This window comes from Serratia sp. LS-1 (assembly GCF_003719595.1).
GTDB lineage: Bacteria > Pseudomonadota > Gammaproteobacteria > Enterobacterales > Enterobacteriaceae > Serratia > Serratia ureilytica.
This window is the reverse complement of sequence record NZ_CP033504.1, coordinates 965,865-1,023,535: the sequence shown is the minus strand read 5'-3', so window position 1 is coordinate 1,023,535 and position 57,671 is coordinate 965,865. Positions and strand designations below refer to the sequence as shown.

Genomic DNA, 57,671 nt, shown 5'->3' with positions numbered 1-57,671 from the left:
AGCATCTGGTGGCGCCGATCGCCGAACAGCTCGGCGCCGACGATGCGCTGGCGATCGGCGTGGAAATCAGCGATGGCCGCTTCACCGGCAACACCTACGGCACCATGACCTATCAACAGGGCAAGGTGATCCGCCTGCAGCACTGGCTGGCGCAGCACCCGCACCTGAAGTTCGAGCACAGCCACGGCTACAGCGACTCTCTCAATGACAAGGCGATGCTGCAATTCGTCGACAGCGCCACGGTGATCAACCCCGACAGCGAACTGAGCGCGCTGGCGGCGGAACGCGGCTGGGAAGTGTGCCGCTGGGAACGCTGAGCGGCAGACAAAAAGTGCCCTGCGGTGTGACAAAAAGCGCGTTGTGGCGTAGGTATAGAGGGTCCTTATTATCCGCTAACGGAGTTATCCCATGCTGACCATTTGGGGTCGTGAGAATTCGAACAACGTCAGGAAGGTGCTGTGGTGCGCCGCCGAATTGGGGCTCAACTACACCCACATCAACGCCGGCGGGGCGTTCGGCAAAGTCAACGAAGAGAGTTACCGCGCGTTGAACCCGAACGGCCTGGTGCCGCTGCTGCAGGACGATGACTTCGTGCTGTGGGAGTCCAACACCATCGTGCGCTACCTGGCGGCGAAATTCGGCGACGCGACGTTCTATCCGCAAGATCTGCAGGCGCGCGCCGCCGCCGAGAAATGGATGGACTGGACCACCTCGACGATTGTCCCGGCCTTCACCATCGTCTTTTGGGGCCTGATACGCACCGCGCCGGAGCTGCGCGACATGGCGAAAATCGAAACGGCGATCGCCACGCTGGAAAAACACTTCGACGTCATCGAACAGACGCTGGCGCACCAGCCTTACCTCTCCGGCGGCGCGTTCGGTTTCGGCGATATCCCGCTCGGCAGCTTCGCCTACGCCTGGTTCGAAATGCCGATCGCCCGCCGCCCGCGGCCGAACATGGAGCGCTGGTATCAGCAACTGCGCGCACGCCCGGCCTACCAGCGCGGCGTGATGAGCGCACTCACCTGACGCGTGCGGGGCGTTACGACGCCCCGACCTTCAGCAGCTTGCCGTCCCGTTCGTCCGTCAGCAGATACAGGTAGCCATCCGGCCCGCTGCGCACCTCGCGGATGCGTTCGCCGCGATCGCCCAGCAGCCGCTCTTCCGCCACCACCTTGTCCCCCTTCAGCGTCAGGCGAATCAGTGCCTTTTGCGCCAGCGCGCCGATGAACAGCGAGTGCCGCCAGGCGGGGAAGCGCTGCTCATCATAGAACGCCATGCCGCTGAGGCCGGGCGAAACCCGCCAATAGTGGAGCGGTTGTTCGGTGCCGGGCACCCGCTCCCCCTTCGCCTCGGGGATCGGCTGGCCGGAATAGTTGATGCCGTAGGTGGCCAGCGGCCAGCCGTAGTTTTTACCCGGCAGCGGGATGTTGAGCTCATCGCCGCCGCGCGGGCCGTGCTCATGCTCCCAGATTGCGCCACTCCACGGGTTCAACGCCAGCCCTTGCGGATTGCGATGGCCGTAAGACCAAACCTCCGGGCGTTTACCTGCCTGGCCGACCCAGGGGTTGTCCGGCGGCACGGCGCCCTCGGCGGTCAGCCGCACCAGTTTGCCCTGCAGTTTGTCGGTCTCTTGCGCCGTCGGCCGCTGATTGTTTTCGCCCAGCGTGATAAACAGGTAGCCTTGCCGATCAAACGCCAATTTGCCGCCGAAGTGATTGCCGACCGACAGCTTGGGCTGCTGACGGAAGATCACCTTAAAGTTTTCCAGCCGCGCGCCATCGTCGCTCAGGCGGCCATAGCCGACCGCCGTGCCGGCTTTGCCGCCCTCGCCCGGTTCGGCGAAGCTGAGATACACCCGGCGGCTGGCGGCGAAATCGGGCGCCGGCAGCACCTCCAGCAGGCCGCCCTGCCCTTCGGCGTAGACCTGCGGCACACCGGCGATCGGCGGCGACAGTCCTTTATCCTGCTGCCACAGCCGCAGCCGGCCGGGCCGTTCGGTGATAAGCAGGCCTTGTTCCGCCGGCAAGAAGGCCAGCGACCAAGGGTGTTCCAGGCCGTCCTGCAATTGGCTGACCGTCGGCGCGGCGTGCGCCAGGCCGCTGCACAGCAGCAAACCGGCCAGCAGAGTCAATCGGGGCATGGCGTCCTCCTGAAGATGAAATGACCCGTTTAGTGTAGCCCACTCAGCGGCCGCGGTCGTTTGCATTACATTTCAACGGGTTGCCTTTTAGCCGCCATGTGCTTAAGTTAATCCATTACCCAGGAGGAAAAATGGACATTACCGTTACCGACGCGATCGACGAACAAACCCTCGATGCGATCAGGCAAGGCCTGCGCGCTTACAACCTGCCGCATATCGACGCCAGCCACCGCAAGCCGCTCAGCGTCTATGCGCGCGACGAAGCCGGCGCGGTGATCGGCGGCCTGACCGCCGAAACCTGGGGCAACTGGCTGAGCGTCGAGTGGCTATGGGTGGCGGATACCCAGCGCGGCAGCGGCCTCGGCGGCCGACTGATGCGCGCCGCCGAGCACGAGGCGCAGGCGCGCGGCTGCCGCTACGCCCGCCTCGACACCTTCAGCTTTCAGGCGCGGCCGTTCTACGAAAAGCTCGGCTATCAGCTGCAAATGACGCTGAAAGAGTATCCGGTGGAACATGAGTGTTATTTACTTACCAAAACGCTGACTGATTAATGGATGGACGGATGGACAGCAAAAGCATGGTGGTGAACTGTGTAGCGTACAAAGCCGGCCAACGGCTGGGCGAAGTGACCATCGACGATATCAGTGAGGTGGTCAAACAGCCCGACACCTTCATCTGGCTGGGATTAAGGCAGCCGGAGCCGGCGTTTATGCGCAAGGTGCAGGAGGAGTTCGGGCTGCACGATTTGGCGATCGAAGACGCGCTGTGCGCGCACCAGCGGCCGAAGCTGGAGACCTACGGCGACTCGCTGTTCATCGTGGTGAAAACCGCGCAGTGGGGCGAGCACGACGAAATCGAATACGGCGAAACCCACTTCTTCGTCGGCAAAAACTTTCTGGTGACGGTGCGCCACGGCGCTTCGCCCAGTTACGCGCCGATCCGCGCCAAGGCGGAAGAGAACCACAAGCAGATGTGCCGCGGGCCGGGCTTCGCCCTCTATTCGGTGTTGGACTTCGTGGTGGATAACTACCGCAGCGTGGTGGCGCGCTTCGAGAGCACCATCGAGAACATTGAAGCCAACATGTTTCAGTCAGAGTTCGATCAGGCGGCGATCGAGAACGTCTATACCCTGCGCCGCCATCTGCTGGCGCTGCGCAACGCCGCGCTGCCGATGGATGAAATTTGCAACCAGCTGATCCGCCTGCACGAAGAGGTGATCCCGAAAGAGCTGCGCGCCTACGTGCGCGACGTGCAAGATCACGCCCATCAGGTGGTCAGCAATATCGACGACATGCGCGAAATGCTAACCAACGCCATGCACGTCAACCTGGCGCTGGTGACGGTCAAACAAAACGAAGTGGTGAAACGGCTGGCGGGTTGGGGGGCAATCTTGGCCATCCCGACGGTGGTCTTCAGCCTGTACGGGATGAACTTCGCCGACATGCCGGAACTGAAGTTCCCGTGGGCCTATCACGCCACGCTGGGAGTGACCGCCGTCGGCTGCATTTTTCTGTATCAGAAACTGAAGAAATCGGGCTGGCTGTAAGCGCCAGAACGGCGCTTTTCCCGCCGACGAAAACGATCGCGGGGCGGCTGGGATCACCGGCCGCCCCGCCGCTTCAATACAGCATCGGACGCCGATCGCGATGCACGTGATTGTAGCGGCCGATGTGCTTGTCATCGGCAGCGCCGATATCCATCGATGCCAGCACCATGCCTTCGCCTGTCAGGCTCTGCGTCAACGGATAGCCGTCGGCGTCGACGATCACCGAACCGCCGATCCACGCAACGCCGCGCTCCGTTTCGCAACGATCGCACACCGCGATGAACAGCCGATTGACGGCGGCGTTGGCCTGGGCCTTCACCATCTCCGCCGGCCGTTCGCCCTGCGGGCGCGGCGCCAGCGGCCAGTTGACCGGCGCGCACAGCAGCTGAGCACCGGCCAACGCAGGCAAGCGCACCCACTCCGGAAACTCGAGGTCGTAACAGATCATCACCGCCAACCGGCCAAAACGCGTCTCGACGACCGGCGGCGGCCGATCGCCGGCGGTAAAGATCGAACTCTCTTCATGCCACAGGTGCGCTTTGCGATAAATCGCCCTCACCCCCTGCGCATCGATCAACGCCGCGCTGTTGGCCACCTCGCCATCAGGCAGGCGCTCGCAAAAACCGGCGACGATCGCCACATCCAGCTCACTCGCCAGGGCACACCACAGGCTAAGGCTGGGCCCATCTTCGGCCTCGGCCAACGCCCGCGCCTCCGCCTTGTCGCGCAGCACATAGCCGCTGTTCACCAACTCCGGCAACACGATGACGTTGGCGCCACGCTGCGCTGCCCGGCGGATCGCCTGGGCGGACAGCGCCCGATTATGTTCCGCTTCCCCTACCCGCAACGCCAACTGGCAACATGCGACGCTGATTTTTTCCTTCACTCCCGTTCTCCTTCCAATAATCCCTCGCAGCGCAACGCCACCCGCCGTTCGGCTTCGAGATCGAGCTTTCGGCACATGACGACATAAACGCTCCCGGCCACCAGCAAGCCGATCAGAAAAGCGATATCCGCGCCGCCCAGTAAAACAGCAAAGGGGCCGGTGTAAAAGCCCAACGTCATGAACGGCACCATCGCCAGCAGGCCGATCGCGTAGGCCGTCAGACCGGAGCCGCCCCAACGGCCGTAGATCCCCGCCGGGTTGAAGATTTCACCTATCGCGTAATGTCCGCCGCGCACCACGTAAAAGTCCATCAGATTCACCGCCGTCCAGGGCACCAGGAAATACAGCATCAGCAGCACGAAGGTATTGAAGCTGGCGAGATAGCTCGCCGGGATAGCCAACGCCACCGCGAACACCGTCAGAGCGACGACGCCGATGCCGGCCATGCGTAATTTCAACGTTGGCGTCACTTTACGGAACGCGTCAATCGCGCTGAGGCTGGTCAGCATCGCGCCATAACAGTTGACCGCCATGATGCCGACCAGCGAGGGCACGGCGATAAGCACGGCCAGCGTGCCGAACCCCTGATAGATGCCATTCCCCACCGCCTGTACGCTGCCGATCGCATCGGGAGCCGGTAATGCTGAGGCCAGAAACGCGCCCAGCGACATCAGCCAAAGCGCCGATCCGGCCGCCCCCAGATAAGTCCAAAAGATCACGTTGGCCGACGGCGTTTCATGCGGCAAATAGCGCGAGTAGTCGGAGACATACACCGCGTAGCTGATCTGGTAGCCGGCGGCCGCCGACAGCTGAATCAAAAAAGCCGCCCACGAAAAATGCCCGGCGCCGACGACGGCGTCCATCCGCAGCGACAGCACGGCACCGACCGTCAGCACGCCGAACACCGCCATCATCACATAGGTCAGCCAGCGCTGCACCGCATGCAGCATATCGTGGCCGACGATCGCCAACAGCACGGCCACCGCGATCAGCAACGCATACCAAGGCGGACGGTGACCCGGCAATACCGTGTTGATCGCATCGGTCGCGAGAATAACGTTGAACACGTTGAAACCGATGTAAACAAACACCACGGCGGCAAAGGGAACGATGGCGCCACGCAGGCCGAATTGGGCCCGCGACTGGATCATCTGTGGCAGCCCCATGCGCGGCCCCTGATTGGCATGACACGCCATGAAGAACGTGCCGAACCCCACGCCGACGACAATGGCCAGCATTGAATAAAGCGCGCCCACCCCCAACGCCGGGCCGGTGAAACCGACCACCATCGTCGTCAAAACGAAATTACCGGTGAACCAAAACGGCGCCTGATGCCAAACCTTGCCATGCCGCTCGTGACGGGGCACATAGTCTATCGAGCGCACTTCAATTTTTGGGCGTGGCGCCACATTGCGATTGTTCATGTCCCACCTCGTCGTTTCAACGCTCGGTTTGGGTCTGCAGCTGCGGCGCCGGGCGGCTCAGCAGGCTGCCCAGCACGAAGGCGACGCCGCCGCCCACCAGACCGCCGTAGATCGGGCTGTTGGCGTCGATGCCGTGCCAGATCATCAGCCCCACCACGCACAGGCTGCCGGTCAGCATGCTGGCGATGGCGCCGGCGCTGGTGGCGCGCGGCCAGAAGATAGCCCCCACCAACGGGATCAGCATGCCGCCCACCAACAGGTTGTAAGCCAGCGTTAGCGCCGCCAGCACGTCGCGCACCACAAACGCCAGCCCTAGCATGACCGCGCCCATGAAAAGCGTGGTGAAGCGCCCGGCGGCCAGCCCGCCAGAAGGTTTACGGCGGATGGCCGGCAACACGTCCTCCAGTGCGATGGTCGAAGAGGCCAGCAGGCAGGCGCTGGCGGTGGACATCAGCGCCGCCAGGGCCGCCGCGGCCACCAGCCCGCTGACGCCGACCGGCAACACCGCCTGCGCGATGGCGGCGAAGGCGCCGTCGGTATTACTGAGCGACGGCAGCACGATCTTGCCGGCCATGCCGATCAGCGCGCCGGTCACGCCATACAGCACGCAATAGACGCCCGCCCCCAGCCCGGCGAAGCGCGCCACATTGGCGCTACGGGCGGTGAACACCCGCTGCCAGATGTCCTGACCGATCAAAATGCCGAAGAAGTAGATCAGGAAAAATACCAGAATAGTATCCAGCCCGATCGACGACAGCTGGTAGTAACCGGCGGGCAGCAGGCTGGTGAACGCCTCCCAGCCGCCGGCCTTGACGATGCTCATCGGCATCAGCACCAGCATCATGCCGACGGTCATGATGATGAACTGAATGATGTCGGTCAGCGTCAGCGACCACATGCCCCCCAGCGTCGAATACAGTACCACCAGCCCGCCGCCGAGCAGGATAGACGCGCTGAACGACAGGCCAAACATCACCTGCATCACGCTGCCGATGGCGATGATCGAGGTCACCGCCACCATCAGGTCATACGCCAGCATGATCGCGCCGCTGGTGACCCGCGCCGCCGGGTGATACCGCCGCGACAGCACCTGGCTGACGGTATACAGCTTCAGTTTGAGCAGCGGTTTGGCCAGCACCAGACTCAGCACCACAATGCCCAGCCCGAGCGCGCCGCACAGCCAGACGCCGGAGATGCCGTAGGTGTAGCCGAGCTTGACGCTGCCGATGGTCGACGCGCCGCCGAGCACCACCGCCGACAGCGTGCCCAGATACAGCCCCGGCCCCAGGTTGCGCCCGGCCACCAGATACGCCTCTTTGGAGTTGGCGCGGCGAATGCCCATCCACCCCACCGCGCCTATCACCAGAAAGTAAATCACCACAACCAGCAGATCGAGATTCATGGGTACCTCCACTCCGTTGTTATTGTTATCGGGGGCCCGACGCAACCGCTCCGCCGGCAGGGTCAGTACGACGGCCTCAGCGGGCCGGCAGCACGCACAGCATTTCAAACAGCAGATTGGCCGCCAGCAGCGCCGTATTGCCGGAACGATCGTAAGGCGGCGACACCTCCACCACGTCGCCGCCAATCAGGTTCAGCCCACGGCAGCCGCGCACGATCTCCAGCCCTTGCCAAACCGACAGTCCGCCGACCTCCGGCGTGCCGGTGCCCGGCGCGAAGGCCGGATCCAGCCCGTCGATATCGAAACTGAGATAAACCGGCGCATCGCCCATCTGCTCGCGGATCTCCGCCATCAGCGGCGTCAGCGACCGATGCCAGCAAGCTTCGGCCGGCACCACGCGAAAGCCCTGGCGCCGTGACCAATCGAAGTCATCCGCCGCATAGCCGCTGCCGCGCAGACCAATCTGCACCACTTTTTCCGGCGCCAGCAGCCCCTCCTCAAACGCGCGGCGGAAGGTGGTGCCGTGCGCCAGCTGTTCGCCAAACATCTCCTCGTTGGTGTCGGAATGCGCATCGACGTGGATCAGCCCGACCGGGCCATGTCGGCGGGCGATGGCGCGCAGCACCGGCAGCGTCAGGGTGTGGTCGCCACCAAGCGTCAACGGCGTGCAGCCGTGCGCCAGGATCTCGCGGTAAGCCGCCTCGATGCGCCGTACGCTGTCCGCCAGGCTGTAGGGGTTAATGGCGACGTCCCCCAGATCGGCCACCTGCAGCCGTTCGAATGGGGCGGAGCCGGTGCCCATGTTGTAGGGGCGGATCATCACCGACTCCTGGCGGATCTGGCGCGGGCCATAGCGGGTGCCGCTGCGATTGGAGGTGCCGATATCCAGAGGAATGCCGACAAAGGCGGCGTCCAGACCACGCGCCTGATCGGCGGCGGGCAGGCGCATCATGGTGGGGAGACCGGCAAAGCGCGGCATGTCGTTGCCGCTTTGGGGTTGGTTCAGCATGGCGTTTCCTTGTCTTGGGCTTGCGATAAATTGAAACATTTAAGCAACATTCGCAGACTACCCCGTTGACCGCACCGGCTACCATTCCCGCTTTTGCATGTAAACATCGAAAAACACGATGTAACTAACCCATTGAAGCGTTGATTTTTATTTCAATCTCATGCCATAAGAAAGGCCATATCTTCAGCGCCGCGCCTATTTCTTCGATGTTAAAAATGGGTTAAGCGGCCGACGTTCTGCGGAGGGGGCGATGCTCACTAACCTAAGCGATATCGATCTGAAGCTGTTGCGGGTGTTCGTCGCGGTGGCGGAAGCCCAGGGCGTCAGCGCCGCACAGGAAACGCTGCTGATGAACCAATCCACCATCAGCACCCATCTGGCCTCGCTGGAAACGCGACTGGGTTTTCGCCTGTGCCAGCGCGGGCGCTCCGGCTTCCGGCTGACGCCAAAAGGGGAACGCATGCTGATCGCCTGCCGCTCCTTGTTCAACGCCGCCCGCGACTTCACCCGGGTCAGTCAGTCGCTGAACGGCCTGCTGACCGGCGATCTGCAAATTGGCCTGGTGGATAACCTGGTTTCACTGCCGGGCAACCCGTTCAGTCAGGCCATCAAGCACTTTCAGCGGCGCCACCAGGACGTGCAATTGCAGTGCCGCATCTGTTCACCGAACGAGATTGAACAAGGGCTGCTGCACCGGCAGCTCGATCTGGGCATCGGCTACTTTGGCCAGCAGTTGGAGGCGTTGCGTTATCAACCGTGGCTGGAGGAGACGCAGGCGATCTATTGCAGTGAGGATCACCCGCTGTTCGCGGTGGAAGAACCCGAGCGCGAGCAGATTGAAAACGCGCGCTGGGTCAAGCGCGGCTACCTGCTGGCGCAGCAGCTGTGCCCGATCGCCCCGCCGCATCTGGCCGCGGTGGCCCACCACATGGAGAGCGTCGCCCATCTGGTGCTGAGCGGCACCTGTCTCGGTTATCTGCCCACCCACTATGCGGCGCGCTGGGTGGAGCAAGGGTTGCTGCGGCAGTTGGGCGGCGCAGCGCTCTCTTACCGCGCCACGCTCAGCCTGGTCAGCCGCCCCGTCCAACCCGACGAGGCGTTGAACGCGCTGTTGGAGGATTTGGCGCGCGCCGGCGAAAAAAAGCCCCGCATGTGCGGGGCCTGACGGACGTTAACTGACCGGCATGCGCGCCGGATCGGGATACTGGTATTCAAAACCCAGCTCGTTGCAGATGCGGTTGCCGTCCACCAGCCGCTCATCCTGTTCCGCTTCGTCGGCAAACTGCGGCGGCTCCAGGTGCAACTGCTCGGCCAGGGCCGGATAAAAATCGCGCTTGGCCGGATGACGCGGCGCGCACAGGTTGTACACGTGGCCGCCCTTCGGCAGCTTGAGCAGCAGTTGGATGGCGGCGATGACGTCGTCCTGGTGCACCAGATTCACCCCCTGCGAGCCCCCCTTCACATCGAGCTTTCCCGCCAGGAAGCGGCCGGGGTGACGATCGGCGCCCACCAGCCCCGCCAGGCGCAGAATGTCCACCGAGGTATTCGGCAGCTCGTGCAGCCAGCGCTCCAGCTCGGCCAATACCCGGCCGGACGGCGAGACCGGCCGCAGCGGCGACTCTTCGCGCAGCGTGCCGGCGGTTTCGCCATACACCGAAGTGGAACTGGTGAAGATCACCCGCGGCACGCCGAAAGCCATTGCGCTGTCCACCAGCATGCGCACCGCATTGAAATAGTTCTCGCTGCCTTCGACGGTGCGGCGCGCGGGCAGCGTGACCACCAGCGCATCCACGCGCAGCAGCGACGCCAGATCGTCCGGGTCGCAGATCAATTCCGGCGTCAGCTCCAACTGATAACATTCGATGCCGCTCATCCGCGCGGCTTCGACGCCGTCCGGCGTGGTTTTGCTGCCGACCACGTCGTACCCGCGGCCCATCAGCGACAACGCCAGCGGCATGCCCAACCAACCCAGACCAATAATGGCTACCTTTTTCATCCTCTTCCTCTCCTGAAGATCGCAGCGCCCTGCCCCTAAGGCTACGCCACTGCGCGCGGCGATACAATCTGACCGGCTTAAGGTTAGGTAAAGCCGTGTGTGGCTAATAACTCAACCTGTTTCAATAAATTAAATTTATGACGATAAAAAAGAGTTGCACGGCGGACAGCGGATAGTTTAGCTTAATTGCCATACGGTTTTTTACCGACTTTTGCTGAGAGAAAACACCATGACACGCGTTCAGTTCAACCACCATCATCACCATCACCCTGACTAGTCTTTCAGGCGATGTGTGCTGGAAGACGGTTTGTTAATCTTCCAGTGGCGCGCAGAACGCAAGAGAGAGCCCTCGGAAGATTTCTTCCGAGGGTTTTTTTTTGGCTCCGGACAGACAGAAAGAATAGTTTTTACAATAAATTCATAAAATTACAGATTAAACAGAGGTTACCATGCTGGACAAGACACGTTTACGGATCGCAATGCAGAAGTCGGGCCGCCTGAGCGATGAATCCCAGGAACTGCTGGCGCGCTGCGGCATCAAGATTAACCTGCAGCAGCAGCGTCTGATCGCCTTCGCCGAAAACATGCCGATCGATATCCTGCGCGTGCGCGACGACGACATTCCGGGTCTGGTGATGGACGGCGTGGTCGATCTCGGCATCATCGGCGAGAACGTGCTCGAAGAAGAGCTGCTCAGCCGCCGCGCCCAGGGTGAAGACCCGCGCTACTTCACCCTGCGCCGCCTCGATTTCGGCGGCTGCCGCCTGTCGCTGGCCACCCCGCTCGACGCCGAATACGCCGGCCCACAAAGCCTGCAGGACGCCCGCATCGCCACCTCTTACCCGCACCTGCTGAAGCAATATCTCGACAAACAGGGCGTGCGCTTCAAATCTTGCCTGCTGAACGGCTCGGTGGAAGTGGCGCCGCGCGCCGGCCTGGCCGACGCCATCTGCGATCTGGTCTCTACCGGCGCCACGCTGGAGGCCAACGGCCTGCGCGAAGTGGAGGTGATCTATCGCTCCAAAGCTTGCCTGATCCAGCGCGACGGCGAAATGCCTGAAGCCAAACAGCAGCTGATTGACCGCCTGATGACCCGCATTCAGGGCGTGATCCAGGCGCGCGAATCCAAATACATCATGCTGCACGCGCCGAGCGAGAAACTGGACGAGATCGTCGCGCTGCTGCCGGGCGCCGAACGCCCGACCATTCTGCCGCTGGCCGGCGCGCAGAACCGCGTGGCGATGCACATGGTCAGCAGCGAAACCCTGTTCTGGGAAACCATGGAAAAACTGAAAGCGCTCGGCGCCAGCTCGATTCTGGTGCTGCCGATTGAAAAGATGATGGAGTAACGCCATGTCGACCTTCAACACGCCGATCGATTGGGCGACATGCAGCGCCGAACGCCAGGCCGAGCTGCTGATGCGTCCGGCGATCGCCGCTTCCGACAGCATCACCCGCACGGTGAACGAGATCCTCGACAACGTGAAGGCCAACGGCGATCGGGCGTTGCGCGACTACAGCGCCCGTTTCGACAAGGCGGAAGTCTCAGCGCTGCGCGTCAGCGCCGAGCAGATCGCCGCCGCCGCCGCGCGGTTGGGCGACGACATCAAACAGGCGATGGCGGTGGCCGTCGCCAACGTGGAAACCTTCCACAACGCGCAGCGACTGCCGCCGGTGGACGTCGAAACGCAACCGGGCGTGCGCTGCCAGCAGGTGACCCGCCCAATCGACTCGGTGGGCCTGTATATTCCCGGCGGATCGGCGCCGCTGTTCTCCACCGTGCTGATGCTGGCGACGCCGGCGCGCATCGCCGGCTGCCGCCGGGTAGTGCTGTGCTCGCCGCCGCCGATCGCCGATGAGATCCTGTATGCGGCGCAGCTGTGCGGCGTGCAGGAAGTGTTTCAGGTCGGGGGCGCGCAGGCGATCGCCGCCCTGGCGTTCGGCACCGAAAGCGTGCCGCGCGTGGCGAAGATCTTCGGGCCGGGCAACGCCTTCGTGACCGAAGCCAAGCGGCAGGTCAGCCAGCGCCTCGACGGCGCGGCCATCGACATGCCGGCCGGTCCTTCAGAAGTGCTGGTGATCGCCGACGCCGGCGCCACCCCGGCGTTTGTCGCTTCCGATCTGCTGTCGCAGGCCGAGCACGGCCCGGATTCGCAGGTGATCCTGCTGACGCCGGACGCGGCGATGGCGCAGGCGGTAGCCGACGCGGTGGAAAGCCAGCTGGCCGAGCTGCCGCGCGCCGACACCGCCCGCCAGGCGCTGGCGAGCAGCCGCCTGATCGTGGCGCGCGATCTGCCGGAGTGCGTGGCCATCAGCAACCGTTACGGCCCGGAGCACCTGATCATTCAGACCCGCAATGCGCGCGATCTGGTGGACGGCATCACCAGCGCCGGTTCGGTGTTCCTCGGCGACTGGTCGCCGGAGTCCGCCGGCGATTACGCCTCCGGCACCAACCACGTGCTGCCGACCTACGGCTACACCGCCACCTGCTCAAGCCTTGGGCTGGCCGATTTCCAAAAACGCATGACGGTGCAGGAGCTGACGCCGCAGGGCTTCAGCAACCTGGCCGCCACCATCGAGACGCTGGCTGCCGCCGAGCAGCTGATCGCCCACAAGAACGCCGTGACCCTGCGCGTCGCCGCCCTGAAGGAGCAAGCATGAGCATCGAAAAACTGGCGCGCGCCAACGTTCGCGAGCTGACCCCTTATCAATCGGCGCGCCGCCTCGGCGGCAAGGGCGACGTATGGCTGAACGCCAACGAATACCCGATCGCCCCGGAATTCCAGCTGACCGCGCAAACCTTCAACCGCTATCCGGAGTGCCAGCCGGCGCAGGTGATCGAACGCTACGCCGCCTATGCCGGGGTGAAGAAAGAGCAGGTGCTGGTCAGCCGCGGCGCCGATGAAGGCATCGAGCTGCTGATCCGCGCCTTCTGCGAGCCGGGCAAAGACGCCATTCTGTTCTGCCCGCCGACCTACGGCATGTACGCCGTCAGCGCCGAAACCTTTGGCGTGGAGCGCCGCACCGTAGCCGCCAAAGAGGACTGGCAGCTGGATCTGCCGGCCATCGCGGACAGCCTGGACAACGTGAAACTGATCTACGTCTGCAGCCCGAACAACCCGACCGGTAACCTGATTGACCCGGACTCTCTGCGCAGCCTGTTGGAGCTGGCCAAAGGCAAAGCGATCGTCGCGGTGGACGAAGCCTATATCGAGTTTTGCCCGCAGGCCTCGGTGGCCGGGTGGCTGAGCGACTATCCGCACCTGGCTATTCTGCGCACGCTGTCGAAGGCCTTTGCGCTGGCCGGCCTGCGCTGCGGCTTTACGCTCGCCAACGAAGATCTGATTGCCCTGCTGCTGAAGGTGATCGCGCCTTACCCGCTCTCGACACCGGTGGCGGATATCGCCGCGCAGGCGCTGAGCGAAGAAGGCATCCGCACCATGCGCCAGCGCGTCACCGACATCGCCGCCACCCGCAGCTGGCTGCAGCAACAGCTGGAAAAATGCGCCTGCGTCGAGCAGGTTTTCGCCAGCGACAGCAATTACCTGCTGGCCCGCTTCACCGCCTCAAGTAATGTGTTTAAAAGCTTGTGGGATCAGGGCATTATCTTACGAGACCAAAACAAACAGCCCGGGTTGTCCGGCTGCCTGCGCATCACCATAGGCACCCGCGACGAATGTCAACGCGTGGTGGACGCCTTGTCCACCCTGCCCGGTGCCAACCAGACTCGCCAGGAGCCAATGTGAGCCAAAAAATCCTCTTTATCGATCGTGACGGCACGCTGATCGCCGAGCCACCGGAAGATTTCCAGGTTGACCGCCTGGACAAGCTGGCGCTCGAGCCAGACGTGATCCCTTCCCTGCTGGCGCTGCAACAGGCGGGGTATCAGCTGGTGATGATCACCAATCAGGATGGGCTCGGCACCGCCAGTTTCCCGCAGGAAACCTTCGATCCGCCGCACAACCTGATGATGCAGATCCTCAGCTCGCAGGGCATTCAGTTCGCCGACGTGTTGATCTGCCCGCACCTGCCGGCGGACAACTGCGACTGCCGCAAGCCGAAGACCGCGCTGGTGAAGGGTTATCTCGAACCCGGCGTGCTCGATACCGCCCACAGCTACGTGATCGGCGATCGGCCGACCGACGTGCAGCTGGCGGAAAACATGGGCATTCAGGGGCTGCGCTACCAGCGCGGCGTGCTGGGCTGGAAAGAGATCGTGCGTCAGCTGACCCTGCGCGACCGTCATGCGCGGGTTAACCGCGTGACCAAAGAGACGCAGATCGATGTCAACGTCTGGCTGGATCGCGAAGGCGGCAGCAAAATCAAAACCGGCGTCGGCTTCTTCGACCACATGCTGGATCAGATCGCCACCCACGGCGGCTTCCGCATGGAGATCGACGTCAAAGGCGACCTGTATATCGACGATCACCACACCGTAGAGGACACCGGCCTGGCGCTGGGCGAAGCGTTGAACAAGGCGCTGGGCGACAAGCGCGGCATTGCCCGCTTCGGCTTCGTGCTGCCGATGGACGAGTGTCTGGCGCGCTGCGCGCTGGATATCTCCGGCCGCCCGCACCTGGAGTACAAGGCCGAGTTCAACTATCAGCGCGTCGGCGATCTCAGCACCGAAATGGTCGAGCACTTCTTCCGCTCGCTCTCCTACACCATGGGTTGCACGCTGCACCTGAAGACCAAAGGCAAAAACGACCACCACCGGGTCGAAAGCCTGTTCAAAGTGTTTGGCCGCACGCTGCGCCAGGCGATCCGCGTCGAGGGCAATACCCTGCCGAGCTCGAAAGGAGTGCTGTGATGAACGTGGTGATTTTGGATACCGGCTGCGCCAACCTGGCCTCCGTCACCTATGCGGTGCGGCGCCTGGGCTATCAGCCGGAAGTGAGCCGCGATCCGGAGATCGTGCTGCGCGCCGACAAGCTGTTCCTGCCGGGCGTCGGCACCGCGCAGGCGGCGATGGATCAGCTGCGCGAACGCGATCTGATCGAACTGATCAGGGCCTGCACTCAGCCGGTGCTGGGCATCTGCCTCGGTATGCAACTGCTGGCGGCCAGCAGCGAAGAGAACGGCGGCATAACGACGCTCGGCCTCATCGATACGCCGGTAAAGCAGATGACCGACTTCGGCCTGCCGCTGCCGCACATGGGTTGGAACCAGGTATCCGCGCAGGCGGGCCACCATCTGTTCCGCGGCATCGATGACGGCGCCTACTTCTATTTCGTTCACAGCTATGCGATGCCGATATGCCCCAGCACCATCGCTCAGGCGAATTACGGCGAGCCCTTCACCGCCGCCGTGCAAAAAGACAACTTCTTCGGCGTGCAGTTTCATCCAGAACGTTCTGGAGCGGCCGGCGCGCAACTGTTGAAAAACTTTCTGGAGATGTAGGCAGCATGATTATTCCGGCTTTGGATTTGATCGACGGCAATGTGGTGCGTTTGCATCAGGGCGATTACGGCCAACAGCGCGACTACGGCAACGATCCGCTGCTGCGCCTGCAGGACTATCAACAACAGGGCGCCCAGGTGCTGCACCTGGTCGATCTGACCGGCGCCAAAGATCCGGCCGCGCGCCAGATCCCGCTGCTGCGCAAGCTGTTGGCGGGGGTTAACGTGCCGGTGCAGGTCGGCGGCGGCATCCGCAACGAGCAAGACGTCAGCGCCCTGCTGGAGGCCGGCGCCACGCGCGTGGTGATCGGCTCCACCGCGGTGAAACAGCCGCAGTTGGTGCAAAGCTGGTTCGAACGCTACGGCGCCGACGCGCTGGTGCTGGCGCTGGATGTGCGTATCGACGCGCAGGGCGTGAAGCGCGTGGCCATCAGCGGCTGGCAGGAAGATTCCGACGCCACGCTGGAACAGGTGGTAGAGCAGTTCCTGCCCTACGGGCTGAAACACGTGCTGTGCACCGACATTTCGCGCGACGGAACGCTGGCCGGTTCCAACGTGGCGCTGTATCAGGCGATCAGCCGCCGCTATCCGCAAGTGGCCTTCCAGGCCTCGGGCGGCATCGGCAATCTGGACGACATCGCCCAGTTGCGCGGCAGCGGCGTTGCCGGCGTGATCGTCGGGCGCGCCCTGCTGGAAGGTAAATTTAGCGTTGAGGAGGCGATTGCATGCTGGCAAAACGGATAATCCCGTGTCTGGATGTTAAAGACGGGCAAGTGGTGAAAGGCGTGCAGTTCCGCAACCACGAAATCATCGGCGACATCGTGCCGCTGGCGCAGCGCTATGCGCAAGAAGGCGCGGACGAGCTGGTGTTTTACGATATCACCGCCTCGAGCGACGGCCGGGTGGTGGACAAAAGCTGGGTGTCGCGCGTGGCGGAGGTGATTGATATTCCGTTCTGCGTCGCCGGCGGCATTAAAAGCGCCGAGGACGCCAGCCAGATCCTGTCTTTCGGCGCCGACAAAATCTCCATCAACTCACCGGCGCTGGCCGATCCCGATCTGATTAGCCGCCTGGCGGATCGCTTTGGCGTGCAGTGCATCGTGGTGGGCATCGATACCTGGTTCGACAGTGAAACCGGCAAGTATCACGTCAATCAATATACCGGCGACGAGAGCCGCACCCGCGTCACCCAGTGGGAAACCCTCGACTGGGTGCAGGAAGTGCAGCGCCGCGGCGCCGGTGAGATCGTGCTGAACATGATGAACCAGGACGGCGTGCGCAACGGTTACGATCTGCAGCAGCTGCGTCGGGTGCGCGAGGTCTGCAAAGTGCCGCTGATCGCCTCCGGCGGCGCGGGCACGATGGAGCACTTCCTGGAAGCGTTCCGCGATGCGGACGTCGACGGCGCGCTGGCGGCGTCAGTGTTCCACAAACAAATCATCAATATCGGCGAACTGAAAAGGTTCCTGGTCGAACAAGGCGTGGAGATTCGCGTGTGCTGACAGAACAACAGAGAAACCAGCTGGACTGGGAGAAAACCGACGGCCTGATGCCGGCCATCGTGCAACACGCCATTTCCGGCGAAGTGCTGATGCTGGGTTACATGACGCCAGAAGCGCTGGCGACCACCGAGCAGAGCGGCAATGTCACCTTCTTTTCGCGCACCAAGCAGCGCCTGTGGACCAAAGGCGAAAGTTCCGGCCACTTCCTCAAGGTGGTCAGCATCACGCCGGACTGCGATAACGACACGCTGCTGGTATTGGCCAACCCGATCGGCCCGACCTGCCACCTGGGCAACAGCAGCTGCTTCCATCCGGCCGCCAGCGACTGGACGTTCCTCTATCAGCTGGAACAGCTGTTGGCGGAGCGCAAGCATGCCAGCCCGGACAGCTCATACACCGCCAGCCTGTACGCCAGCGGCACCAAACGCATCGCGCAGAAGGTCGGGGAAGAAGGCGTGGAAACCGCGCTGGCCGCCACGGTCAACGATCGCGAAGAGCTGACCAACGAGGCCTCGGATCTGATCTATCACCTGCTGGTGTTGCTGCAGGACCAGGATTTGGATCTGAGCGCGGTGATCGGCCGGCTGCGCGAGCGGCATCAGAAAAAAGCGTGACATTAAATCACGCGCAATAAAAAAGCCGCCGGGCGTTAACCTCGGCGGCTTTTTTTATCGCTCAACGAGTGGGCTTATTCCATCCATTCGGTATGGAACACGCCTTCCTTGTCGATGCGTTTGTAGGTGTGCGCACCGAAATAGTCGCGCTGCGCCTGGATCAGGTTAGCCGGCAGCACCGCTGAACGGTAGCTGTCATAGTAAGCGATCGCGGCGGAGAAGGTTGGCGTAGGGATACCGTTCTGCACGGCATAGGCCACCACGTCGCGCAGCGCCTGCTGGTACTCGTCGGCGATTTGCTTGAAGTATGGCGCCAGCAGCAGGTTGGCGATATCGGCATCCGCTGCGTAAGCGTCGGTGATCTTCTGCAGGAACTGGGCACGGATGATACAGCCGGCGCGGAAGATCTTGGCGATTTCGCCGTAGTGCAGATCCCAGTTGTTTTCTTTGGACGCGGCTTTCAGCTGAGAGAAGCCCTGCGCGTAGGATACGATCTTGCCCAAATACAGCGCGCGACGCACTTTCTCGATGAACTCGGCTTTGTCGCCGGTGAACGGTGCCACTTTCGGCCCGGTCAGCACTTTAGACGCGGCAACGCGCTGATCTTTCAGCGAGGACAGGTAGCGTGCGAACACCGATTCGGTGATCAGCGACAGCGGTTCGCCCAGATCCAGCGAGCTCTGGCTGGTCCACTTGCCGGTGCCTTTGTTGGCGGCTTCGTCCAGGATCACATCGACCAGGTATTTACCCTCTTCGTCTTTCTTGGTGAAGATGTCTTTGGTGATGTCGATCAGGTAGCTGTTCAGCTCACCCTTGTTCCACTCGGCGAAGGTTTCGGCCAGCTGCTCGTTGCTCAGGTTCAGCGCCTGCTTCAGCAGAGAATAGGCTTCGGCAATCAGCTGCATGTCGCCGTATTCGATGCCGTTGTGCACCATCTTCACATAGTGGCCGGCACCGTCAGCGCCGATATAAGTCACGCAAGGCTCGCCTTCCGCAACCGCAGCGATTTTCTCCAGGATCGGCGCCACCAGCTCGTAAGCTTCTTTCTGGCCGCCAGGCATGATGGAAGGCCCTTTCAGCGCGCCCTCTTCACCGCCGGAAACGCCGGTGCCGATGAAATTGAAGCCCTGGTCGGACAGTTCGCGGTTACGACGGATGGTGTCCTGATAGTAGGTGTTGCCGCCATCGATCAGGATATCGCCCTTGTCCAGGTGCGGAGTCAGCGAGGCAATGGTTTTATCCGTCGCTTCGCCCGCTTTCACCATCAGCAGGATGCGGCGCGGTTTTTCCAGCGATTCGACAAACTCTTCAACGGTGTAATACGGCGCCAGGTTTTTGCCCGGGTTCTCAGCGATCACTTCGTCAGTCTTGTCGCCAGAACGGTTGAAAATGGAAACGGTGTAACCACGGCTCTCGATGTTCAGCGCGAGGTTGCGGCCCATTACCGCCATGCCGACAACGCCGATTTGTTGCTTGGACATTTAGGAACTCCTGTCTGAGATAATTACTACATTGTAATCATATAGTTATACAACATAGTAGGGATGCATTGCTTTATTGTACATGATTATTCCTAAGCATGTACCTATCGCAGCCATAACAATCTTTACAAAATCACGCACAGTTGGCAGTTCTGTATACGCCCTGAGCTCATTGCTACATTACCGGTAACATTGCAGAAAAGAAAAGGTTCGGATGTGCGGTCTGCCGCATCATGTCAACGGTTAAAAATCAACCAGAATATGTGGACCAAGATGAGGATACCGCATCGCCGAACCTGCTCCATACCCTCGGAAGAAACCATCCAATGACGCGCCACGCTTGCATTTTGGCCTGTAATCCTACAATTCCTAGCAATTGCACATATCTCATTTGAATATGTCACCACTGGTTACTAGGAACAGACTGAAACCCTGAAAATCCAGAGGCATTACAAGTGATTTGGTGGTAGGATAATAAAGGTTTTCTAGCCTATTTTTGCTGAAAATAGTTTCAGCATATAAATGAAAACTGACAACCCCACCCTCTATTGGTTCTCGCTTACCAAGGGCGGTAGCGTGCTTTTTTAGGCTGAAAACGCTTATGCAGAGCAATGTCCAGCCTAAAAATCAGGCAATCTGTATGCAGGGAATTCAGTGTTCACTTCTGTTTCATCGAGAAATGCGGTGTTTTTTTGCCGAAGTGAACGCATCGAAAAACAGAAGAAAACCTTATATATCACTAATGTGTTCCCCGGCATTACAGTAAGATAGAAACACGCTGGACAATAGCCCGCGGTAATACCATGCAGGTTGCGCGGGAATGAAACAGATTCTGTTTACGATGTGAAAATCTCCGAGAGAAAATGTTGGCGTATTTTCCATGGAGTGCTTACGGAAACGTGTGTTTAGCCCTATAGCTATTTTCACACCCTCCGTCATATCAATAACGCATCCGTTCTACATGATTATATTGCGAAGAAAGTTAAACCATGACGTCAAAAAAGTTAATCAATAGCCTAGGTGTTAAATGAATATTTTCTCTATTCTTGTTAAGACTTTTTATCGGTGTCTTCATACACTTGCCACCAATAAGAATCTTGTTATTTCACTTTCTAAACGGGAAATCGGCAGTAAATACAAAGGGTCATTTATCGGGCTTCTTTGGTCGTTTATTAACCCAGTATTGATGATGGTGATTTATACCTTCGTTTTCAGCGTTGTATTCAAAATTCGCTGGAGTGCTGGGGTCGATTCCAAAGGAGAATTTGCGTTAGCATTATTCATCGGTTTGATTTTCTTCGGGCTTTTTTCTGAATGCATTAACCGCGCTCCCTATTTGATCGTCAGTAACGTCAACTACGTCAAAAAGGTTGTCTTCCCGGTTGAAACACTCCCCATTGTTTCACTCTGCACAGCTTTATTCCAAATGGTGATTAACTTCGTCGTTTGGTTGCTGTTCTATGTCGCTATCGTAGGGATCCCTACGTGGCACATTCTATGGCTACCCGTCATCATCGCACCGTTCCTTATGATGGTTCTGGGCGTATCCTGGTTCCTTTCTTCGCTTGGCGTTTACTTGAAAGATATCGCTCAGGTTATTGGCGTGCTTACCATGATTCTGATGTATCTTTCGCCGATCTTCTATCCGATCTCCATGTTGCCTGACGCATATCACATCTTCATGCAACTCAGTCCATTGACTTATGTCATTGAGCAAGCGAGGGATTGCATGATGCTGGGCAAAAATATCGCCTGGGGGAGCTGGGGCATTTACACCCTCATCTCTTTCGTCATCATGCTGTTAGGTTATGGTTGGTTTATGTTCACGCGTAAAGGGTTTGCTGATGTCATCTGAATTCGCAATTTCAGTCAAAAATATTTCGAAACGCTTTGAAATGTATGCAAATCCTAAGCATCGTTTGTACCAAATGCTTTCTTTAGGCCGCCGTACATTCTTCAAAGAGTTCTGGGCGCTAAACGGCGTTTCTTTTGACGTTAAGCGCGGTGAAACGCTTGGCATTTTGGGCCGTAATGGCGAAGGCAAAAGTACCCTGCTGCAAATTATTGCCGGCACCTTGACAGCCACCTCGGGCAGCGTTGAGGTCAATGGCAAACTGGCTGCGCTGCTGGAACTCGGCGCTGGCTTCAATCCTGAGTTTACCGGCCGTGAAAACGTTTATCTGAGCGGCATCATTCTTGGTATGACGCACAGTGAAATGGAACAGAAATTCCCTGAGATCGAAGCCTTTGCCGACATAGGCGAACATATCGATCAGCCGGTCAAAACCTACTCCAGCGGGATGTATGTGCGTTTGGCCTTCGCCGTTCAGGCTTGCATTAAGCCCGAAGTGCTCATCGTAGACGAAGCGCTGTCGGTCGGTGATGAGAAATTCCAACGCAAATGCTTCGATTATATCGAATCGCTGCGCGCGCAAGGGTGTTCAATCATCCTGGTGACGCATTCCACGTCGACCGTGGAGAAGTTTTGCCAGCGAGCCATTTTGTTGCGAAAAGGCCGGGTAGAAGCCATTGGCAGTGCCAAAGAAATCATCGACCAATACCATGCCCTGCTGTACTCAGATGAAAAAACTTACCTGCGCTATCTGAACAACATTGCTAAAAACACCAATCAGTCCATCAACGCGCCCCAGAAAGAAAGCCAGGACGGCGTCGCCGCCCATGAGGCCTCCATCGCGGAACAAGCCGAGATACAAGCTGAAAGCGAACTGACCAGCGGTGCCCTCATTGAAAGTTGGATCATCAAAGATGCCCACGATCAGCCTTGCGATCTATTCCGCGTAGGTGAAAAAGCCATCATCAGCTTCGATATCAGCGTATTTGGGCCGATAGAAGAGCTGCAAGCCGGCTTGGTCATTAAGACCGTTGAAGGTATTACGGTATTTGGCACCAGCACCTTATACCATAAGAAGAATATGCATAACGCCAAAGGCGGAGATGTTCTTAGGGCAACGTTTGAACTTGACCTGGCACTGTGCGAAGGCAGCTATTTTATTTCACTCGCTATCGCCAACGCCATCAGCCACGCCGATATGTCCTATCTTGATAAGAAAACCGACGTGATCGTCCTTAAGGTTATAGAGCCTCGCACGACAATGTCAGGTATTGCCGCATTGCCTGTTTCTTTATCACTCGAAAAGTGGTCAGGAGAGCATGAATAAATCAATACTTATCATAACTCAGTATTACTCAATCGGTGGGTTGGAAACCTATATCAACACTCAGGTAAAGGATCTGGTCGCCCACGGTTACCAGGTTCATCTTATGTACGCCGTTGTCGCAGACCCGTCATTACTCCCTGACGGGTTGAGCTCGTGCCATGAAAATATTCATTTAAGCAACGGCTCTATCGAACAACTCGTTCAAGGCGTAGACCTGATACGACAGGTTATCAAAGAAAAAGGCATCGATGTCATTCATGTGCATCCTTTTGACTGCATTTTCCCTGCCGTTATCGCCGCAGACTGCGAAAAAATACCGTCGCTATTAACATTGCACGGCCCTCTGTCGCTGCAGCATTTTACTCGGAATATTTATAATCAGGCGTTGGCCATTTATTTTCTCAAAACGCTACATACCATATTTTGCGTTTCGCAGGAAACGGCGGATCAATTGGCGGAGATCATAGACCACCCCTCGGTGATGATCGTTCCTAACCTGATAGACACCGCCCAAACGCATCCCGCTATCACGGATGAGACTGTTGAGAAAAGATGGCTTATCGCCAGCAGGCTGGATGAGGATAAATCCGCAGGGATTATGAAGTTCATTGACTTCGCCAGCCGCTGCCAAATGATTCATGGTATTGATATTTACGGTACCGGTAGTGATGAAGACACTATAAAAACCTACGTTAGCGATAATAACTTCAACGAATGGGTTGGTTTCAAAGGCGTTGTCAGTGACATCCCTTCCGTCATGCCGCAATACGCGGGGTTTGCCGGCATGGGCCGCGGAGTACTGGAAGCCGGCATTAGCCAGCTTCCGGTGTGTCTGGTTGGCTACGACGGCATTAAAGGCATTCTGGACGATGAAACCTTTAAACATGCCGCTTACTGTAATTTCTCAGGCAGAAATCTGGCCAATGCCGAAGAAGATGTGCTTCAAGAGCAATTTGCCGCCGCTCGTCCCCTGCCCCCAGACTTGCTTATTGAATACCAGAGCGATGGCCGTTGGAGCCAAATCCTCGAGAATATGGTTCTCCCGGACAAAGAGCGATACGACAACGGTGATTCGCTGCAACTCTACCAGCAGCTGTGTAAGGCACCATCATCACAGGAAAACGAAAGTTTTTTGATCGCGAATGCCTTTACTGTCGCTATATTTAAAACGCTAGCAAACCAACTGATCGCCAACAGTATCAAGATCAACGCTCATGATGATAGCGTGAAAGAGACCGTCAAAATGGAAGATAAAGCGAGCCAGGCTCCCCTGGACCCCCCTGTTAATGCTAATGCAGCAAGTTCAGGGAATGATGTCATCGCCAAGTTAGCTGCGTTGGAAGAACAGAATCTCTCTTTGCAGAATGACGTTAAATCGTTAGTACAACTCCTGACATCGGTAGCGGCAAAACAAGAAGACTATTTCAGAACTTTGCCTCACGCGGTTGCACCGAGTGCAGGGCAAAAACTTCGATATTTGGTTCAGGTTGCCGTTCAATCACTGACCAGAGCGGACAAACGCTATGAACTGGCCAAAACACTTTATTGGAGACTGCCCGAGTCTGTCAGGCTAAAACTACAGACCCAGCGGCACCGTTACGTTCAAAAACACTTCGAGCACGCTTGCAATAGCGCGATGACGGATACCTCTACACCTGAAGACATTCCAGACTGGGTCGCAGCGGTAAACCAATCAGAGAAAGTCGTCTTCATTCCATGCAGCTTCGAATTCGATGAGCTGGTGAACCAACGGCCAATCAACGCGGCAAAATATTTCTCGGAAAAAGGCTATCAGGTTATCTTTATCGCCTGGCAATGGACGCCACAGGAAACGTTGTCGAAAGGTTGTTCGCAAGTCTGGAACAATGTCTATCAGGTTCCGCTGTATGATTTTGTGAAATACACCCGTCAGTGTCATCTGCATGACAAAACCGCGTTCTTTGTCATCACGATGCCGGCGAAAGTCTTCCTCACTCCGCTCTATGAGTTTAGAGCGCAAGGCTGCAACATCATCTATGACATTATGGATGAATGGGAATGCTTCCATAAGGTCGGACAAGCTCCTTGGTACCAGAAAGAGATTGAAGAAACCCTCATTCTACAAAGCGATTACGTCTGTGGCGTTGCTCCATCACTGCGTGACAAATTTGCTTATCTTCGCAGTGATATTGAAGTAGTCGGTAATGGCTATTCCGAGAAGGTCTTGGGCGATACACGTAATATAGCGAAAGACAACGGCAACAAAGTGGGCTATTTCGGCCATCTAACGGACTCGTGGTTCGACTGGGATATCGTATTTAAATTAGCTGAACAATTCCCACAATATCACTTCGAGATCATTGGTTACGGTGAGCCTGAGTGGGTGGTCAATAAGAAAAATATTGCTAACATCACACTGGTGGGCAAAGTAATGCCAAAAGACCTTCATCAATATGTCAAAGAATGGTCGATCGGCCTAATTCCATTCAAAAGTGGCGAGCTGGCTCAAGCGGTAGATCCGATCAAAATTTATGAGTACCTCTATTTTGGCTTACCAACTCTAGTGACCGGCATTGAGCATATTAAACGCTATCCGATGACCTATTTCTCTGACGGCAGCGACGTTGTCGATCTGTTTGAGAAAACAATCAATAGCGAGCGCCACTCTGACGAGTTGGAAACCTTCTTGCAAGAAACCACTTGGGCAGCCCGATTCGAAGAAATGGAGTTGAACACCCTGAAAAGAAAAGGAATTAGGGAGTTATATGCTTCGTAAAATAGCATTTATCTATCCTTGGGCGACGCATGGCGGTGTTGAGAAAGTCATGCTCACCCGTGCCCGTTTATTAAACGATATAGGCACCTATCAGATTGACCTTCTTTTTACTCATGATTCCGGTGCGGCGAAGGCGATCACCGCCGCACTCTCGGACTGTAAAAATGTCGATGTCAAAATCATCAACTTCGATTATTTATTAACGCAAAATTACAGCCTCATTTTTTGCATTGATTTCCCTGCGGCTCTGACATTTTGCCATACGCACAAATTGAAATACTTTGCGGAATGCCATACAGCCTATAAAGAAAACAGGGCTTACTTGAATAAAATTCCGGACAGTTGTTCGGCAATATTGTGCCCATCCGCGTTCTTTATGAAGCAGCTAGAGCCTGAATTGCACAAAAGTGCCTGTCCATTGTTATTGCTGCGTAATTTCGTTCCTTGGGATCATGTCTCTCAAGAACCGCATGCGATTCCCTCTCTGCCAACATGGTCGAGAAGACCTATTCTCTTCCTGGGACGGATGGACAAGCTAAAGAACCTGACTGAATTACTGGACGCATTCGTTATTTTAAAAGAACGACACGCGGAAAAATACATGCTAGTTCTGTGCGGCCCGCAGTCTTCTGAAATCAACACCAACGCCGAGCTGGAGAGCAGAAATCTAGTGGGCGACACCGTATGCTTGCCGCCAGTGCCATTCTTGAATGTGGACAAGCTGCTGTTGGCGATCTCTCAAGCCAACGGGATTTTTGTGTCGCCATCAACCGGAGAATCATTTGGTTTATCGGCTTCAGAAGCGATTTGTGCAGACGTCCCCGTTGTTTTGTCCAATATCGAAGCACATAACTATTTAGTTGCCACGCGTGAAAATGAGTTTACTTACTCGTTGCATGATGCTCGCCAATTGTCAGAAAAAATAGCCTCTATATCTGACAATTATGCGCAATCTAAAGCATCACTTGCCGCTCTGAAAGAAAAATTTTCCGCCCATGCCTTTATGAACGATTGGGACGAATTGCTACGCAGAACCGAATAGCTATTCGATTACCACCTCCCCATACCGATTTTTATCGTCAGTATGGGGATATTAATTATTGAGACAACCATGTTAAAGAAAATTATGTGCGTTGTGGGTACTCGTCCGGAAGCGATAAAAATGGCGCCGGTGATCAAGGCACTTCATGCCTCCGGTGAATTCGACGTTTGCGTATTGGCGACGGCCCAACACCGAGACCTGTTGGATCAGGCTTTCCAACTTTTCGAAATTGAAGCCGATTATGATCTTAATGTCATGACACCTGGGCAAACATTGCCAGAGTTGACCGCGCGCCTGATGACCAGCATCGACCGAACTCTCGAAGAGGCAGCACCGGATTTGGTTATCGCACAAGGCGATACGACGACCGTCTTCGTGACGTCACTGGCCTGTTTCTACAAGAAAGTGCCTTTCGCTCATCTCGAGGCGGGGCTGCGTACACACGACCTCTATTCACCTTTTCCTGAAGAAGCAAACCGTATTCTTGCCGGACATTTAGCACGCTTGCATTTTGCTCCGACTGAAGTATCTAAAAGCAACCTCTTGCGCGAAGGCATTCCTGCAGAGCATATTCACGTTACGGGAAACACCGTGATTGATGCCTTGCTGACGACCGCACAAAAGACGTTTGATATCGGCGTCGATATTCCCCAAGACGCCCGGATGCTTCTTATCACTTCTCATCGCAGAGAGAACTTCGGCCAACCTATTGTCAATATCTGCAACGCAGCTCTTGAACTTATCGAAAAGTATAGTGATATCTATATTCTTTTCCCCGTTCATCCCAACCCAAACGTGCGCGAAGTCACGGATCGTCTGTTAAAAGAACACGAAAGAATTAAGCTGGTCAGCCCATTTGACTATGGTCCTTTCGTTGCCGCCATGAAGAATGCCTACCTGATTCTTTCCGACTCTGGCGGCGTGCAAGAAGAAGCTCCGGCCTTGGGCAAACCCGTCTTGGTCTTACGTCGCGATACCGAGCGCCCAGAAGCCGTCTCGGAAGGCGTGGTGAAATTAATCGGAACGGAACAAGCGGACATCGTAAGAGAAGCGTCTTTGCTGCTTGATAGCCCTCAGGCCTATCAAAAAATGGCAAAAGGAAGCTCTCCTTACGGTGATGGTGAGTCCAGCCAGCGTATCGTCCGTATCGTCCGCAATTTCTTTACTGAACAATGCCAATGAAAATCGTCTATCTTTCAGCTGTTCCCTGGTTGAGCATAAGTCAGCGCCCTCATTTTTTCGCCAAATATGCGCTGACCCATGCCACCCAGGAACTTTTGTGGATTGAGCCTTATCCTAGTCGTTTTCCCACCCTCGCCGATCTGACCCCCGGCCGCCATGCCCCTGAACCTGCAGGATTGGATTTGATAGAGGGTCTGCAACTGGCTCGGTTGGGTTTTGTAGCCCCCGTGGAGCCGATACCTGCGTTGTTTAAGCTGCTCAACCAAGGGAAAATAAAGAAAATTATTGACGATATAAAGAATTTTATATCTGAAGATACCACTCTGGTTATCGGCAAACCCTGTCTGCTGGCCAACATGCTTATCAAGCAATTTAAATGGCGGCAAGTGTGGTATGACGCCATGGATGATTTCCCTTCGTTTTATTCTGGCCTATCAAAGAAAAACACGGCTAATCTTGAAAAAGAAATCGCCCGACAAGTTGACCGCATATTCTGTTCAAGTCATGCCTTAATTGAGAAATTTTCGTCTATCGCCCCCAGCAAAACTGAGTTGGTGTTGAATGCGTGTTCAGATGACATGCAGAAAATTCATATCCCGAAAACATCGCATGAAAAAATCACATTTGGCTATATCGGCACAATCGCAAGCTGGTTTGACTGGAAGTGGGTGTTCGAGTTGGCCACTAAAAATCCGGAAGCAATCATAAACCTCGTAGGGCCAAGAAAAACCGGAATTCCGGAAAGCTTACCTCAAAATATCATCCTGGAACCCCCTATCCCACACCCCCAGGTAATGAAAAAGATATCCACATTTGATTATGTGATTATTCCATTTTTGCAGAACGACATTACTAAATATGTCGATCCTGTTAAGTTCTACGAATACAGGTTGGCAGGAAAAGCCATCCTATCGACTCCATTTGGCGAGATGCTATGGCATCACAAAGAAGAAGCCTACAATTCTGACACAACGCTAGGCATTACTATACCTGACAACACGCTAGTTTTTCCTTCACCTAAAAAACCAAACGACATCCCAAGATGGAGTGGACGATTCTCTCATGTCTTTACCGGCTATTGAAGATGAAAAATTTCTTACAATCTCATTAGTAATTTTCAAACCGAATCTTGTAGATTTAAGAAAAACCCTTGCCGCACTTGTTGAGACAAACGTTTTTAAAGCACGCGACTGTTATTTATTGGTTGTTGATAACTCGCCAACTACTGATTCTGCAGTCACTTCGCTAATTAAAGAGTTCCTTGACGTTATTCCCGGAAATTACATATCACGACCAGACAATCCTGGCTTTGGAGTGTCACATAATTTAAGCTTAGCTATTAAGTCAAAATACACCCTTATTTTAAACCCCGATTTAGAGATGGATAAAAATGCATTAGAGAATGCATTCTCCTTCATGGATGCTCACCCTGAATGTGGCTTAATTACGCCGTATGCAACCTGGGGGAGCGGGGAAACACAATATTTGTGTAAGCGATACCCTTCTGTATTTGTATATTTATTGCGTTTCTTTGCCTCGGTTAAAGGAAAGCGTTTTTTCAAAAGTTATCTTCGACGCTATGAAATGGCTGATACGCTAACGCCGCACGATGTTTATTTCGATCCGCCTATCGTGAGTGGCTGCTTTATGTTTTTCCGCTACAACGTACTGAAAGAATTATCCGGATTCAATCCTAAATTCTTTCTTTATTTCGAAGATTTCGATCTCAGCATCCGTACGGCAAAAATTACCAGAATAGCCTATGTCCCTGATGTCAAAGTCGTGCATTACGGTGGCCATGCGGCGCGAAAAGGCTGGGCGCATATTAAGCTATTTTCACGTTCAATGATTACTTTCTTTAATATTCACGGCTGGAAAATTTGGTAACTCCATAGCGAATAAGCTATGCGCCAATTACTGTCGGGTGAGCATGAAAATAACAAAATACATCATGCTCACCCACACGGTGCCGACATTACTCTTGTAAGTAACCCATTTTTCTCAATCGAGAAATCACGTATTCCAGGGCTGACTGCCAATTGGAAGCAGGAATACCTATCTCATTGATTTTATTGCAACTCAAGGTTGAATATTTAGGACGTTTAGCCAAAGTCACATATTGTTCTGATGTTATTTTACTGACCTTTGGCATGCGAGAAATCGCCCCCATCTCCGCAGCAACTTTAAATATGTGCTCCGCAAACTCACTCCAGCAGACCTCTTCATCCCCGCAGAAGTGATAAATCCCTCCCTGAACCTCACAAAGCAACATTTTTATCATCGCGTCTGCGATGTCCCCCGCATATGTCGGGCAACCGCGTTGATCGGCTACGATATCAAGAGATTCACGTTGCCGAGCAAGCCTCAGCATGGTTTTAACGAAATTTTCGCCATATTCACTGAAAACCCAAGAAGTGCGAAGAATTATCGCATCTTGCATTTCTGATACGATGGCCAATTCGCCATCACGCTTGGTTTTCCCGTAAATGCACAGTGGGCGGGTACCAGCCAACTCATTGTAGGGAAGCTTGCCCAGGCCATCAAAAACATAATCTGTAGAAATATGAAGCAGTCGGCAATCCATTGCCTTTGCAACCAAGGCCAAATTGGCTGGGCCCACAACGTTGGCTAACAACGCAGCCTCGCAATCTTGTTCCGCTTTATCAACGGCGGTATAGGCTGCAGCATTTATGATCGCCGTCGGTTTAAACTCCTGGACGACGGCCTTAACCTGCTCCAATTTGGAAATGTCCATCGTATTGCGGTCGGCCGCTAAAATAACCCAATCGGCGGGTACCCGATCGATAAAACAGCGCCCGACCTGCCCTTTAGCCCCGGTTAAAAGAACTCTCATTAAATCAGTTCTCTGAGAAATTTGCCGTTCTTGTCCTTTTCCGACAAAACAGGGTGCCGAACAGGCCAGGCCACGCCGACATCGGGATCATTCCACATCAGGCACCTTTCATGTTCTGGCGAATAGTAATCCGTGCACTTATATTCAAAATCCGCGATCTCAGAGAGCACGACAAAACCGTGGGCCAAACCTGGCGGGATCCAAAGCTGAGTTTTGTTCTCTTCCGATAGCACAATGCCTTCCCACTTGCCAAATGTGGGTGAGTCTGGGCGAATATCTACAGCAACATCATAAACTTCGCCTCGCACCACACGAACCAACTTGCCTTGCGGCTTGATATCTTGATAGTGCAGTCCGCGCAAAACCCCCCGAGAAGAGCGTGAATAATTGTCTTGGACGAAGTCCAAATCAATATCCAGCATGTCTTGAAAGCGACGCTTCTCGAACGTTTCCATAAAAAAACCGCGAGTATCACTAAATACCGTTGGTTGAATGACTTTGACTCCATCGATTTTAGTATCGATAACCTGCATTCTGCGTACCTCATAAGACGCGAGAATTTGTGCTCAAAAATTCTCGCAAAATACAGTCACTTACAACATCTTAGCTTTATTGGCGCGATGGCGAAAAACGTAAACAAAGCCTAATCCTCCTTATCGCCACCTGTTAACAACATGAGAACAGAGGCAAACAAGGGAGCCAGGAAGCATCATTTTGAGGTAAACGATTGATAAAATCCGTGACCAACCACAGCGTCTTCCTCTCAACGGCTTGATACTCACTACCATTAGCGCAAAACTTCAGTGTACCTTACTGATGCAAAGTAAGAGAAATGGTGGAGTTTATCGCTTCACAAGCCTGATAGGCTAACATACTCGCTGCTCTTGTCTCTCTCAACAGATCTTCAACAAGGCATTTCCAGGAGGGAACATCTCATATTCACACACCAGATACCGTGACCATCAATACCCTGCGGTTTTATGCCATAACGACATATCGTCCCAACAAAGTATCTTCAATGGCACCAGTATAATCTGATAGCACGGATTTTTCATAAGGAAGTACTGATTATTATCAGATAAAGCCCATAAAAACGAGGGTGATCAGCCCTCGTCGATAGGTAGTCTCACACTCTTGGCTTTCGATTGTCTTGCAGCTGGCCTAACGCCTCTCTGAGCGCCGGTAACAGATATGCTTAACGGTAGCCCTGCGGGTTTTTCTTCTGCCAATTCCAGGTGTCACGCATCATGTCATCGAGACCCCGGTTAACTTTCCACCCCAACTCTTGGTAAGCCAGATCGGCATTCGCCCAAAACGCGGGTAGATCGCCTTCGCGACGTGGCAAAATTTGATAGGGGATCGTTACGCCTGACGCTTTCTCAAACGCCTGAACCATCGCCAGTACAGAATGCCCTACGCCAGCCCCCAGGTTGTAGGCCTTAAACCCATTGATCTTCGGCAGATGATCCATCGCTTTCAGATGGCCTTCGGCCAGATCCATGACATGAATGTAGTCACGCTCACCCGTACCGTCTTTCGTCGGATAATCCCCACCGAAAATCCCCAGTTTATCTAACTTACCGATCGCTACCTGCGAGATGTAAGGCAGCAGGTTATTGGGAATACCGTTCGGATCTTCGCCGATCAAGCCCGATTCATGGGCTCCAACCGGGTTAAAGTAGCGTAAAGCAATAATCGAAAATTGCGGCTCAGCCTTAGCAAAATCCTTCAGAATCTGCTCCACCATCAGCTTAGACGTGCCATAAGGGCTGGTCGTGCCACCGATTGGCGTAGTCTCGACGTAGGGCACCGGCGAGTTGGCACCATAAACGGTGGCGGACGAACTGAAGATAAACGCATGAACGCGGGCACGGCGCATAGCGTCCAGCAACACCAGTGTTCCGGTGACGTTATTCTGGTAGTATTCCAGCGGCTTACGCGTAGATTCCCCTACCGCCTTAAGACCAGCGAAGTGAATGACGGCCGTAATCGGGTGCGCTTCAAAGATCCGATGCAGGCATTCCTCATCCTGGACATCGCCTTGATAGAACACCGCCGCTTTCCCCGTCAGCTTTTCCACACGGTGCAACGATTCCGCAGACGAGTTCGACAGATTGTCCAACACCACCACATCTTCGCCACGCTCTAGCAGAGATAAAACGGTATGAGATCCGATGTAACCGGCTCCACCGGTGACTAAAATTGTCATGCAAGCTCCTTTGTTCACGTCTAAGCCTAGATGCTACCTGTAGGATGTGCTCTTATTCTAGTGGGATTAGTGATGATAAACATCAGATTAGTTCTGGTTTTTATTATTCATTGATGACAGAGACTCGCTAGCCACTGCTATCCTCTTTCAACCTGAAAATCAGACTTAAACACAGATACGAGGATAAATTAAAATCAATACAATAGTATCACTTTACTTTAAAACACTCTCGTACCATATGCCCATGAAACATGTCAAAAAAAGAATGGGAAGTATTAAGAAGATGAGGGAAAAGATGGGGGGAGATAATCAGGAGAGCTGTCTGTAACATTTAACATCAAAGTAGTGACTAGCAACTAGCCACCACTTTGACACCCACATTATCGGTCATATCAATTAATAAGCCGACTTATGTATAAAACCTTTAAATACAGTAAGGAAAATTATTTTAAGATCTAACCAAATACTCCAGTCTCGGATATATTCAAGATCATATTCTACTCGCTTTTGCATTTTATCCAAAGTGTCAGTTTCTCCCCGCCAGCCATTAATTTGAGCCCAGCCAGTTATTCCTGGCTTGACTTTGTGTCGGAGCATATAACCTTCGATAAGATTTCTATATTGTTCGTTGTGTGCCACAGCATGCGGCCTAGGTCCAACGATCGACATTCCACCAATAAGCACATTGAAAAATTGCGGCAGCTCATCTAAAGAGGTACGTCGTAAGAATGCACCTACTTTAGTCACCCTGGCATCCCCTTTCTTTGCCTGAATAACTACGTCATTATTTTCCATGACAGTCATAGATCTAAACTTCCAAACCTTGATAGGTTTGCCATCCATGCCATACCGTGTTTGTCGAAATATAACAGGACCATGAGACGTGAACTTGACAGCGAAAGCGATCAAAGCCAGTACCGGCGAGATAAATATCAATATCAGCATCGACAGAATAATATCCTCAGCCCTTTTAAAAACTTTATTTATTCCATTTAACGGAGTGTCAAATAATGGAACAACGGGAACCCCATTCACCTCTTCAGTTCTTGATTGCAAAATATTAAACGTAAAGACATCAGGAATAAACATAACAGAACAAGTTGTATCTGTTAACTTGCTGAGTATCTTCTTGAATTTATGCTCTTCGCTCATTTTCATTGCGATGTATACATAATCAAGTCGCCCCTGACGAGCATCCTCGATCAGTTTATCTAGGTCACCGCAATACGTTATTTCATTATCATCGTGACTTTGTACATCATCGTATATACCTTCAACGATAAATCCTAACCAAGGTTCTTCTTTAAAATTTTTTAGCAATCTGACACCAATAGGCATCGAACCCGCAACAGCTACCTTACGATTGTTATATCCCAAATTTCTAATCATCCCAACCAAAAAACGGATTGCAGAACGACAGAATGTAAACCCGAGGCATACAGAAAGATACCAGTATAAGAAAACTTCGAATGTAAAGCTAGAACTCGGCATGAACGACGTGATACCGGCAGTAACCACTAAACTTAGCGTCCAATTTTTAAGTATAAGCCGAAGTTCTGATGAAAATTTCCCGCCACGCCAAGAGCGATAAAAATCTGTTATGCCGCCTATCATTTGAAAAGCGACTAACGCTATGAGCGCAACCAAAATAGCCTCATAGTTAAAGTTAAATCCATTTATTTTACTTACAACAAATCCACCAAAGAAAATAATAGAGATATCAGAAAAACGCTGAACCATCGATATGAGAGATGCATTTGCTTTGGAATGCGCCCGCTGATGCTGTATTTTCATAATAAAATTACTCTTATTAAAACGATGCGCAATTACTATGTAATAAAAGCGCACCCTTTAAATTACAAAATCAATAGATTCAAAATTTCCTTAACCTTTTCTTCCATCAATTTCTTATTATTTCTAGATTCAACGTTAAGCCGAACCACAGGCTCTGTATTTGAGGAGCGTAGGTTGAAACGCCACTCTGGGAATTCAATGGTTACACCATCGGTATAATCGACCGAACTTGCTTTAGAAATATAATGTTTTTTAACACCCTCAATCGAAATTTCTGGATTCGACAGTTTAATATTAATCTCACCAGAAGACGGATAAGCAGCAATACGATCCTGAACCAGCTGCCCCAGAGTTTGTCCCTTCACGCTGACCAGTTCGGCAACCAGCAGCCACGGAATCATGCCACTGTCACAATAAGCAAAATCTCGGAAATAGTGGTGGGCGCTCATCTCTCCGCCATAAATGGCATCTTCCGCACGCATACGTTCCTTAATGAAAGCATGGCCGGTTTTCGACATCACGGGTACGCCCCCCGCGTCGGTGACCACATCTATGGTGTTCCAGCTCAGACGCGGATCATGGATGATCTTCGCCCCTGGCTGTTTCTGCAGGAAAGCCTCCGCCAGTAACCCGACGATGTAATAGCCTTCGATGAAATCGCCTTTTTCATCAAACAGGAAACAACGATCGAAATCACCGTCGAACGCGATCCCCATATCAGCGCCATACTCGCGCACCGCATCGGCGGTATCAGCGCGACACTCTGGCAGCAGTGGATTTGGAATACCATTGGGGAAAGTGCCGTCCGGCTGGTGATGTACCTTGATAAACTCCAATGGTACGCCTTGTGCCTTCAGTTGCGCCTCAATGGCATCGATCACATGCCCTGCCGCACCATTGCCCGAATTTATCACCAACTTCAACGGTTTGAAGTTGTTCACATCGACATAGGAAAGAATGTGCTCTACATAAGCCCCTAACACATCCTGCCGTACGTAGCTGCCGCGCGTTGCTGTTGCTGCCAGCGTCTGAAACTGATTTTTTTCCGCCAGCTCTTGGATCGCTCGTAATCCGGAATCGCCGCTAATTGGGCGAGAGCCTTCGCGCACCAACTTCATGCCGTTATAATCGATAGGGTTATGGCTGGCGGTCACTTCCACGCCACCATCCGTTTTCAAATAAGTCGTGGCGAAATAGATTTCTTCGGTACCGGTTAAACCGATGTCGATAACGTCGGAGCCCGCATCCTGTAAGCCTTTCGCCAGCGCCAGTTTCAGGCTTTCGCTAGTCAAGCGTACATCGCTGCCCAATACGATAGACTTGGGCTTCAAATACTCGCCGTAGGCGCGCCCAATACGGTACGCGATGACCTCATTCAGTTCTTCGCCCAATTTTCCGCGAATGTCATAGGCTTTAAAACACGTCAACTTTTTCATCAAAGATTCCTTAATTAGGTTCTGCCATATCGATCGTGTAATCGTTCGATATCATCCTCTTCCAGATAGCGTCCCGATCTGACTTCAATCATTTCCAGATTGATTTTCCCTGGATTTTCCAATGTGTGCACGCTGCCAGCAGGAATAAAAGTTGACTGATTTTCGGACAGAAAGAACTCTTTATCATCGACATTCACTTTCGCCGTTCCGCTAACCACTACCCAATGCTCCGCACGGTGTAAATGGCGTTGTAGCGAAAGCCCCTCGCCAGGGCGCACGATGATTTTTTTTACCTGGAAGTGAACGCCACTGTCGATATCGCAAATTTTCCCCCACGGACGGTAAGAGGAGGAATGTTGCCGGAAATGATGAAGATTGCGCTTTTTCAGTTCCTCGACGATTTTCTTTACCTCTTGAACCTTATCTTTGGTAGCAATAAGCACGGCATCGCTGGTCGTAACAACAACCATGTCATGCAACCCTATCGTAGCCACCAGAGCAGAGTCAGAAGATATGTAATTGTTATTTGAATCAATGGAGATAACCTCCCCAACATTCACATTTCCCGAATGGTCCTTTGCAGATACATCCCACAATGACGACCACGAACCGACATCACTCCATCCTGCATCGATCGGGATCACAACGGCATCCTGGGTTTTTTCCATCACGGCATAGTCAATGGAGTCACTCGGGCAGCATTGGAAGGTTTCTTGCTCCACGCGAATGAAATTCATATCGCGTTGGCTCTCCATGACTGATTTTTTAGTCGCTTGGTAAATCTCCGGGCTAAATTTTTCCAGCTCGCTGAGAAATTTCTCCGTCTTGAACATAAACATGCCGCTGTTCCAGCTATAATCGCCGGAAGCGACATATTCTTTTGCTTTTTCCAGACAAGGCTTCTCAACAAAGGCATCAACTTTGAAGCACTCCTTGGAGAGGCTGTCACCACGTCTAATATACCCATAACCCGTCTCTGGATGCTGAGGGATAATACCAAACGTCACTAGCCGATCTTGTGTGGCAAACTGAGTAGCCGTATTGATTGCCTCATGAAAATTGCTCACTTTCGTGATCAAATGGTCGGCAGCCAATACCAAAAGCATACCGTCAAAGGCTTCTTCTGCCGCCAGATGAGCCGCCAAAGCCACAGCTGGTGCAGTATTCCTCCCCATAGGTTCCAAAATTATATTTGTCCCCAGTTGGCCGATCTCACGCAACTGTTCTGCGACCAAAAAACGGTGCTCTTCGTTACATATCACTAAAGGTGCCGCAATCTCTAGATTGGAAGCATTCTGCAAGCGCACCAACGTCTGCTGCAATAGGCTTAAACCACTATCGTCAATCGACAGGAATTGTTTAGGAAAAGATTCTCGAGACAAAGGCCATAAGCGGCTACCCGTTCCTCCGGCCATAATTACCGGGACTATCTTGGACATAATTTAACCCTTCGCTAATCTGTTATTTCAACATGAGCTTTAATAACTATAATTTTTGATAAGAAATAGGAAAATCAGTGCGTTCGAAAATAATCTTTAAAATTGTTAATGTGATAATTCTCAAAACCCTGCAAATGACTGGTAAGATTTTTCAAACCAATAATAAGAATAACCTGAGGACATAATGTTAATATCAGGAACGTGACTTACTATTATACAACATGGCTCCGGCACTCCGAGTGAGGCCCTGGCACTGACAGCATCAAATCGAAAAAACAAAAGCCATAAGAATCAATAAATTAAAAAATACAACGCTACCGCCCTTGGCTTCCAGTTACCAATCACTGATGTATGCGTCCACTTGTTGCCATTAATGGTCACTACTACGATGTTTGTCACCAGGCAAACATCGCATACCAAGCGGCGATAAGGCGTGTTAACACATCACCACATCTGACTTCATAAGGCTTATATAAGACAGGGAGGCTATTTTTATCTCACCTCGCCAATCAAGCGATAACATAACGTATAAACACAAAAAAGAGCAGCTTTGAACTGCTCTTTCAGATTTATACTTAGGGTTAGCAACCTGTTCGTCGAATTATTGTTCAGCGTCCTGCAGAAAAATATTGCGCCACGCGTAGCACATCCTTCTCGTCCAAGGTGCCGGAATCGCTCAACAAGGTAATCCAAGACTTGATATAGGTGTATTTGGCGGAGGCCAAGTCACGCTGGGCGCTGTAGAGCTGCTGTTCGGCGTTGAGCACATCGACGTTGACGCGCTGCCCCGCCAACACGCTCTGCCGGGTCGCCGTCACCTGCGTAGTCGCCGACTTCACCGCCAATTCGTAGGCCGCCAGTTTGGCACGACTGCTGATGCACAGATTGAACTGCTTGCGCAGATCGTTCAGCGTCGTGCCGACTTGCGTGTCCATTTCGGCCATCGCCTGGCCGTAGCGCGCCGCGGCCTGCCGGGTGGAGGCCGCCACGCCGCCGCCGGAGTAAATCGGCAGGCTCACCTGCACGCCGATGCTGTCGGTACGATATTTCTGGTTAACCGTGTTATCGCTGCTGGAGTCGTTTTCCGAATGCGAAGCGTAAAGTTGCACGTTCGGCATAAAGCCGGCGCGGTTTCTCTCCACTTCGTATTTCGCCGCATCGACGCCATGGCGCGAGGCGGCCAGCACTGGGTTGTTTTCTAGGGCGATCTTTTGCCACTCTTCAAACTTCGACGGGATCAGCGGTGCGACCTTGAATTGCCCTGGCCGTAAGCTCTGCAGCTCATCCAATTGATTCAACGGCACGCCGATGATCACCTCCAGCTCACGCTGCGCAGCGTCCAGCGCGTCGCGCGCTTCTATCACCTGCGCCTCTGCCAGGCTGTAGCGCGCCTGCGTTTCGGAGACGTCGGTCAGGGTCCCCTCACCCGCGCTCATCAGACGATCGTTCAACGCCAACTGTTCTTTATAAGCCGCTTTCTGCGCCTCGGCCAAGGCGATTTGATCTTTGGCATAGGCCACTTCGACATACGCGCTGATCACCCTCACCGCCAGATCGAGCAGTTTGCCGCGATAGCGCTCATCCGACATCATGGTCTGCGCCACGCCGCCTTTATAACGCGCATAGGCCTCATAATCGAACAGCGGCTGCGTCAGCGTCACCGAGCTGGAGTAGCTGCGGTACTGCTGGCGCCGCGTCGCTTCCGTAATGTTGCCAAAGAAGTCGCTTTGCGGATATTTCTGGGTTTGCCAGTTACGCGGCGAATTCTGGTAATTCAGCGATACCTTCGGCAGCAGCCCCGCCCTGCCGATATTTTCGTTTTCATCCCCCGCTTCTTTCTCTTTTATAGCCGCCCGAAAGGTCGGGTCCTTTTCTAATGCCAGCGAATATGCGTCTAAAATCCCTATCGAATAAACCGGCGCAGACATCGCAAACAAAAGGGTGCCGATAACCAGACCGGCAGCCTGTCGTTTTGAATGAATCAAAATTATTCCTCGGTTAATGAAGTATGAGCGCGATCCAAAATAGGTTTAAACAGATAGCTCAACAGCGAGCGCGACCCCGTTTTCACGAACACCTCCACCGGCATCCCCGGCTTGATGTCCTCGCCACTGAGCATTTTCATGCCCTCCGGCGAGACCGTGACCTGCATCTGGTAGTAAGGTTCGCCATTGGCTTTGTCGACCAGGCGGTCGGCGGAAACCAAGGTGACGGTTCCCGGAATTTTCGGGGTTTTGTTTTGGTTGAAGGCGGTAAACATCAGATCCACCGGCAACCCGTTGTACACCTTATCGATCAGGTCGACTTTGAGGCGAGAATCCACCACCAAAGTCGCCTGGCTGGGCACAACGTCCATCAGGTGGTCACCCGCTCCCACGACGCCCCCCTGAGTGAAGATATTCAATCCAACCACGGTGCCGTCCACCGGTGAGGTGATGGCGGTGTTGCCCAGATCGAAATCGGCCATTTGCAGCTTGTTGCGGAATTCGCTGGCGTCCATTTGAGTTTGCGCCAGCTGCGTTCTGACTTCGCGCTGGTAGTCGGCGAAACGCTGATCGATGCGTTGCTGTGATTCCAGCAACTGCTTTTGCAATTGGCCAATCCGCCCCACCGTTTCATCAATGCTGCTATTTACCTCGGCAAACTGGCGCTGCACTTCCAGGTAACGGTTACGCGGTAGGTAACCGTCCGCCGCCAACTGCTTCATGCTGTTCATCTGCTCACGCAGGCTGGAAAGCTGGATCTGTTTGTTACCGCGCGAATCCTGCAGTCCTTTTAATTGGAAACGGATTCCGTCCATTGACTGCTTATAGCCGTCGATTTCACTTTGCAGCGCTTGGCGGCGGGAGGCGAACAGCTGCGTTTGCAATGCAATGATTTCTGCCACGCGAGGTTTATCTTTCACCGCGTCCAAAATGGGTGAGAAAGTCACTATGCTCAACCCATCGCGTTCTGCCAGCAAGCGCCCTTCTGTCGCCAGCGTGGTGTAGTACTGATCCCGCAGCGAATCAACCTGAGCTTGAGCCTGCACCTGGCTGAGCTGCACCAGCACCTCACCGGCTTTCACTTTGTCGCCATCTCTGACCGCAATATTCTTAATGATGCCGCTGGCCGGGGCCTGCACCGTTTTGCGGTTGCCGGAAACGGTTACCGATCCCGGCGACGCCACCCCTTTATCCAACGGCGCAAAGGCCGCCCAGGCTAAAAACCCGAACAGACCGATCCCGACCACCAGCCACCCCATACGGGTAAACCGCCGTTCATCTTGTGGGATCTCTTCAGTATACGAGTCTTGCGGCTCGCCAATATGCGTAGACATACCAACTCCTTTGACTGTCGGCGACGCAAAAGCGCCGCCGGGCAAGTTCACGGCTTAATTAATTTGAGTTTTAGGGATTTCGCCTTCATCCGGCTCGGAGTTCACCGCACGCACCGCCTGCGGAGGCACCTGCGCTTTTTGCGCATTCGCCAACGCCTGCAGCACCTGCTGCGTTGGGCCGAATGCATTGACGTTCCCGTTAACCAACAGCAACAGCTTGCTGGTCATCGACAGCAGATTGGTGCGGTGAGTGATCAGGACCACCGTCTTATTACGCTGTTTAAGGAACATGATGGCCTGGTTCAACGCTTTCTCGCCGGCATCATCCAGGTTGGAGTTAGGCTCATCCAACACTACCAACGCGGGATCGCCATACAATGCCCGCGCCAAGCCGATACGTTGCTTCTGCCCGCCGGACAACCCTGCACCACCGTTGCCGATCACCGAATCGTAACCGTTAGGGAAACGCAGGATCAGTTCATGCACACCAGCCAGCTTGGCAGCCTCAATCACTTTCTCTGAATCGATGTCGTTAAAGCGAGCGATGTTCTCGGCGATAGTGCCGGCGAACAACTCGATGTCCTGCGGCAGATAGCCGATATAGGGCCCCAGTTCGTCTTTGTTCCACTGGTAGATGTCGGCATTATCCAACCGCACTATCCCTTCGCTCACAGGCCAAATACCGACCAGTAAGCGCGCCAATGTTGATTTGCCCGACGCACTCGGACCGATAATCCCCAGCACATCGCCGGGTTGAATGGCAAAACTTACGTTATGCAGCACCGCATCCCCTTTCGATCCCGGAGGCGTGGCGGTCACGCCTTCTACGGAGAGCACACCTTCCGGACGCGGCAGCGACATGCCGGTACCACGCTGCGGATGCGTTTCCAGCAGCTTGACCAAGCGGCCATAAGAAAGTTTGGCCGCGCTATAGCTTTTCCAAACGTTAATGACCTGCTCGATCGGCGCCAACGTTCGCCCCATCAATATAGAACCGGCGATCATCATGCCGGGCGTGATGTGCCCATCAATCGCCAACCATCCCCCCAGGCCCAACACTAAGGACTGCAGCGACATACGCACGAACTTGGTGATTGACGTGACCCGCGATGCGCGTTCGCTGGCGATGCGTTGGCTGTTCAAGAACCGCTGGTGCAGACCGAACCACCGGCGTTTCAGGTTAGGCAACATCCCCAAAGCCTCGATCACTTCGGCATTTCGCAGATTGGTGCTGGCCAAATTACCTGACATGATCGACAGCTTGCTGGCTTCTCCCAGCGGCTTTTTCGAAACCACTTCATTGATTACCGCCAATGCGATCAGCAACAGCGCACCGACCAGGGCGAAAAGGCCCAACCAAGGGTTAAAGAGGAATATCACCAACAGATAGATCGGAAACCACGGCGCATCAAAGAAGGCGAACAGCGCGCTACCGGTGAGGAATTGGCGCAGATTGGTCAAATCGCTCAGCATCTGACCGGCGTCAGACGAACCGTTTTTCAGATTCGCTTCGTAGGCCGCGGTATAGACTCGCGTGTTGAGACGCATATCCAGCTGGCTGCCGATGCGGATCACCACCATGCTGCGCACGTATTCCAACAGCGACATCATGCCGAACATGCCCAGCATGATCAGCGTCAGCATTAACAGCGTGATTTCATTGCGCGAAGGCAGCACCCGGTCGTAAACCTGGAGCATATAAATGGAAGGAACCAGCATTAACAGGTTAATAAACGCAGTAAATATACCAACGGTCCAGAAGACTTTGCTGCGTGTACGTATAACATCCGCAATTTCGTTGCGCGGGATAAATTGATTCACGTTCTGCCCTTACATCATGTGCACTGTCAGTCCAATCCGCATTGACCCCCTCCCTAAAGAAATTCCTAAAAAAAGAATTATCCCGAGAAGGCTCACCTCAAAGAAATGCCCGAGACTGCAGATACTTTCGTTAACTATAGGTAGAGAAAGTGAAAACCGGCAAGGTGGGCCATAAAAAAAAAGCCGATCAACGCGCCTGACAAAAGCCAAATAAAACAATGCGATATGAGAAAATAAAAGCAAGAAGGGAAGATAACGAAATGGAATAACTTAGAGAGAATGACGCCGCTCACAAAATTAAACATGCGGGGGATTACGCCCCCGCATTATTTAACCCCAAATAGTTCCATGTGGAATTATTTGTTCTTGCAGCTTTACCCTTAGGCGTAGTGCAGAGTATCCACCAATTGCTGGTGGTTCTGGCCAGTCAGGTATACGACGGTATCATTAAGATCCAGCGCGTGGTTATCATTGTTGTCGATAATCACATAGGAGCTGGCGGTATTGCCGCCACCGCTGAATACAACGGATGCCACACCCACTTTCGACGTCAGCGAGTTGTTGCCATCCAGACCGAGAATACCGCCCAGAAGGCCGATAACGCCATTGGTCAAACCGCCCACCAGGGTCCCCAACAGCGCATCCAGCGTATCTGCTGAGCGCGTGCCGTAGTCCGCGACCGCCGTGCCGCTGGCGTCATTGGAGATAGTCAGGCCGCCATGGTTAACATCGACAATCTTGTCTTTGAGGCTGCTAAAGTCTTTGATGGTCACACCGGCCTGCGTATTACTCGCTTTGATGTCGTAGATGTTCGCACCCGCACCGCCGGTCAGCGTGGTGTTGCCAATCACGCCCAAAGTGTCGGCAGCGCTTGAGCCTTCTACGGTCAGTTGATAACCGTTCAGACCCAACGCCGTCAGCACAGGCGCAAGCAGGTTGGTAGTGACGACGCTCAGCGGCAGAATGTTCAGCAGTTGAATGATAATGCCGTCACCGGTGCCGCCATGGCTGGAGTCGAGATTCAGACCAGCGGTGTTAGTGGATGCATTGATATCACGCACGTTGCTAAAACCGCTGCCCAGCGTCAGATCCAGCGCGTGATCACCGGTCACGTTGATGGTCTGAACCTGCGCATTGGTGCCGGCCAACGACAAGATATTGTCAAAACTACCGGTCCCGCCCGAAGCCACGTTCACCGTACTCAATGCAGTACCACCAATCAGGCTGCTGCTGCTGTTCAGGCTGATGGCGCCGGCATTCACGTTGGCAGAACTCACCGCATCAAAGTTGATGTTGAAGTGGTCGGTGGCGTTTTGGACGAAGGTAAAGTTCAGCGTACTGGCGGAGGTCGCGTCACCTTTCACTTCCAGCTGTGCGGCGTTACCGCCGGCAGCGTTGATGACGTTGACGTTAGCCAGGCCGGAGATCACGAAGCCTTGCGTCCCCAGGTTGGTCGCCGCTGCGTTCTGGGTGACTGTGCCGCCCGTAGTGCCTTCTACCGTAGACGTGCCGTTGGTCAGGCCAAAGTCGAAGGTGTTGGTTGGCGTAGTGACGCTGGTGGTGGTCGGTGAACCAATCAGCGGTGTCGTAATCAGCGTACCGACAGACTTACCGATATAGCCGGTCAGATCAATCTGCTCAAAGTTCGAGAAGTTGTTGGCGTTGCTGCTCACTGTGCTGGTGCGAACGCCCAGGGCGTTCTGGTTAGTCACTACGGTTTTGGTGATGAAGTTGGCGGAGATGGAGTCGGTACCTGCGCCGCCATCAGCCTTAACCGTGTTCGCGACAGTGTTCGCCCCACCGGAAACACCGTTGCCCGCCCAGTGCAGGCTGTCGTTACCGGCGCCGAGGTTAAACTTCGCCGTGCCGGTCGCGATGTTTGCCGTCGAAGTAACGACCACGTTGTCTGCGCCGGAGCTGGCATTCAGGATCACGTTGCCGTTGTTGACGGTGACAGCAACCCCTGGGTTGACACCGTTGTCAGACAGGTTAACCGTTGCCGCGCTGGTGCCGTTGATAGTCAGGTTGGCCAGGTGATCGGCAAACTTCAGGTTGACCAGGCTGGCTGTGCTCGCATTGAGTTGAACATCAGTCAATACCGCCGTTTCAGCATTGCTGATCTGGTGGGACAGCCCCGAGTTGATCGTACCAATGGCATTACCACCGGAAGCAGATGACGACAAGGCTGCAGCAGTGTTGTAAACCAGACTGGTACCAATCTGGTACTCAAAGGCATGCTGTTGCGTAACTGTAGTGGCATCGGTAGCCGTCGAGTTACGTAAGTCATTGATGATAGCCTGCGTAATGACAGATTTGTTCGTTCCCAAGGCGTTATAAGTCGCTAGTTGAGAAGCAGTAGCGTTCACACCATACACACCATTAAAAATGTGCTGGATGAACGCATCACCAGTTAAGTTAGCGCCTTTCTGCTGAAACTCAGAGGAAGCAAGAAGTTTTTGAGTCAGAAGCGCGAATGTGTTTCCTGGCTGCAATAAGTAAGTAGTCCAAAAACTCAAACCACTGGCGTCGGCAGCTCGATAAGGAGCAGCCAAATAAAGCGAGGCAACCTGCTCTTGATTGGCCAGCGCTACGCTCCACTGATTCCACGCCGCAGTACCGTAATTACTATACAGCAGAGCATCAACGTGGTTGTCGAGGGTGGTTTGTGCAGCCAGGTTAGTACTGTCGAACTGCTTATAGTTTAATAAGTTATCAATTGCGCTATAGATAGCACTATTCAGCGACGTAGTACCCAAAATGCCCTGGAGAACGCTGTCAGCCGGTGCAGTACCATAAACCTTGGTATAAACCGTTCTTAAAATATCCAATGAAGTGCTTGAGCCATACAAGGCTTGCCCTTCAGCAGAAGCCAGCAGGTTACCCACGTATGTCTGTGCGGTAATTTGTCCCGTCCGAATTTGGCCAGCATCAGCATCAAAAGCCGCTGGACCGGTAAAAGTACTATGACCCAGAACAGCATATTGAATCGCTGCCACAACCTTCTGGTACAGCAAAACTTGAGAAGCCATAAGTATATCCTCAAAATTAAAAATTTATTTCAGATATCAAAAAGTTAACATAAATCAAAAAATAAACATGCGAATGCACGCCAGTTAAGGAAAGATCAAAAAAGCAGGGTTGTCAAACAGCAAAAAGAAAACAAACTAAAGATAATCCTATAAGAAAAAACATTAATGAATGAAAACAATCCACATAAAAATTTACTTAACAAGCAATACATTTCCTTGCGAATAATAACGCACGAAACAGTATAGACCATGATTAAAAAAGAAATAAAAACTCAACAAAAAACTCTCTAGTAAGATTATTAAAATAACACTAATCAATAAACTTCATACAATCCATAATCAAAGAGCATGAATAATCAAGATGTTTATCGCCATTCGCGACAACTGTATCATTATTTATTTTATCGTTTGGCAAACCAAAATTTCTCGTCACCCTCCCTCTACTATCAACATCAATTCGATTAAAAAAATCAAGCAGACCATCAAATCGGCAATTATCTATCTTGTTTTTAAAGCCACCATTGATAAAAATGACAGGTGTCCCCATCGCCAAACAAGGCAATGCGGTATGAATACGTGACGTGACAACCAACTTAGCCGAAGAAAGTTTTATTAAAAAATCATGAGCCATTTCAATGCCGACTTCATAGGGAGCGTAAGGAACTATTTGAGTCACTACTTTGACTTTCCTTAATAGCTCCGCATCGAAGCATTCCTTAAGAACCTTTTTCTTATGAAAAAACTCTGCCACACGCCCATTAAGAATTCGTTTGGCCAATCGCAGAGGTTGCCGCATGAGTTCAAACGGTGTCAGGGCGTCATACATAACATCAACAAAATAAATATCATCCGAGCAGGAATTTCGCTTATATGTTTTGCCTAATGTCAAAGTCATACACCCCGAGTAATATGCAGGTATACCATATTTCTCGAGCAAGCTTACCGTATAGAAATCCCGGCATCCTATAGGAGCATGTTGCTTCAGGTGATAAATAGTTTCAGCAGAAAATATTTTATTTTCAACCGAAGCATTGATATGCACAGACGTATAAAAGGGATAAACATTACAGGAGGGTGGGAAATTTTCTGGTGAGTCCATATACCATGCATTCATTATCACCTTCACTGGCTCCCCATGATAACTACCTATAGCATCACGTGGAATTGGGATATCACACGAAGGGAGAAACTGCCTGGCGGCAAGGGTTTGTACATAATCACCTAAATTAATCCACCCTCTTTTACGGTAAAGATCACTTTCGTAAGTCAGAAATCCATACTTTGTCATTACAACCCCCTCTAACTGTACTTCAGTTTCCTAAGCAACTTGAGAAATGATGCTCTATCATCAGAATCAAAAACGATAAAGAAGAACATTATAGCAACAAAAAACAAGTTAAAAAAAGAAACCATTAACAAAGAAAAATAACCATAAGGAATCTTATCTTTAATATAAAGACAAGTCAAAACTGAAATTATTGCCACAATCAAAAATCTTGGGAGAAGCTTAACCAAAAAAACATTCAGATTACAGAGAGGAAAAATACTTTGCGTCCACAAAACTCTTAACACGAGCAGTATCAGCACGCACAGCGCCCTTATAAAAAGAACAAAATAGATTGAATAATGCAAGAAAAATAAAGCGGTCATCAACAGAACGGAAAACCCAAGAATAAGAGATATGACCAATTGATATCTTTTTAACTCCCCCTTTGTATATATAGCAGTAACAAAAGGATTGGATAAGGAATCAATGAACGCATAAACAATGACAATTCGAATAAAACCGGGGAGATAATCTGGCACATCACCAAGCCATACAGTACTCACGAAATCAGCAAAAACAAAAACAGGCACACCTGACAATATCGAGGCAAATGCAGTCAGCTTGCAAGATAGAAAAATTAAGCAATTCATCTCATCATAATGCCCCAAAGAGCCACTCTTAATTATTTTCGGAGCAAAGGCCATTTGCAGAGCACCAGTAACCCGATTAAAGGCGCTCAGGACCTGTTCAGCTAACCAGATAGAAGCATTAGCGACCAACCCTACAAAGTAATAAGCTAAGAATGCAATTGATTGGGAAACACTTACAATACTGAACGCACCTAACAATGGCCAACGAGAGAATAACAGAACCTCCTTTAAAAAGACCAAGTCAATATCTCTTGAGAAAAATCCTCTATATAACCGAACGTATTTTGAACAAAAATAAACGTACACAATAAAAACAAAAACAAAACCAATGAGAACAAGACAAGAATAAGAAACAACTTTATTTTGAAAGTCGAAAGACGAGAATATAAAAACCATCAACCAACGTTGAAAAGCATCAAATACTCCAACCTTAGCAAAAAAAGACATCTTTTCCGTGGCGAGAAAGTATCCCATAAGAGGTGTCTGCATAATTTGAAAAAGGAGTGTTATTATTGTGAATTGGTACAACAGGAAGATATCGTTAGTGCTTACAGTTGAAGAATTCACTTGCGACAAAACAAACCATAAGCCTACCGTTTCCGCCAAAAAAAAGACAAGGATACAGATCCCCAAGTACATAATAATAATAGAGGCAAACCTTTTTTCAAATTGCTCACTTTCTTTTGCCACCTCAACAGTAAGAAATCTTTGCGTGGAAAGTGAAAAAACATTTTGAATGAAAGCAAACAAAAAGATGACACTACTAACAAGGCTATAGAGACCAAAATCAGAGACGCCAAGAGAATTTAGCGCCATACGCGAGGTATACAAAGTGACAAACATCAATATCAACGTTCGGCCATATAAAGCAAAAGAATTAAGCAGCAACGTTTTCCTATTATTCACGTCCCCTCCCTTCCTGTTCACTGGCGTCATATTTCAGTCAACAAGGAAAATTTTTAACACCCTTATAAAAATAGAAAGGTATACGCTGATTATGTCACTTTTTTATTTTCCCTCTTGAAGAAAAAATCTGATATTTTCTTACTCAACTCATACGCTTCGAAATCTGCACTGCCAATATTATAAAGTGAGTCATCTTTCAGATAATTAATCATTCCATCTCTAGCTGGTGAGATAACAGGTATATTTCTCGCCAAAGACTCAAGCATTATTAATGGAACCCCTTCATATCGTGATGGAATGACAATGAAGTCTATATCTTTAGAATCTGTCCAAACATTATTTTTCCACCCTAAGAAAACGACTTGGATGTTCGGAGAGAGGTTAGCAGCCAACTCCCTTAATCGCTTGAGATCCGGGCCATCGCCAAAAACTCGTAATTCAAGAGGGAATTTGATATTTTTTAATGCGTTAATAAGTATATCCTGTCCTTTTTGACGAAAAAGCACCCTCCCCGCCATGACAACTTTCAACGTTTCATTTGATGGTATAAACTCATATCCTACGCCTCTTATTTCAGACATTTCTGGCCTGGTGACAAAATTCTCCAAAACCCGGACAGCAGCATTACTATTTTTGGTAGTGATATCCTTAGCTGTCGCATCGCAGATGGTGAAAAAACAGTTGCAGTTTTTATATACGAATTTGGCAAAGAAATCTTTAACGGAAGGAGCCCAGCTATCCATCTTTTTGAAGCTATGCGTATAGGGAAGGTAACTAATAATATTTTTCATCCCCAGAATTTTCCCTGCATTGATAAAAACAGCACCAAATTCTATATCGCCTTGAATTACAAAGGTGAAGTCATGTCGTTTTTTTATCCTAGTAAGGAAACTGGCCGCATGAAAAATATGCTTTGGATTCAAAAAGGCATGAATTATTTCTATATTTCCATGGCGAACATCATGGAAATCGTGTTTTATTTCTGACGCTTGCAATAGCTCAGATAACTTTTTGTTATCAAAGGGAATGTAGCACACTATCTCTATCCCTTTTTTCTTGAATCGCCTTAGATGAGCGACCGTCATTAATTCATGACCACCGAGAATGGATGCTGTAAAAATAACTGCGACTCTCCTGCCTTTTAACATACACCCTCGTAAAACAGCTAAAACCATTAACAGCCCAGAAAAGTATAGCAACTGAGGAGAAAAACACTGGAAAGATTATCCCCAAATAACCAAAAACATCCATTTTTATTGGCGGATTCTTTGCCTCAGCTCACATTTTTACACATAATAATATTCTTACCATGATTAAAATAAAAATGCAAACAGAGTCATTTTTTGCCTCCTCGGCCTAATCCATGTAAAGCAATCGGGGAGTAATTACATGATTTAATAAGAAAAAATTTGGAAACAGAAAAGGCAAAGGAATGAACAAGCAAAAAGGAGGTGCATAGCATGAGTGAGGATAACTGCTGAGGTGGGAAGCCTAAAAAAACCACTTTGGACTGGTAAAAATAGAAAAATGTGCTAACAGCGGACAAACGTATCTTTTACAATATAATAACTCTTGATAAGTTAGCACCCTCAATTAACTGCGCAAAAAAAAAGCCATGTTTAAAAATAAACATGGCTTTTATCTGTTATACACTTGGCAACTACAATATAAGCATATGATTATTTAACGCTCAGCGCCACTGTTTATCGTTTTTAAAGCACCGCTAAACTCTTTCGTCACCATTTTTTCTGACAAGTCATTATTGAGGATGCCGAAGCTATTTTCTCTCTTATTCTTATCACTACCATCATCGATAAAGTCATACCACCAGACACCGGCAATATAGTTCAGTTTGCTTGCTAATGTCATATACTCATAAGCGTACTGTGCAACTTCACTGTCAGTCAGGTTAGCGCCACCTGGATAGGCTGGATATCCAACCTCTGTAATATAAAACGGCACCATTTTTCCAACAATTTGGCTCAACTCTTCCTGATAGAGTTCGATTCGTTTAAGATTAAATTTTGGGTCGGCAACCGTTCTGTTCTGATAAGAATAGGGATGAAGAGAAATACCATCAACATAGTTGAGAATGCCCAATTTAACCAACATTACTCCCCACTCTTTATCATCGTTACCAAGAGGATTGAAACCACCTGCAATAACTTTAGCTGCAGGGTTCTCTTTTTTGACTGCCAGTGAAGTTGCCTTAACTAGCTGAAAATAAGCCTCAGCAGAGGCTTCACTCACGGCCTCGTTCGAGTTGGCACTACGATGCGACCATTCATTCCAAACTTCGAAGATATCAGCCTTACCTTTAAAATGCCTTGCCGTCCATGCTGCATAATTCACGAAAGCTGCTGACGCTTCTGGTGTAAGTGGTTTGCCGCCACCGTAGTTCTTATTCCCATAATCCAATATAATTAAAGGGGAAATCCCACTTTCTTTAGCGATACTGATAACACGGTCGGTCGTATCTTTTGAGCTATTCAGAACACCTTTTTGAATCTCGACCAAGCTCCATGGATAGTCGGTCCGAAATGATTTAACATGGTACTTCTCCATCAAACCGATAAGTTCCTCAGCACTTCCTTTAAATTGATTAGGGTGTACACCAACACCAGGATAGAATGCGTATGAGTATCCAAAGCCTGAGGCAATATAAATTGAAGCAATCAGGAGAATGTGCGCTAATTTTTTCATGATAAAAACCTCTCAAAAGCCTGGCATGTGGGTCACTAATATTATCTAGAGATAACTCATATCAGTACTCAATCATTTTTGAGCTATTGAACACCTTCCATTTATCACTTATATATTTCTCCATTTCCTTATGGAAACGTGAAACGGAAAACCGTAAAGCATTATCACGACAATCTTGGGGTAGAATAGATGACTCAATGTTTTCAAAATGCTCAATAGCTTCGACAACAGAAGTAACGGTTTGATTGGCAAAAAATACCCCTGTCGCTTTCGATACACCAAATGGACGCACCGTTTCTAAGGAGCCACCTTTGCCAAAGGCGATCACTGGCGTGCCACAGGCCTGAGCTTCAACAGGTGTAATGCCAAAATCCTCTTCAGCAGCAAATACAAATGCCTTAGCTTTCTGCATACACTCAAGCATAACCTCATTTGACTGATAGCCGAGAATCTCGACATTGCTTTTAGCTTTTGCCTTGATTTTAGCCATTTCAGAACCATCGCCAATCACAACAAGCCTTTTATCAGGCATGTGACCAAAAGCTTCGACGATTAAATCGATCCTTTTATAGGGGACCATACGTGACGCAGTAAAATAGAAGTCTTCTTTGTTTTCCTGATAGGAAAAACGCTCGACATCAACCGGTGGATATATAGTGTCTGCATCTCGACCGTAGACTTTTTTAATTCGCCGAGCAATAAAATCAGAGTTAGCGATAAAATGGTCAACGCCGTTAGCAGTGCGATAATCCCACATTCTCACTTTATGCAGAATCCATCGCGCAAGATGTCCTTTCAGCCCCCGGTCCAGACCTGACTCTTTCAGGTATTGATGCTGTAAATCCCACGCATAACGTATAGGGGAATGAACGTAACTGATATGCAACTGGTCTGGGCCTGTCAGGATCCCTTTTGCTACTGCGTGACTGCTTGATAGCACAATATCATGCTTTGAAACATCAAGCTGCTCTATCGCAAGTGGCATAAAGGGTAGATACTTCTGGTAAGCTTTTTTTGATTTAGGTAATTTTTGAATAAAAGTTGTTGTTGCTTTTTTTCCATGGAAAAAACTGCGGGCATCGTCTGAAAGAAAATCGACCACAGAGTAAAGATCAGCCTCTGGATACATGTCTATAAACTCTTTTATGACACGCTCTGCCCCTGCGTAGGTTACTAACCAATCGGCCACAACGCCAACACTTGGATTACTCATCTCGGATTCACCTTAAAAGCCAACATTAATAGCCGCTGTAGTTTTAACGGATTAATAATTTCAATTTTTCAATATGGAATTATCCCGTACTTTTTACCGTCACGCTTAACTACAGAACTTCTGAAATAATTTTATTCAGTTTTTCAGCAGAAAAGCTCCAGGAAAAACGGGTAACATTATTCTCACCCTTTCTTTTCAGACTTTCTCTCAGAGATGCATCCTTGTCTACAGACTCCAGAGCTTCAATAATTTCTGCTTTTGAATCAGGTGAAAAGTACACAGCACTGTCGGCAAGCACTTCCTTCAAAGAAGCTCGATCTGATGATATAACGGGACAACCGCAAGCCTGGGCCTCCAACGGAGGTATCCCAAAGCCTTCATAAAATGATGGAAATGCAAAAAATTTGGCATTCTGATAAAGAGCAACCAACTCGTCGTCGTTAACCCGGCCGAGAAACTCAATCCTTGGGTCATCTTCAGAGAATTTTACTTTACTGAAAGTACCGGCTCGATCACCTATAATCTTCAATTTAATATCGAGGTTGCTTGCAGAGAATGCCTCGATTAACCCATGAAAATTTTTATGATAATTAGGTGAAGATACGGCAAGCACATATTGATTACTACTATGTATACTGTTGCCTAAAGATGGCTGTGGTGGCTGAAACTCCTTACTAACTGCATTGCTTATTACTTCTACCCGCTTGTTTTCACAACGATAAAATGTCGAAATTTCTTTTTTAGAAAATTCACTGACTGTTAGCAAACATTTCGAGTTTTTTATCATAATAGGAACTAAAGCCCTATACCATAACCGGAACGGCTTCGAGAAACTTTCAGGGAATCGGACATAGGTGATATCATGGTGTGTAACTATTTTGTTCTTATAGAATGCAGGAGCAGTACTACATAGGTTAAGAAGTAACGGAGAATTTAATCGCTTCAGGTATTTGGGCAAAGTAAACTGCTCCCAAAAATGCCCGTTGCCACCTTTAACTTCTTGCACATTAAAGTTAGATAGAAACTCTTTTTTCACTACCTGAGTTTTTTCAGGTACAAGGAAGACGACATCATTCCGTATGCCAGCTAGCGCTTTCCCGACCTCTTCGGCAAAACGTTGTACACCGGTTGTCTTTTGGGTTAAAAACCTACCGTTAATATAAATCATCATCCCCTCTTTAACACATCCGGATATGGCTTGCCTGATTTTATTGAACTCGTAACTCATCCTAGACGTAAAAATCAGATTCTCACCCTATGGTTATCTAACAAAGTAAAATGCATTTTCGGATATCCAGGGATAGCTATACCATAAATCAAATCCGTCGTTATTATTTGTATAATAAATACCTAATGTCAGCACCCTAAAAACACAGTAAATGACCAAGAAATATCTCAGCACTATACTCATTCTATAGGCGGAAAGAAAAATAATGTAACCTAACGCCACCGTCCCTAACATCAAAAATATCCGACCAGACATCAACGGTATTGGTAACCAGATAATATAAATTGCACCACCATAATAGAGTAAGCTCTTCCAATCCTTATGCTTTTCAGAAAAGAAAAATATTGAAGCGATCAACATGACAACCAAATATTTGACATACGAATCTATTCTGTCAAAACTAAATAATGAAACCCGGCCATAATACTCAAGCTTAAATGCCAAGATCCCAATAACCGGCAGACCAGTAAAGGAGGAAGAAAACTTAACGAGCAGAGAGAAAAGAACCAAAACAACCAGAAAGAACAAAACCATTAAATTCTTTTTCTTTCTGTCTTCTGACATCAAAATACGAATGATGAAATAAATCGGTATAGAGGATAAATGTGCAAAAGATGCCAGAAGAAGGGAGAGAATTCCCATCTTGCTACGTAACGTATAAGAAAGAGCAAATAACAAAAAAGGCGTTGCCAACATTTGGCGCATTAACAATGTGCTAATTGTGAACATGTAAAATGTCAGTGATGCCGCGATGCATAGTGACTTTAACTTGTCATCTACCCTATTCAAACCAAATTTTTCTAGCCATAGATAGAAAAGGAAGCTGTTGAGCAGCGCAACAAAGAAAAGAATGCTACTAGGATGAAGGTTTCCAAAAATCATTACCAGAATTTTAAAATAAAGCGAGAGTAAGAACTCCACGCCTCCGGCGTATTGAAATATTGTTCCACCATGAAGAATAGAAAGATAAGAAGCATAATAATGGCCGAAGTCATCACTTGCTGATGTCAGATGTACTCTCGAAGCAGAAACCAGAACCCCACAGACCAATGCAATAAGAGAGAAGTAGACCCTTATTGGTTTCGCATTACATAAATCAGAAACGGTTAGCAATAAAATAATAGAGATATAGTAGCCTAACAATGGGGAGAATGGAAAGACTACGATAGGAAGAGTCATAAGCAGCGCGAATAGCACTGGCATAACTCTTATATTCCCGAATGTACCATATGTACTGAGCATAAATTTTTTACATCTCTTTTTATAATCGGTTGCTAGAAATATTTCGCAAGGGCACTGGCCTTATATTTCCATGAATATTTTCCAATATCCTCGCTGGCAGAAGATTCAAGCTTCTCACTGCTGGCAGCCATATCAAACGCATATAAGACATCGTTTTCGTCGTGATACTTATATAAACACCCAATAGAAGCATTCAAGTTAATATTGGAATAAATAACACTCAGCCCCGAAGATAAGTACTCCCAGAGTTTCATAGGACTACGCCCTACGTTGGCCTGGCTTGAATTGAACAATAGAAGCCCTATTTTATGTTCATTGAGAATGTCACAAACATTTCCATAGTCAATTTCGCCATGGAAGATGACATTACTGTTTTGCCTCTTTATTTCTTCGACACTCTGGCGATACTTTTCATCGATGGGGCCAAATATATCAAAAATGAAATCTGGTCGATTACTGGCAAGGAATGCCAACATTCCAAAGTCAAAGCGGAAATCAAGCGCCCCAACATAAACCGCGTTATTCCGATATCCGCTATTTTTATTATAGAACTCTCTTGAATCATAGCCATTTTCAATGACAGCACAGGTTTTCCCCTCTATAACTGAAGGGTAATTCTTGAAAAGATTGTCCTCAACCACGTTAGAGGTACTGACAATACAATTTGCTCTTTGTATAATTCGTTCCTCATACGACCTTATCTTTTCCCCTGCGATCGACAAATAATCATCTGTAGGTCTGTAAATTAATTTTGTGTAAGTCATTCTCTTTATGTACGGCTCAAAAAAAGGCGTATCGCAGATTATTACATCGTAATGTTTATCAAAAAAATCTCCTGGGGTAAACAACCGCATCGAAAGAAGATTCACCTTTGATAAAAAATAATTATATTTTATTGTAATTGGCAACAATGCTCTTATATTTACAACTTTAACACCCTCGTTGGTTTTCTTGCTGCCCGTATTATTTTTTCTTCTTAATACCCAATGAATAAAGCTAAACGGCACCCCAGAAAAACTCACCTGACGTCCTTCGCTTTGTAGTTCATTAGCATAGTGATGGCTACCGATTTTAAAGGTAGATATGCTTCTTGTGTGACTCAGTATGAGAATGCTTTTCATAAAGTGGTACTCTAAAGAATAACAATTATTTGGTGAAACACGTCATAGAAGCGCCATGTTTCAGATATTAAAGGCAGCTACATTGACCAAGAAAATAAAGCTGACATTGATTTAGAATGTCAGCTTTAGTCTTCATCAATTACTTTTTATCTGAATAAGAGTAGCCGTAATGATTGTAGCCATAGCCATAGTAGCTACTTGCTTTTTTCACCATGCCATTCAAGATGCAGCCTTTAACTACAACACCACTCTGTTCAAAGCGCTTGATCGAAACCTCAATTTCCTTCGCGGTATTTTGCTCAAATCTGGCAACCAACAATGTTGTCCCGGCATAGCCACCGATAATCGCCGCATCCGTCACAGCTAAAATTGGCGGCGTATCAATAACAATCAAGTCATAATGCTTGTCAGCCCAAGTGAGCAATGCCGCTAAGCGTTCATGCATAAGCAGCTCCGCAGGGTTAGGCGGCACCTGCCCACGAGAAATAAAGTCAAAATTAGCAGAAGCAACGTTCTTTATCGCCTGTTCTACCGGGATTTTTCCTGACAACACATCTGAAAGGCCATCAGTATTTTCGAAACCAAAATTCTTGTGTATATAACCTTTACGCATGTCGGCATCAATGAAAAGAACCTTCTTGCCTGTATTGGCGATCACGGCGGCCAGGTTACTACTCACAAAGGTCTTACCCGCATTTGGGCTGGCACCAGAAATCATCAATACTTTATTGTTGGCTTCCATCATCGCAAAGTGCAGGCTGGTACGTAAACCGCGTATCGCCTCCACAGCCAAATCAGCAGGGTTTTCAACTGCAAGAAATACTGCATCCTTCCGGTTATTTTTAACCGTCGAAATGGACTTGATCTTTTTCTTGCTGTCCAAGCTTTCCTTGATCAACCATTCAGAAACCGGAACGCTCGCATAGACGTTGATACCAAGCTCTTCAAGCTGTTCTGGCGACTCAATACCCCGACGCAAGAACATATTCGCAAGGATTAGGCCAACAGAGAAAACACCGCCCAAGACTAAACTGATCAAAATAATGAGCGCTTTCTGCGGTTTAACCGGCTTAGGTGCAGTTATCGCAGAATCAATGATTCGGACATAACCAATTGCACTGGACTTAGCAATGCTTAGCTCCTGTTGCCGATTAAGTAACTGCATGTACACAGCTCGCCCCGACTCCACATCACGACTTAACCGCAATACTTCTTGTTGTGTTTCAGGCATAGCGGAAACACGCTTGTTCAATTTCTTCTTTTCCTGTTCCAACGTGCTACGTTTTTCTAATAAAGCTTTGTAGGTTGGATGACTTTGCGTGTACAGCTGAGAAACTTCCGCCTCGCGAATCGTCAACTCGTTCAATTGATTATCAACATTGACAATCTGGTTTAAGACAGACTGAGCCTCAAGATTCAAGTCCACGGAATCTTTCTGTTGCCGGTATTGATTAAGCTTGCTTTCGGCAATATCCAGGTCTGAACGGACTTTAGGCATTTGCTCCTGCAAGAAATCGAGGCTCTTGGCATCCTGCGCAGCTTGACGAGCAATGTTCTGTGCCATGTAGATGTTGGCAATGCTATCAAGAATCTCGCGAATTTTAACGGGATCTTCGCCTGTCAACGTCAGGGATAACATCCCTGTATCCTTACCCTGGTCAGCAACAGAGTAAACTTTAAGTAGCTCATTAATTACTTCAAGTTTGCTCTTGTATTTTACGGTAAACTTCGTCCCCGGTTCAGCATCAATTGCATTCACCATCAAGGAAATACCGTTATTCTCTAACAGCTCACCAACATGGCCTTCCAGGCTAATTGCATCGTTTTCAACTTTGTAACGTTTGTTGTCAAGAACGGTCAAAATGATCTCAGGAACACCT

47 protein-coding genes and 1 other annotated feature (2 of these 48 cut by a window edge) are annotated in these 57,671 nt (G+C 51.0%); of the genes, 21 read left to right on the top strand and 26 right to left on the bottom strand.

The window, feature by feature from the left end; translation table 11 throughout:
• Positions 1–317, top strand: the 3' portion of a protein-coding gene (locus EDY99_RS04975; protein WP_033642497.1) for an HAD family phosphatase. It extends 340 nt beyond the left edge of the window; the window shows 317 of its 657 coding nt (coding positions 341–657); its start codon lies beyond the left edge, outside the window; its stop codon occupies positions 315–317.
• A gap of 91 nt (positions 318–408) precedes the next feature.
• A complete protein-coding gene (locus EDY99_RS04970; RefSeq protein ID WP_033642496.1) occupies positions 409–1,029 on the top strand; it encodes a glutathione S-transferase family protein in 621 nt (206 codons plus the stop codon).
• Positions 1,030–1,042: 13 nt separating this feature from the next.
• Here EDY99_RS04970 and EDY99_RS04965 read toward each other — a convergent pair whose 3' ends face one another.
• A complete protein-coding gene (locus tag EDY99_RS04965; RefSeq protein WP_069100899.1) occupies positions 1,043–2,143 on the bottom strand; it encodes a PQQ-dependent sugar dehydrogenase in 1,101 nt (366 codons plus the stop codon).
• A gap of 131 nt (positions 2,144–2,274) precedes the next feature.
• Between EDY99_RS04965 and EDY99_RS04960 the strand changes: the two genes are divergently transcribed.
• Together EDY99_RS04960 and EDY99_RS04955 are read left to right on the top strand one after the other, a co-directional pair.
• On the top strand, positions 2,275–2,694 hold the full coding sequence (locus tag EDY99_RS04960; protein ID WP_033642494.1) for a GNAT family N-acetyltransferase: 420 nt from the start codon (positions 2,275–2,277) through the stop codon (positions 2,692–2,694).
• Positions 2,695–2,705: 11 nt separating this feature from the next.
• Positions 2,706–3,689, top strand: a complete 984-nt coding sequence (locus EDY99_RS04955) for a magnesium and cobalt transport protein CorA (protein WP_033642493.1) — start codon at positions 2,706–2,708, stop codon at positions 3,687–3,689.
• 73 nt (positions 3,690–3,762) lie between these two features.
• Here the strand turns inward: EDY99_RS04955 and EDY99_RS04950 are convergent, their stop codons facing one another.
• From EDY99_RS04950 to speB, 4 genes are all read right to left on the bottom strand, one after another.
• Positions 3,763–4,575, bottom strand: a complete 813-nt coding sequence (locus tag EDY99_RS04950; RefSeq protein WP_123061518.1) for a nitrilase-related carbon-nitrogen hydrolase — start codon at positions 4,573–4,575, stop codon at positions 3,763–3,765.
• Positions 4,572–5,999 (bottom strand): cytosine permease, encoded by a 1,428-nt coding sequence (locus EDY99_RS04945; RefSeq protein ID WP_123061517.1) that lies wholly within the window; start codon positions 5,997–5,999, stop codon positions 4,572–4,574. Before EDY99_RS04945 ends, EDY99_RS04950 begins: the two co-directional genes overlap by 4 nt.
• A 16-nt stretch (positions 6,000–6,015) precedes the next feature.
• Entirely contained in the window at positions 6,016–7,401 is a 1,386-nt protein-coding gene (locus EDY99_RS04940; protein WP_033642490.1) for a sodium:solute symporter, read from the bottom strand.
• Positions 7,402–7,477: 76 nt separating this feature from the next.
• On the bottom strand, positions 7,478–8,410 hold the full coding sequence (speB, locus tag EDY99_RS04935; protein ID WP_033642489.1) for an agmatinase: 933 nt from the start codon (positions 8,408–8,410) through the stop codon (positions 7,478–7,480).
• Positions 8,411–8,660: 250 nt separating this feature from the next.
• On the opposite strand from speB, the gene EDY99_RS04930 reads away from it, so the two are divergent.
• On the top strand, positions 8,661–9,575 hold the full coding sequence (locus EDY99_RS04930) for a LysR family transcriptional regulator (protein ID WP_096242091.1): 915 nt from the start codon (positions 8,661–8,663) through the stop codon (positions 9,573–9,575).
• A 6-nt stretch (positions 9,576–9,581) separates the two neighbouring features.
• Here EDY99_RS04930 and EDY99_RS04925 read toward each other — a convergent pair whose 3' ends face one another.
• A complete protein-coding gene (locus EDY99_RS04925; RefSeq protein ID WP_033642487.1) occupies positions 9,582–10,406 on the bottom strand; it encodes an SDR family oxidoreductase in 825 nt (274 codons plus the stop codon).
• Positions 10,407–10,635: 229 nt separating this feature from the next.
• Here EDY99_RS04925 and hisL point away from each other — a divergent pair, with 229 nt between their 5' ends.
• From hisL to hisIE, 9 genes are all read left to right on the top strand, one after another.
• Positions 10,636–10,683, top strand: a complete 48-nt coding sequence (gene hisL, locus EDY99_RS04920) for a his operon leader peptide (RefSeq protein ID WP_100396937.1) — start codon at positions 10,636–10,638, stop codon at positions 10,681–10,683.
• Positions 10,659–10,785 (top strand) — a sequence feature (His leader region). (Overlaps the previous gene by 25 nt.)
• 70 nt (positions 10,786–10,855) lie before the next feature.
• Complete coding sequence (gene hisG, locus EDY99_RS04915; RefSeq protein ID WP_015377256.1) at positions 10,856–11,755, top strand: ATP phosphoribosyltransferase; 900 nt, start codon at positions 10,856–10,858, stop codon at positions 11,753–11,755.
• 4 nt (positions 11,756–11,759) lie between these two features.
• Positions 11,760–13,067, top strand: a complete 1,308-nt coding sequence (gene hisD / locus EDY99_RS04910) for a histidinol dehydrogenase (RefSeq protein WP_033642486.1) — start codon at positions 11,760–11,762, stop codon at positions 13,065–13,067.
• Positions 13,064–14,152 carry a histidinol-phosphate transaminase gene (gene hisC / locus EDY99_RS04905; RefSeq protein ID WP_103101105.1) on the top strand — a complete coding sequence of 363 codons (1,089 nt, stop codon included), beginning with the start codon at positions 13,064–13,066 and terminating at the stop codon, positions 14,150–14,152. Before hisD ends, hisC begins: the two co-directional genes overlap by 4 nt.
• The gene (gene hisB, locus EDY99_RS04900; RefSeq protein WP_015377254.1) at positions 14,149–15,216 is read left to right on the top strand and encodes a bifunctional histidinol-phosphatase/imidazoleglycerol-phosphate dehydratase HisB; all 1,068 of its coding nucleotides are present in this window, start codon (positions 14,149–14,151) and stop codon (positions 15,214–15,216) included. The genes hisC and hisB overlap by 4 nt, the downstream gene beginning before the upstream one ends.
• Positions 15,216–15,806, top strand: a complete 591-nt coding sequence (gene hisH / locus EDY99_RS04895) for an imidazole glycerol phosphate synthase subunit HisH (protein ID WP_021504315.1) — start codon at positions 15,216–15,218, stop codon at positions 15,804–15,806. The genes hisB and hisH overlap by 1 nt, the downstream gene beginning before the upstream one ends.
• Positions 15,807–15,811: 5 nt before the next feature.
• Positions 15,812–16,549, top strand: coding sequence for a 1-(5-phosphoribosyl)-5-[(5-phosphoribosylamino)methylideneamino]imidazole-4-carboxamide isomerase (gene hisA, locus EDY99_RS04890; RefSeq protein ID WP_042784058.1), 738 nt, complete (start codon positions 15,812–15,814; stop codon positions 16,547–16,549).
• A complete protein-coding gene (gene hisF, locus EDY99_RS04885) occupies positions 16,531–17,307 on the top strand; it encodes an imidazole glycerol phosphate synthase subunit HisF (protein ID WP_033642483.1) in 777 nt (258 codons plus the stop codon). The genes hisA and hisF overlap by 19 nt, the downstream gene beginning before the upstream one ends.
• On the top strand, positions 17,301–17,921 hold the full coding sequence (gene hisIE / locus EDY99_RS04880; RefSeq protein ID WP_089194486.1) for a bifunctional phosphoribosyl-AMP cyclohydrolase/phosphoribosyl-ATP diphosphatase HisIE: 621 nt from the start codon (positions 17,301–17,303) through the stop codon (positions 17,919–17,921). The genes hisF and hisIE overlap by 7 nt, the downstream gene beginning before the upstream one ends.
• 74 nt (positions 17,922–17,995) lie before the next feature.
• Here hisIE and gndA read toward each other — a convergent pair whose 3' ends face one another.
• The gene (gndA, locus tag EDY99_RS04875) at positions 17,996–19,402 is read right to left on the bottom strand and encodes an NADP-dependent phosphogluconate dehydrogenase (protein WP_004938815.1); all 1,407 of its coding nucleotides are present in this window, start codon (positions 19,400–19,402) and stop codon (positions 17,996–17,998) included.
• 1,027 nt (positions 19,403–20,429) lie between these two features.
• Between gndA and EDY99_RS04870 the strand changes: the two genes are divergently transcribed.
• The 7 genes from EDY99_RS04870 to EDY99_RS04840 all read left to right on the top strand — a co-directional run bounded on the left by EDY99_RS04870 (position 20,430) and on the right by EDY99_RS04840 (position 29,447).
• Positions 20,430–21,257 carry an ABC transporter permease gene (locus EDY99_RS04870; protein WP_033642482.1) on the top strand — a complete coding sequence of 276 codons (828 nt, stop codon included), beginning with the start codon at positions 20,430–20,432 and terminating at the stop codon, positions 21,255–21,257.
• Complete coding sequence (locus tag EDY99_RS04865) at positions 21,247–22,581, top strand: ABC transporter ATP-binding protein (protein WP_033642481.1); 1,335 nt, start codon at positions 21,247–21,249, stop codon at positions 22,579–22,581. The genes EDY99_RS04870 and EDY99_RS04865 overlap by 11 nt, the downstream gene beginning before the upstream one ends.
• The gene (locus tag EDY99_RS04860) at positions 22,574–25,336 is read left to right on the top strand and encodes a glycosyltransferase (protein ID WP_123061516.1); all 2,763 of its coding nucleotides are present in this window, start codon (positions 22,574–22,576) and stop codon (positions 25,334–25,336) included. The genes EDY99_RS04865 and EDY99_RS04860 overlap by 8 nt, the downstream gene beginning before the upstream one ends.
• Positions 25,326–26,378 carry a glycosyltransferase family 4 protein gene (locus EDY99_RS04855; protein WP_033642480.1) on the top strand — a complete coding sequence of 351 codons (1,053 nt, stop codon included), beginning with the start codon at positions 25,326–25,328 and terminating at the stop codon, positions 26,376–26,378. Before EDY99_RS04860 ends, EDY99_RS04855 begins: the two co-directional genes overlap by 11 nt.
• A 69-nt stretch (positions 26,379–26,447) precedes the next feature.
• The gene (gene wecB, locus EDY99_RS04850) at positions 26,448–27,560 is read left to right on the top strand and encodes a non-hydrolyzing UDP-N-acetylglucosamine 2-epimerase (protein WP_046686730.1); all 1,113 of its coding nucleotides are present in this window, start codon (positions 26,448–26,450) and stop codon (positions 27,558–27,560) included.
• Positions 27,557–28,642 carry a glycosyl transferase gene (locus tag EDY99_RS04845; protein ID WP_046686729.1) on the top strand — a complete coding sequence of 362 codons (1,086 nt, stop codon included), beginning with the start codon at positions 27,557–27,559 and terminating at the stop codon, positions 28,640–28,642. Before wecB ends, EDY99_RS04845 begins: the two co-directional genes overlap by 4 nt.
• The gene (locus tag EDY99_RS04840; RefSeq protein ID WP_123061515.1) at positions 28,623–29,447 is read left to right on the top strand and encodes a glycosyltransferase; all 825 of its coding nucleotides are present in this window, start codon (positions 28,623–28,625) and stop codon (positions 29,445–29,447) included. The genes EDY99_RS04845 and EDY99_RS04840 overlap by 20 nt, the downstream gene beginning before the upstream one ends.
• A gap of 88 nt (positions 29,448–29,535) precedes the next feature.
• Here the strand turns inward: EDY99_RS04840 and rfbD are convergent, their stop codons facing one another.
• The 19 genes from rfbD to EDY99_RS04740 form a co-directional block, all read right to left on the bottom strand.
• Positions 29,536–30,414 (bottom strand): dTDP-4-dehydrorhamnose reductase, encoded by an 879-nt coding sequence (gene rfbD / locus EDY99_RS04835; protein ID WP_033642477.1) that lies wholly within the window; start codon positions 30,412–30,414, stop codon positions 29,536–29,538.
• Positions 30,414–30,947, bottom strand: coding sequence for a dTDP-4-dehydrorhamnose 3,5-epimerase (gene rfbC, locus EDY99_RS04830; protein ID WP_033642476.1), 534 nt, complete (start codon positions 30,945–30,947; stop codon positions 30,414–30,416). The genes rfbD and rfbC overlap by 1 nt, the downstream gene beginning before the upstream one ends.
• Before the next feature lie 662 nt (positions 30,948–31,609).
• Positions 31,610–32,623, bottom strand: a complete 1,014-nt coding sequence (gene galE, locus EDY99_RS04825; RefSeq protein ID WP_123061514.1) for a UDP-glucose 4-epimerase GalE — start codon at positions 32,621–32,623, stop codon at positions 31,610–31,612.
• 396 nt (positions 32,624–33,019) lie between these two features.
• Positions 33,020–34,417, bottom strand: coding sequence for an undecaprenyl-phosphate glucose phosphotransferase (wcaJ, locus tag EDY99_RS04820; protein ID WP_089195471.1), 1,398 nt, complete (start codon positions 34,415–34,417; stop codon positions 33,020–33,022).
• Positions 34,418–34,479: 62 nt separating this feature from the next.
• Positions 34,480–35,853 (bottom strand): phosphomannomutase CpsG, encoded by a 1,374-nt coding sequence (gene cpsG / locus EDY99_RS04815; protein ID WP_123061513.1) that lies wholly within the window; start codon positions 35,851–35,853, stop codon positions 34,480–34,482.
• A gap of 14 nt (positions 35,854–35,867) precedes the next feature.
• The gene (locus EDY99_RS04810) at positions 35,868–37,292 is read right to left on the bottom strand and encodes a mannose-1-phosphate guanylyltransferase/mannose-6-phosphate isomerase (protein ID WP_089194480.1); all 1,425 of its coding nucleotides are present in this window, start codon (positions 37,290–37,292) and stop codon (positions 35,868–35,870) included.
• Between the two features lie 608 nt (positions 37,293–37,900).
• Positions 37,901–39,277 carry a TolC family outer membrane protein gene (locus EDY99_RS04805; RefSeq protein WP_089194479.1) on the bottom strand — a complete coding sequence of 459 codons (1,377 nt, stop codon included), beginning with the start codon at positions 39,275–39,277 and terminating at the stop codon, positions 37,901–37,903.
• Between the two features lie 2 nt (positions 39,278–39,279).
• Complete coding sequence (locus tag EDY99_RS04800) at positions 39,280–40,611, bottom strand: HlyD family type I secretion periplasmic adaptor subunit (RefSeq protein WP_033642471.1); 1,332 nt, start codon at positions 40,609–40,611, stop codon at positions 39,280–39,282.
• Between the two features lie 54 nt (positions 40,612–40,665).
• Entirely contained in the window at positions 40,666–42,432 is a 1,767-nt protein-coding gene (locus EDY99_RS04795) for a type I secretion system permease/ATPase (protein ID WP_033642470.1), read from the bottom strand.
• A 380-nt stretch (positions 42,433–42,812) separates the two neighbouring features.
• A complete protein-coding gene (locus tag EDY99_RS04790; RefSeq protein WP_123061512.1) occupies positions 42,813–45,461 on the bottom strand; it encodes a DUF4214 domain-containing protein in 2,649 nt (882 codons plus the stop codon).
• 310 nt (positions 45,462–45,771) lie between these two features.
• Positions 45,772–46,749 (bottom strand): polysaccharide pyruvyl transferase family protein, encoded by a 978-nt coding sequence (locus tag EDY99_RS04785; protein WP_101453329.1) that lies wholly within the window; start codon positions 46,747–46,749, stop codon positions 45,772–45,774.
• 11 nt (positions 46,750–46,760) lie between these two features.
• Positions 46,761–48,284, bottom strand: a complete 1,524-nt coding sequence (locus EDY99_RS04780) for a hypothetical protein (RefSeq protein WP_164489259.1) — start codon at positions 48,282–48,284, stop codon at positions 46,761–46,763.
• 89 nt (positions 48,285–48,373) lie between these two features.
• Positions 48,374–49,432 (bottom strand): glycosyltransferase, encoded by a 1,059-nt coding sequence (locus EDY99_RS04775; protein ID WP_158524116.1) that lies wholly within the window; start codon positions 49,430–49,432, stop codon positions 48,374–48,376.
• A gap of 535 nt (positions 49,433–49,967) precedes the next feature.
• Positions 49,968–50,987 carry a hypothetical protein gene (locus EDY99_RS04770; protein ID WP_144236192.1) on the bottom strand — a complete coding sequence of 340 codons (1,020 nt, stop codon included), beginning with the start codon at positions 50,985–50,987 and terminating at the stop codon, positions 49,968–49,970.
• A 61-nt stretch (positions 50,988–51,048) separates the two neighbouring features.
• Entirely contained in the window at positions 51,049–52,200 is a 1,152-nt protein-coding gene (locus EDY99_RS04765; RefSeq protein WP_101453332.1) for a glycosyltransferase family 4 protein, read from the bottom strand.
• Between the two features lie 109 nt (positions 52,201–52,309).
• Complete coding sequence (locus tag EDY99_RS04760; protein WP_101453333.1) at positions 52,310–53,368, bottom strand: glycosyltransferase family 1 protein; 1,059 nt, start codon at positions 53,366–53,368, stop codon at positions 52,310–52,312.
• A 93-nt stretch (positions 53,369–53,461) separates the two neighbouring features.
• Complete coding sequence (locus EDY99_RS04755; protein WP_164489258.1) at positions 53,462–54,631, bottom strand: EpsG family protein; 1,170 nt, start codon at positions 54,629–54,631, stop codon at positions 53,462–53,464.
• Between the two features lie 71 nt (positions 54,632–54,702).
• Positions 54,703–55,791 carry a glycosyltransferase family 4 protein gene (locus EDY99_RS24490; protein ID WP_164489257.1) on the bottom strand — a complete coding sequence of 363 codons (1,089 nt, stop codon included), beginning with the start codon at positions 55,789–55,791 and terminating at the stop codon, positions 54,703–54,705.
• 139 nt (positions 55,792–55,930) lie between these two features.
• Positions 55,931–57,671 carry the 3' portion of a polysaccharide biosynthesis tyrosine autokinase gene (locus tag EDY99_RS04740; RefSeq protein ID WP_089196806.1) on the bottom strand. The gene runs 449 nt beyond the window's last position, so 1,741 of the gene's 2,190 nt are visible here — the last part of the coding sequence; its start codon lies off the right edge, out of view; its stop codon occupies positions 55,931–55,933.

Coding starts and splice junctions, on each gene's coding strand:
- EDY99_RS04930 (WP_096242091.1), top strand. CDS start 8,661: ATGCTCACTAACCTAAGCGATATCGATCTGAAGCTGTTGCGGGTGTTC.
- EDY99_RS04955 (WP_033642493.1), top strand. CDS start 2,706: ATGGACAGCAAAAGCATGGTGGTGAACTGTGTAGCGTACAAAGCCGGC.
- EDY99_RS04760 (WP_101453333.1), bottom strand. CDS start 53,368: ATGATTTATATTAACGGTAGGTTTTTAACCCAAAAGACAACCGGTGTA.
- gndA (WP_004938815.1), bottom strand. CDS start 19,402: ATGTCCAAGCAACAAATCGGCGTTGTCGGCATGGCGGTAATGGGCCGC.
- galE (WP_123061514.1), bottom strand. CDS start 32,623: ATGACAATTTTAGTCACCGGTGGAGCCGGTTACATCGGATCTCATACC.
- EDY99_RS04970 (WP_033642496.1), top strand. CDS start 409: ATGCTGACCATTTGGGGTCGTGAGAATTCGAACAACGTCAGGAAGGTG.
- EDY99_RS04790 (WP_123061512.1), bottom strand. CDS start 45,461: ATGGCTTCTCAAGTTTTGCTGTACCAGAAGGTTGTGGCAGCGATTCAA.
- EDY99_RS04765 (WP_101453332.1), bottom strand. CDS start 52,200: ATGAGTAATCCAAGTGTTGGCGTTGTGGCCGATTGGTTAGTAACCTAC.
- EDY99_RS04960 (WP_033642494.1), top strand. CDS start 2,275: ATGGACATTACCGTTACCGACGCGATCGACGAACAAACCCTCGATGCG.
- EDY99_RS04775 (WP_158524116.1), bottom strand. CDS start 49,432: ATGTTAAAAGGCAGGAGAGTCGCAGTTATTTTTACAGCATCCATTCTC.
- wcaJ (WP_089195471.1), bottom strand. CDS start 34,417: ATGAAAATACAGCATCAGCGGGCGCATTCCAAAGCAAATGCATCTCTC.
- rfbC (WP_033642476.1), bottom strand. CDS start 30,947: ATGCAGGTTATCGATACTAAAATCGATGGAGTCAAAGTCATTCAACCA.
- hisG (WP_015377256.1), top strand. CDS start 10,856: ATGCTGGACAAGACACGTTTACGGATCGCAATGCAGAAGTCGGGCCGC.
- EDY99_RS04965 (WP_069100899.1), bottom strand. CDS start 2,143: ATGCCCCGATTGACTCTGCTGGCCGGTTTGCTGCTGTGCAGCGGCCTG.
- rfbD (WP_033642477.1), bottom strand. CDS start 30,414: ATGAGAGTTCTTTTAACCGGGGCTAAAGGGCAGGTCGGGCGCTGTTTT.
- EDY99_RS04785 (WP_101453329.1), bottom strand. CDS start 46,749: ATGACAAAGTATGGATTTCTGACTTACGAAAGTGATCTTTACCGTAAA.
- wecB (WP_046686730.1), top strand. CDS start 26,448: ATGTTAAAGAAAATTATGTGCGTTGTGGGTACTCGTCCGGAAGCGATA.
- EDY99_RS04840 (WP_123061515.1), top strand. CDS start 28,623: ATGTCTTTACCGGCTATTGAAGATGAAAAATTTCTTACAATCTCATTA.
- EDY99_RS24490 (WP_164489257.1), bottom strand. CDS start 55,791: ATGAAAAGCATTCTCATACTGAGTCACACAAGAAGCATATCTACCTTT.
- speB (WP_033642489.1), bottom strand. CDS start 8,410: ATGCTGAACCAACCCCAAAGCGGCAACGACATGCCGCGCTTTGCCGGT.
- EDY99_RS04855 (WP_033642480.1), top strand. CDS start 25,326: ATGCTTCGTAAAATAGCATTTATCTATCCTTGGGCGACGCATGGCGGT.
- EDY99_RS04755 (WP_164489258.1), bottom strand. CDS start 54,631: ATGCCAGTGCTATTCGCGCTGCTTATGACTCTTCCTATCGTAGTCTTT.
- EDY99_RS04865 (WP_033642481.1), top strand. CDS start 21,247: ATGTCATCTGAATTCGCAATTTCAGTCAAAAATATTTCGAAACGCTTT.
- hisH (WP_021504315.1), top strand. CDS start 15,216: ATGAACGTGGTGATTTTGGATACCGGCTGCGCCAACCTGGCCTCCGTC.
- cpsG (WP_123061513.1), bottom strand. CDS start 35,853: ATGAAAAAGTTGACGTGTTTTAAAGCCTATGACATTCGCGGAAAATTG.
- EDY99_RS04945 (WP_123061517.1), bottom strand. CDS start 5,999: ATGAACAATCGCAATGTGGCGCCACGCCCAAAAATTGAAGTGCGCTCG.
- EDY99_RS04940 (WP_033642490.1), bottom strand. CDS start 7,401: ATGAATCTCGATCTGCTGGTTGTGGTGATTTACTTTCTGGTGATAGGC.
- EDY99_RS04860 (WP_123061516.1), top strand. CDS start 22,574: ATGAATAAATCAATACTTATCATAACTCAGTATTACTCAATCGGTGGG.
- hisF (WP_033642483.1), top strand. CDS start 16,531: ATGCTGGCAAAACGGATAATCCCGTGTCTGGATGTTAAAGACGGGCAA.
- hisC (WP_103101105.1), top strand. CDS start 13,064: ATGAGCATCGAAAAACTGGCGCGCGCCAACGTTCGCGAGCTGACCCCT.
- EDY99_RS04800 (WP_033642471.1), bottom strand. CDS start 40,611: ATGTCTACGCATATTGGCGAGCCGCAAGACTCGTATACTGAAGAGATC.
- hisA (WP_042784058.1), top strand. CDS start 15,812: ATGATTATTCCGGCTTTGGATTTGATCGACGGCAATGTGGTGCGTTTG.
- EDY99_RS04845 (WP_046686729.1), top strand. CDS start 27,557: ATGAAAATCGTCTATCTTTCAGCTGTTCCCTGGTTGAGCATAAGTCAG.
- EDY99_RS04870 (WP_033642482.1), top strand. CDS start 20,430: ATGAATATTTTCTCTATTCTTGTTAAGACTTTTTATCGGTGTCTTCAT.
- EDY99_RS04810 (WP_089194480.1), bottom strand. CDS start 37,292: ATGTCCAAGATAGTCCCGGTAATTATGGCCGGAGGAACGGGTAGCCGC.
- hisD (WP_033642486.1), top strand. CDS start 11,760: ATGTCGACCTTCAACACGCCGATCGATTGGGCGACATGCAGCGCCGAA.
- EDY99_RS04925 (WP_033642487.1), bottom strand. CDS start 10,406: ATGAAAAAGGTAGCCATTATTGGTCTGGGTTGGTTGGGCATGCCGCTG.
- EDY99_RS04770 (WP_144236192.1), bottom strand. CDS start 50,987: ATGAAAAAATTAGCGCACATTCTCCTGATTGCTTCAATTTATATTGCC.